At 64.8% G+C, this 55996-nt stretch carries 54 protein-coding genes, 1 tRNA gene, 1 other RNA gene and 1 pseudogene (2 of these 57 only partly in view); 17 read left to right on the forward strand and 40 right to left on the reverse strand.

Going from position 1 to position 55996, the window contains the following annotated elements; genetic code table 11:
- The 5 genes and pseudogenes from ATE71_RS03515 to ATE71_RS03535 form a co-directional block, all read right to left on the reverse strand.
- Positions 1 to 606: the 5' portion of a choice-of-anchor A family protein gene (locus tag ATE71_RS03515; protein WP_082665062.1), read on the reverse strand. The gene continues 477 nt to the left of window position 1, outside the view; the window shows 606 of its 1083 coding nt (coding positions 1-606); it begins with the start codon at positions 604 to 606; the stop codon falls past the left edge of the window.
- A gap of 151 nt (positions 607 to 757) precedes the next feature.
- The gene (locus ATE71_RS03520) at positions 758 to 1426 is read right to left on the reverse strand and encodes a DUF6445 family protein (protein WP_058802059.1); all 669 of its coding nucleotides are present in this window, start codon (positions 1424 to 1426) and stop codon (positions 758 to 760) included.
- Positions 1423 to 2685: an RNA polymerase sigma factor gene (locus ATE71_RS03525; RefSeq protein ID WP_058802060.1), complete on the reverse strand. Its 1263-nt coding sequence runs from the start codon at positions 2683 to 2685 to the stop codon at positions 1423 to 1425. The genes ATE71_RS03520 and ATE71_RS03525 overlap by 4 nt, the downstream gene beginning before the upstream one ends.
- A 112-nt stretch (positions 2686 to 2797) precedes the next feature.
- Positions 2798 to 3157: pseudogene (locus ATE71_RS03530) on the reverse strand (YciI family protein); the annotation flags it as partial.
- A gap of 88 nt (positions 3158 to 3245) precedes the next feature.
- Complete coding sequence (locus tag ATE71_RS03535) at positions 3246 to 4259, reverse strand: GlxA family transcriptional regulator (RefSeq protein WP_152998630.1); 1014 nt, start codon at positions 4257 to 4259, stop codon at positions 3246 to 3248.
- Between the two features lie 139 nt (positions 4260 to 4398).
- Between ATE71_RS03535 and ATE71_RS03540 the strand changes: the two genes are divergently transcribed.
- On the forward strand, positions 4399 to 5226 hold the full coding sequence (locus tag ATE71_RS03540) for an alpha/beta fold hydrolase (RefSeq protein WP_058802062.1): 828 nt from the start codon (positions 4399 to 4401) through the stop codon (positions 5224 to 5226).
- A gap of 57 nt (positions 5227 to 5283) precedes the next feature.
- On the forward strand, positions 5284 to 5778 hold the full coding sequence (locus ATE71_RS03545; RefSeq protein WP_058802063.1) for a hypothetical protein: 495 nt from the start codon (positions 5284 to 5286) through the stop codon (positions 5776 to 5778).
- Positions 5779 to 5829: 51 nt separating this feature from the next.
- Here the strand turns inward: ATE71_RS03545 and ATE71_RS03550 are convergent, their stop codons facing one another.
- Both ATE71_RS03550 and ATE71_RS03555 read right to left on the reverse strand, forming a co-directional pair.
- Positions 5830 to 6606, reverse strand: coding sequence for a CPBP family intramembrane glutamic endopeptidase (locus ATE71_RS03550; protein ID WP_058802064.1), 777 nt, complete (start codon positions 6604 to 6606; stop codon positions 5830 to 5832).
- Positions 6607 to 6812: 206 nt separating this feature from the next.
- Positions 6813 to 7484, reverse strand: coding sequence for a helix-turn-helix domain-containing protein (locus ATE71_RS03555; protein ID WP_058802065.1), 672 nt, complete (start codon positions 7482 to 7484; stop codon positions 6813 to 6815).
- Positions 7485 to 7617: 133 nt separating this feature from the next.
- On the opposite strand from ATE71_RS03555, the gene ATE71_RS03560 reads away from it, so the two are divergent.
- Together ATE71_RS03560 and ATE71_RS03565 are read left to right on the forward strand one after the other, a co-directional pair.
- Complete coding sequence (locus tag ATE71_RS03560; protein ID WP_058802066.1) at positions 7618 to 8037, forward strand: VOC family protein; 420 nt, start codon at positions 7618 to 7620, stop codon at positions 8035 to 8037.
- 65 nt (positions 8038 to 8102) lie between these two features.
- Positions 8103 to 9074 (forward strand): NAD(P)H-dependent flavin oxidoreductase, encoded by a 972-nt coding sequence (locus tag ATE71_RS03565; protein ID WP_058802067.1) that lies wholly within the window; start codon positions 8103 to 8105, stop codon positions 9072 to 9074.
- A gap of 184 nt (positions 9075 to 9258) precedes the next feature.
- On the opposite strand, the gene ATE71_RS03570 is transcribed toward ATE71_RS03565, so the two are convergent.
- Complete coding sequence (locus ATE71_RS03570) at positions 9259 to 9741, reverse strand: DUF6456 domain-containing protein (protein WP_414892406.1); 483 nt, start codon at positions 9739 to 9741, stop codon at positions 9259 to 9261.
- Between the two features lie 86 nt (positions 9742 to 9827).
- Here ATE71_RS03570 and ATE71_RS03575 point away from each other — a divergent pair, with 86 nt between their 5' ends.
- Together ATE71_RS03575 and ATE71_RS03580 are read left to right on the forward strand one after the other, a co-directional pair.
- Positions 9828 to 10388 (forward strand): helix-turn-helix domain-containing protein, encoded by a 561-nt coding sequence (locus tag ATE71_RS03575; protein WP_058802068.1) that lies wholly within the window; start codon positions 9828 to 9830, stop codon positions 10386 to 10388.
- 2 nt (positions 10389 to 10390) lie between these two features.
- Positions 10391 to 11566, forward strand: coding sequence for a glycosyltransferase (locus ATE71_RS03580; protein ID WP_058802069.1), 1176 nt, complete (start codon positions 10391 to 10393; stop codon positions 11564 to 11566).
- A gap of 63 nt (positions 11567 to 11629) precedes the next feature.
- Here the strand turns inward: ATE71_RS03580 and secF are convergent, their stop codons facing one another.
- From secF to yajC, 3 genes are read right to left on the reverse strand one after another with little or no spacing between them, the layout of a single operon-like run.
- Positions 11630 to 12610, reverse strand: coding sequence for a protein translocase subunit SecF (gene secF / locus ATE71_RS03585; RefSeq protein ID WP_058802070.1), 981 nt, complete (start codon positions 12608 to 12610; stop codon positions 11630 to 11632).
- A gap of 12 nt (positions 12611 to 12622) precedes the next feature.
- On the reverse strand, positions 12623 to 14236 hold the full coding sequence (secD, locus tag ATE71_RS03590; protein ID WP_058802071.1) for a protein translocase subunit SecD: 1614 nt from the start codon (positions 14234 to 14236) through the stop codon (positions 12623 to 12625).
- A 54-nt stretch (positions 14237 to 14290) separates the two neighbouring features.
- Entirely contained in the window at positions 14291 to 14620 is a 330-nt protein-coding gene (gene yajC, locus ATE71_RS03595; protein ID WP_058802072.1) for a preprotein translocase subunit YajC, read from the reverse strand.
- Between the two features lie 257 nt (positions 14621 to 14877).
- Here yajC and ATE71_RS03600 point away from each other — a divergent pair.
- Together ATE71_RS03600 and ATE71_RS03605 are read left to right on the forward strand one after the other, a co-directional pair.
- Positions 14878 to 14954: transfer RNA gene (locus ATE71_RS03600), tRNA-Pro, on the forward strand.
- A 45-nt stretch (positions 14955 to 14999) separates the two neighbouring features.
- Positions 15000 to 15743 (forward strand): sulfite exporter TauE/SafE family protein, encoded by a 744-nt coding sequence (locus ATE71_RS03605; RefSeq protein ID WP_058802073.1) that lies wholly within the window; start codon positions 15000 to 15002, stop codon positions 15741 to 15743.
- 49 nt (positions 15744 to 15792) lie between these two features.
- Here the strand turns inward: ATE71_RS03605 and ATE71_RS22410 are convergent, their stop codons facing one another.
- Both ATE71_RS22410 and ATE71_RS03615 read right to left on the reverse strand, forming a co-directional pair.
- Entirely contained in the window at positions 15793 to 16104 is a 312-nt protein-coding gene (locus ATE71_RS22410; RefSeq protein ID WP_160328004.1) for an EF-hand domain-containing protein, read from the reverse strand.
- A gap of 94 nt (positions 16105 to 16198) precedes the next feature.
- On the reverse strand, positions 16199 to 17176 hold the full coding sequence (locus ATE71_RS03615) for an NADPH:quinone oxidoreductase family protein (protein WP_058802075.1): 978 nt from the start codon (positions 17174 to 17176) through the stop codon (positions 16199 to 16201).
- A 72-nt stretch (positions 17177 to 17248) separates the two neighbouring features.
- Between ATE71_RS03615 and ATE71_RS03620 the strand changes: the two genes are divergently transcribed.
- The gene (locus ATE71_RS03620; RefSeq protein WP_058802076.1) at positions 17249 to 17818 is read left to right on the forward strand and encodes a glycoside hydrolase family 108 protein; all 570 of its coding nucleotides are present in this window, start codon (positions 17249 to 17251) and stop codon (positions 17816 to 17818) included.
- Between the two features lie 61 nt (positions 17819 to 17879).
- Complete coding sequence (locus ATE71_RS03625) at positions 17880 to 18293, forward strand: holin family protein (RefSeq protein ID WP_058802077.1); 414 nt, start codon at positions 17880 to 17882, stop codon at positions 18291 to 18293.
- Positions 18294 to 18359: 66 nt separating this feature from the next.
- On the opposite strand, the gene ATE71_RS03630 is transcribed toward ATE71_RS03625, so the two are convergent.
- The 13 genes from ATE71_RS03630 to dapA form a co-directional block, all read right to left on the reverse strand.
- Positions 18360 to 18836, reverse strand: coding sequence for an SRPBCC family protein (locus ATE71_RS03630; RefSeq protein ID WP_058802078.1), 477 nt, complete (start codon positions 18834 to 18836; stop codon positions 18360 to 18362).
- Entirely contained in the window at positions 18833 to 21490 is a 2658-nt protein-coding gene (gene alaS, locus ATE71_RS03635; protein WP_058802079.1) for an alanine--tRNA ligase, read from the reverse strand. Before alaS ends, ATE71_RS03630 begins: the two co-directional genes overlap by 4 nt.
- Before the next feature lie 63 nt (positions 21491 to 21553).
- Complete coding sequence (locus ATE71_RS03640; protein ID WP_058802080.1) at positions 21554 to 22294, reverse strand: hypothetical protein; 741 nt, start codon at positions 22292 to 22294, stop codon at positions 21554 to 21556.
- 129 nt (positions 22295 to 22423) lie between these two features.
- Positions 22424 to 23017: a hypothetical protein gene (locus ATE71_RS03645; RefSeq protein ID WP_058802081.1), complete on the reverse strand. Its 594-nt coding sequence runs from the start codon at positions 23015 to 23017 to the stop codon at positions 22424 to 22426.
- Positions 23007 to 23633 (reverse strand): glutathione S-transferase family protein, encoded by a 627-nt coding sequence (locus ATE71_RS03650; protein WP_058802082.1) that lies wholly within the window; start codon positions 23631 to 23633, stop codon positions 23007 to 23009. Before ATE71_RS03650 ends, ATE71_RS03645 begins: the two co-directional genes overlap by 11 nt.
- Positions 23634 to 23647: 14 nt before the next feature.
- Positions 23648 to 24463 (reverse strand): agmatinase, encoded by an 816-nt coding sequence (speB, locus tag ATE71_RS03655; protein ID WP_058802083.1) that lies wholly within the window; start codon positions 24461 to 24463, stop codon positions 23648 to 23650.
- 149 nt (positions 24464 to 24612) lie between these two features.
- Entirely contained in the window at positions 24613 to 25692 is a 1080-nt protein-coding gene (gene recA, locus ATE71_RS03660; protein WP_058802084.1) for a recombinase RecA, read from the reverse strand.
- A 134-nt stretch (positions 25693 to 25826) separates the two neighbouring features.
- The gene (locus tag ATE71_RS03665) at positions 25827 to 26180 is read right to left on the reverse strand and encodes a response regulator (RefSeq protein ID WP_058802085.1); all 354 of its coding nucleotides are present in this window, start codon (positions 26178 to 26180) and stop codon (positions 25827 to 25829) included.
- Complete coding sequence (locus ATE71_RS03670; RefSeq protein WP_058802175.1) at positions 26170 to 28521, reverse strand: response regulator; 2352 nt, start codon at positions 28519 to 28521, stop codon at positions 26170 to 26172. Before ATE71_RS03670 ends, ATE71_RS03665 begins: the two co-directional genes overlap by 11 nt.
- Positions 28522 to 28643: 122 nt before the next feature.
- A complete protein-coding gene (locus tag ATE71_RS03675) occupies positions 28644 to 30701 on the reverse strand; it encodes a M13 family metallopeptidase (protein ID WP_235587889.1) in 2058 nt (685 codons plus the stop codon).
- Positions 30702 to 30796: 95 nt separating this feature from the next.
- Entirely contained in the window at positions 30797 to 31420 is a 624-nt protein-coding gene (locus ATE71_RS03680) for a DUF2062 domain-containing protein (protein ID WP_082665064.1), read from the reverse strand.
- Entirely contained in the window at positions 31417 to 31902 is a 486-nt protein-coding gene (smpB, locus tag ATE71_RS03685; protein WP_058802086.1) for an SsrA-binding protein SmpB, read from the reverse strand. Before smpB ends, ATE71_RS03680 begins: the two co-directional genes overlap by 4 nt.
- 9 nt (positions 31903 to 31911) lie before the next feature.
- On the reverse strand, positions 31912 to 32787 hold the full coding sequence (gene dapA, locus ATE71_RS03690) for a 4-hydroxy-tetrahydrodipicolinate synthase (protein WP_058802087.1): 876 nt from the start codon (positions 32785 to 32787) through the stop codon (positions 31912 to 31914).
- A gap of 100 nt (positions 32788 to 32887) precedes the next feature.
- On the opposite strand from dapA, the gene ATE71_RS03695 reads away from it, so the two are divergent.
- Positions 32888 to 34918: a lytic transglycosylase domain-containing protein gene (locus ATE71_RS03695; protein ID WP_058802088.1), complete on the forward strand. Its 2031-nt coding sequence runs from the start codon at positions 32888 to 32890 to the stop codon at positions 34916 to 34918.
- Positions 34919 to 34924: 6 nt separating this feature from the next.
- Positions 34925 to 35407, forward strand: coding sequence for a transcription elongation factor GreB (gene greB / locus ATE71_RS03700; protein WP_058802089.1), 483 nt, complete (start codon positions 34925 to 34927; stop codon positions 35405 to 35407).
- On the opposite strand, the gene ATE71_RS03705 is transcribed toward greB, so the two are convergent.
- The 10 genes from ATE71_RS03705 to ATE71_RS03740 form a co-directional block, all read right to left on the reverse strand.
- A complete protein-coding gene (locus tag ATE71_RS03705) occupies positions 35398 to 37119 on the reverse strand; it encodes a caspase family protein (protein ID WP_160328005.1) in 1722 nt (573 codons plus the stop codon). The genes greB and ATE71_RS03705 overlap by 10 nt on opposite strands.
- 287 nt (positions 37120 to 37406) lie before the next feature.
- Complete coding sequence (locus ATE71_RS22415) at positions 37407 to 37562, reverse strand: hypothetical protein (RefSeq protein ID WP_160328006.1); 156 nt, start codon at positions 37560 to 37562, stop codon at positions 37407 to 37409.
- 71 nt (positions 37563 to 37633) lie between these two features.
- Positions 37634 to 38031, reverse strand: an RNA gene (gene rnpB, locus ATE71_RS04110) — RNase P RNA component class A.
- Between the two features lie 88 nt (positions 38032 to 38119).
- Positions 38120 to 38809, reverse strand: coding sequence for an N-acetylmuramoyl-L-alanine amidase (locus tag ATE71_RS03710; RefSeq protein WP_058802091.1), 690 nt, complete (start codon positions 38807 to 38809; stop codon positions 38120 to 38122).
- A gap of 100 nt (positions 38810 to 38909) precedes the next feature.
- Positions 38910 to 39767 (reverse strand): CheR family methyltransferase, encoded by an 858-nt coding sequence (locus tag ATE71_RS03715; RefSeq protein ID WP_058802092.1) that lies wholly within the window; start codon positions 39765 to 39767, stop codon positions 38910 to 38912.
- On the reverse strand, positions 39764 to 40846 hold the full coding sequence (cheB, locus tag ATE71_RS03720; protein WP_235587890.1) for a chemotaxis-specific protein-glutamate methyltransferase CheB: 1083 nt from the start codon (positions 40844 to 40846) through the stop codon (positions 39764 to 39766). Before cheB ends, ATE71_RS03715 begins: the two co-directional genes overlap by 4 nt.
- A gap of 38 nt (positions 40847 to 40884) precedes the next feature.
- Positions 40885 to 41259: a response regulator gene (locus tag ATE71_RS03725; RefSeq protein ID WP_058802094.1), complete on the reverse strand. Its 375-nt coding sequence runs from the start codon at positions 41257 to 41259 to the stop codon at positions 40885 to 40887.
- A gap of 78 nt (positions 41260 to 41337) precedes the next feature.
- A complete protein-coding gene (locus ATE71_RS03730; RefSeq protein WP_058802095.1) occupies positions 41338 to 41775 on the reverse strand; it encodes a chemotaxis protein CheW in 438 nt (145 codons plus the stop codon).
- Positions 41772 to 44168: a chemotaxis protein CheA gene (locus ATE71_RS03735; protein WP_058802096.1), complete on the reverse strand. Its 2397-nt coding sequence runs from the start codon at positions 44166 to 44168 to the stop codon at positions 41772 to 41774. The genes ATE71_RS03730 and ATE71_RS03735 overlap by 4 nt, the downstream gene beginning before the upstream one ends.
- 63 nt (positions 44169 to 44231) lie before the next feature.
- Positions 44232 to 44888, reverse strand: a complete 657-nt coding sequence (locus ATE71_RS03740) for a histidine phosphotransferase family protein (RefSeq protein ID WP_058802097.1) — start codon at positions 44886 to 44888, stop codon at positions 44232 to 44234.
- 208 nt (positions 44889 to 45096) lie between these two features.
- Between ATE71_RS03740 and ATE71_RS03745 the strand changes: the two genes are divergently transcribed.
- From ATE71_RS03745 to ATE71_RS03755, 3 genes are all read left to right on the forward strand, one after another.
- Positions 45097 to 46053, forward strand: coding sequence for an RluA family pseudouridine synthase (locus tag ATE71_RS03745; protein WP_058802098.1), 957 nt, complete (start codon positions 45097 to 45099; stop codon positions 46051 to 46053).
- Positions 46054 to 46133: 80 nt separating this feature from the next.
- Entirely contained in the window at positions 46134 to 47036 is a 903-nt protein-coding gene (gene rpoH, locus ATE71_RS03750) for an RNA polymerase sigma factor RpoH (RefSeq protein WP_058802099.1), read from the forward strand.
- An 81-nt stretch (positions 47037 to 47117) separates the two neighbouring features.
- Positions 47118 to 47732 (forward strand): hypothetical protein, encoded by a 615-nt coding sequence (locus tag ATE71_RS03755; RefSeq protein ID WP_058802100.1) that lies wholly within the window; start codon positions 47118 to 47120, stop codon positions 47730 to 47732.
- A gap of 159 nt (positions 47733 to 47891) precedes the next feature.
- Here the strand turns inward: ATE71_RS03755 and recF are convergent, their stop codons facing one another.
- Complete coding sequence (recF, locus tag ATE71_RS03760) at positions 47892 to 49001, reverse strand: DNA replication/repair protein RecF (RefSeq protein ID WP_058802101.1); 1110 nt, start codon at positions 48999 to 49001, stop codon at positions 47892 to 47894.
- 240 nt (positions 49002 to 49241) lie between these two features.
- Here recF and ATE71_RS23010 point away from each other — a divergent pair, with 240 nt between their 5' ends.
- The gene (locus tag ATE71_RS23010) at positions 49242 to 49370 is read left to right on the forward strand and encodes a hypothetical protein (protein WP_268801406.1); all 129 of its coding nucleotides are present in this window, start codon (positions 49242 to 49244) and stop codon (positions 49368 to 49370) included.
- 61 nt (positions 49371 to 49431) lie between these two features.
- The gene (locus ATE71_RS03765; RefSeq protein ID WP_039580111.1) at positions 49432 to 49611 is read left to right on the forward strand and encodes a PspC domain-containing protein; all 180 of its coding nucleotides are present in this window, start codon (positions 49432 to 49434) and stop codon (positions 49609 to 49611) included.
- A 93-nt stretch (positions 49612 to 49704) separates the two neighbouring features.
- Here the strand turns inward: ATE71_RS03765 and ATE71_RS03770 are convergent, their stop codons facing one another.
- The 3 genes from ATE71_RS03770 to rpoB form a co-directional block, all read right to left on the reverse strand.
- Entirely contained in the window at positions 49705 to 50406 is a 702-nt protein-coding gene (locus tag ATE71_RS03770; RefSeq protein WP_152998631.1) for a TonB-dependent receptor, read from the reverse strand.
- Between the two features lie 114 nt (positions 50407 to 50520).
- Entirely contained in the window at positions 50521 to 54804 is a 4284-nt protein-coding gene (rpoC, locus tag ATE71_RS03775) for a DNA-directed RNA polymerase subunit beta' (protein ID WP_058802103.1), read from the reverse strand.
- A 53-nt stretch (positions 54805 to 54857) separates the two neighbouring features.
- Positions 54858 to 55996: the 3' end of a DNA-directed RNA polymerase subunit beta gene (gene rpoB / locus ATE71_RS03780; RefSeq protein WP_058802104.1), read on the reverse strand. 3040 nt of this gene lie beyond the right edge of the window; 1139 of the gene's 4179 nt are visible here — the last part of the coding sequence; its start codon lies off the right edge, out of view — the gene reads right to left on this strand; its stop codon occupies positions 54858 to 54860.

The raw sequence follows: 55996 nt of genomic DNA on the forward strand, positions 1-55996 counted from the left end.
GATGTCGAACACCGCCAGCCCCTGAGCATTGGGTTGCGCGTTGAAAATGCCGCGGCCGCCCTGCACCGTCAGCTGGCTGTTGGCCGCGAGCGTCCCCATCTCGAACGACAGGCTGCCCATGCTACTCTCGAGGTCGGACTTTTGCTGCTGCAACCCCAGCCCGAACCCCGGATCGCTCCGATCGAGGTTCGACAGCACCTTATTCTGGTTGACGTTGGTGTTGCTGATCGTCCCGCCGACCTTCACAATCTGGTTCGGGCCGTTGAGGTTGAACCCGCTCGTCACATTGCCGCCAACGACGGCCCCCGACCCATTGTTCAGATTTTTGTGGCTGCCGGTGACATTGCCGACGACGGTCAACCCCGGCTGGCCGTTGGGCGAGCTGGTGGCACGGATGCCGTAATTCGACGAATTGCCGGTCAGATTGCCGCCGACGAACGTGCGCCCCTCGACCTCGGACGAGGATTGCAAATTGCCGAGGACGACGAGATTCCATTCGCGCAGCGCGTCGATGCCGGTGATGCTGCCCGCCTGCTGGGCGAGCGCCGGGGTGATCGCGGTCGCGGCAAGCGCGGCGGGGAACAGGATGCGGGTCGAAAAATCCACGGTATCGGTATCCAGACTCAAGGGACAAGGTCGGGCGCCATAGGGCGTCCATCGACGAGCTTACACCGAAGTGCGATAAAGCGTTGTCCTGTAATGAAACAATCGCGGCTTTATGCCGCGCACCCGTGGCAAAAATGCGGTGGGTCCGGCGTCAGCCGATCGACAGGAAGGCAGTCACCGTCAACCTGCCGGTGCCGGGGTCGGCCGACAATGGGCTGTCCGGCGAAATCGCCCCGCTGTGCAGGTTCCAGCTGCGATAGAGCAGCGCGCGATTATAACGCGCCGGTTCGCTGCGGACGCATTCGAACAGCGGGGTGTCGCCCAGCATATAGCCTGGCGGGGGTGTGCCGCCGTATCGCATTTCGGTATCGAGATGGCGAAAGAACAGGTCGCGCCGCGCCTCGTCCACAGTCTCGAACCCCGTGGCCCGGTGACGGTAGAAAGCGGTCCCGTCGCCGTCTTCGGGCGACAGATAATGGACGAGTGCGATGCGGTCGGCGGTAAAGGCGTCGACATGCGGCAGGCGCTGCGGAAGGGAAAGCGCATCGGCGGGCGTCGAGACGATCGAAAAGCTCGCATCGACGACAGCGACCGGGCCATGGCGCCCAAAGGCTTCCGCTGCGACCGCTGCGATCACCGGCAGCTGGTTCGCAAGATAGTCGGCGGGCAGCACGGCGCGGACGCCCGGATAATGGTGGAGTGCCGGGATAAAATCGGCCCGCGCCGCATGGGCTCGTAGCGCATCGGGATCGGGCGCGAAATCGTCGATAACAGCCAGCGGCTGTGCCTCGGCGCCAATCCGTTCGACGCGGACGGTCATGGGGCACAGGCCGCGGCGCGCGCCAGCAGGAAGTCGCGTTCGCGCTCGTTCGCCGACAGCGCCGCGGCGGTCTCGAACGCGACGCGCGCCTCGCCGGTTCGACCGGCGCGGAACAGGAAGTCGCCGCGCGCCGCGGGAAGCGGCGCATAATTTCGCAGCAAGGCCGCGTCGGCGATATCGTCGACCAGTCGAAGTCCCACCTCGGGCCCGAAGGCCATGCTGTGCGCAACTGCGCGATTGAGCTCGACCACGGGCGACGGCACGACCTCGGCGAGCCGGTCGTACAGCCCAGCAATCCGCCCCCAGTCGGTCTCTTGGGCCGAACGCGCCCGGGCATGACAGGCAGCAAGCGCCGCCTGCAACACATAGGCTCCGTCCGCGCCGGCCAGCGCTTCGGCACGGTCCAGCGCATTCAGTCCACGACGGATCAATAGCCGGTCCCAGCGCGCGCGGTCCTGCTCGGTCAGCGGGACGAATCGCCCATCGGGACCAGCTCGGGCCGCCAGCCGCGAGGCCTGGATCTCTACCAGCGCAAGTAATCCCCACACCTCGGGCTGCTCGGGCAGCAGCCCGGCCAGGATTCGCGCCAGCCGCTGCGCCTCGGCGCACAACGGCGGGCGCACGAGCGATGGCCCCGTCGTCGCGGCATAGCCTTCGTTGAAGATGAGGTAGACGACCTCGAGCACCGATCCGAGCCGCGCTGTAAGTTCCGCGCCGCGCGGCACCTCGAACGCCACGCCGGCCTTGGCGATCGCCTTCTTTGCGCGGGTAATCCGCGCCGCGATCGCCGCTTCGTTTGACAGGAAAGCGCGTGCAATTTCCTCGACGGTCAATCCGCCGACCAGTCGCAGCGTCAGTGCGGCGCGCCCTTCGGCGCCGACCACCGGGTGACACGCGGCAAAGATCAGGCCGAGCAGTTCGTCGCCCAGCGGATCGTCCAGGGCGGCTTCGACAGTCTCGACGCTCATGTCGCGCTCCTCGTCCAGTTCGCGAGCGATCTCGACCTGTTTGCGCTCCCGCATCCGGGTGTGCCTGATGCCATCGATGGCGCGCCGCTTCGCCGTCGCCATCAGCCAGGCGCCGGGATTTGCGGGCACCCCGCTCCTTGGCCATTCGGTCAGCGCGACCAGCAGCGCGTCCTGCGCCAACTCCTCGGCGCGGTCGACGTCGCGGGTCAGCCGCGCCAGTCCGGCGATCAGCCGCGCCCGCTCGATGCGGAAAACCGCCTCGATCGCTCGGTGGGTGGGGTCCGCCGCCATGCGCTACGCGGTGCGGCGCATGGCGGGGTGGACCGGCGGATCAACGGTTCGCAAGCTTCTCGCCCACGCCGTCATGGATCTCCGCGGCTTCGGGCGGGATCAAGTCGCCGAAATCTTCCATTTCATAGAAGGGGCGGATCTCGATCTCGCTCGGCCCGAACATCGGGTTGGGACAGCGCTTCACCCATTCGACCGCCTCGTCCATGTCCTTGACCTCCCAGATCCAGTAACCGGCGACCAGCTCGCGCGTTTCGGCGAACGGTCCGTCGATGACGGTGCGGCTGGGGCCGTCGAACGCGACCCGCTTGCCGAACGATGACGGCTTCAGTCCGTCGCCGGCGACCAGCACGCCGGCATTGACCAGTTCCTCGTTGAACTTGCCCATGTCGATAAACATCTGGCTCAGTTCGGGCGACGGCGTCATGCCCTGTTCGCTGTCTTCGGTCGCTTTTACAAATACCATCACACGCATTGCCTGTCTCCTTTTGTCGGGCCAACAGCGGCTCGTACCCAGACGACGAATGAGCCGACGTCAAATCGACACGACACCGAAAAAATTTTCAGGCGACCTCCGCCAGCGACTGCGGCGTGGAGAAACGCTGCCGATATTCGTGCGGCGACAGGCCGATCAGGCGGTGGAACAATTTGCGGAAGGCGGCGGCATCCTCATAGCCGACGCTCCACGCAATCTGGTCGACCGTGCGCTTCGTAAATTCCAGCAGTTCGCGTGCCTTGCCGATGCGCAGATGCTGGACATATTCGACCGGAGTCATGCCAGTTGCCGCCTTGAACCGGCGCTGAAACGTCCGCTCTTCCATTCTCGCCTCGCCCGCCATCTCCGCCACCGGAACCGGCCCGGCGCCGCGCGCCTGCAACCAGTGTTGCACCTTCAATATCGCTTCGTCGCCATGGTTGAGCTTGGGCGCGAAGCTTGCGTAATTTTTCTGTTCGCGCCCCGACGGGTCGATTAGCAGAAAGCGCGCGGTTTCCATCATCACCGTGGGGCCGAGCAACCGCTCGACGATGCGGAGCCCCAGGTCGGTCCATGCCATCAGCCCGCCGGCGGTGACGATGTCTCCGTCATCGACGACCATCCGATCGGCCTCCATTCGCACGTCCGGAAAACGTGTCCTGAACTCCTCGGCAAAAAACCAGTGCGTCGTCGCCGGCCGCCCCGCCAGCAGCCCCGTGGCGGCGAGTGCAAAGGCACCGCCGCAATTCGACGCGAGCACCGCACCATGCGCATGCCGGTCGAGCAGCCAGCGCGCATAGGGTTCGACCTCGCCCGGTTCGAGCAATTTGTGCAGGCTTCCCGGCGCGATCAGAACCGCAGGCGAATTGCCCGCCGGCTCGTTGGGGTGGCTGTCGTACCAGCGAGCGAATCCGCCACCGTCGTGCAAGCGCCAGTGGCTCGCGCGGATCGGGCGGCGTCCATGCTCGACTGCAAAGCGTCCTGCGACGTCGAACAGGTCGGTAATCCCGTGCACCATGCCCATCTGGCAGTCGGGATAGGTCATCATCCCGACCTCGATAAGCGGCATTTCCGCCGCGTCCGGCACCTTCAGCTTGGGCATATTGGCTCCCCAATCGCACACTTGTCGGAATCGGCCCGCATAATGTCGCGTCCGCCAATCCCGCGCAAGGGCGCCCCGGCCTATCTCCTTTTCCACCGGGACGGACATCCCGCTCCCCTCGCTCGAAAGGAACCATATCATGACCACCATCACCACCAAGGACGGCACCAACATCTTCTTCAAGGACTGGGGTCCGAAGGATGGACAGCCGATCGTCTTCTCGCACGGCTGGCCGCTTTCAGCCGACGCCTGGGACGCGCAGATGGTCTTCTTCGCCAACCAGGGCTTCCGCACCATCGCCCACGACCGCCGCAGCCACGGCCGTTCGGATCAGGTCTGGGACAATAACAATATGGACCAATATGCCGACGACCTCGCCGAACTGATCGAACAGCTTGACCTGAAAGAGGTGATCCTCGTCGGCCACTCGACCGGCGGCGGCGAAGTCACCCGCTATATCGGACGCCACGGCACAGCCCGCGTCGCCAAGGTCGCCTTGATCGGCGCGGTCCCGCCGCTGATGCTCAAGACCGAAGCCAATCCGGACGGCTTGCCGCTCGACGTTTTCGACGGCATCCGCAAGGGGACGTTCGACAACCGCCCGCAGTTCTTCAAAGACCTGACGCTGCCCTTCTACGGCTACAACCGCGACGGCGCGGCGGTTTCGGAAGCGGTGCGCGACGAATTCGTGCGGCAGGGCATGAACGGCGGCCTCAAGGGCCTGCTCGACAGCATCCGAGCCTTTTCGGAAAGCGACTTCAACGAGGATCTGAAGAAGTTCGACAAGCCGACGCTCGTCCTTCACGGCGACGACGACCAGATCGTGCCGATCGGCGCCGCGGCGCTCTCGACGGTCAAGATCGTCAAGCAGGCGGTGCTCAAGGTCTACAAGGGCGGAAGCCACGGCCTCACCGTCACCGAACAGGACCGGTTCAACGCCGATCTTCTCGACTTCATCAACGGCTGATAAGAAAGAGGCGCGGGCCCCCGACCGCGCCTCCTCAGCAGCATAAGGAGACGTGTCATGATCCTCGGCCTCACCATATCGCAGTTCACCGCCCTTCATGTCGCGATCAGCTTCGTCGGCATCGGCGCGGGCCTCATCGCCCTCCCCGCCTTCGCCCGCGGTCGCATCCTGCCCCGCACCAACGCGATCTTCCTCTGGTTTACCCTGCTCACCAGCCTCACGGGCTTCCTTTTTCCAATCGTCGCCTTCACCCCGGCGCTTGGCACGGGGATCGTGTCGACGCTGGTGCTCGTGGCCGCCTTCTGGGCCTGGTATGCCCGCAAGCTCGGCGGCCGGGCCGCCACCGTCTATGCGGTCAGCGCCACCGCCGCGCTCTACCTCAACATGTTCGTCCTCGTCGTTCAGTCCTTCCTGAAGGTGCCTGCGCTCAACGCGCTCGCCCCGAACGGTACCGAACCTCCGTTTGCCGCGGCACAGGGTGCGCTCCTCCTCGCCGCGATCCTCTTCGGATATTTCGCGGTCAAGGCGAGCCGGCGTCCCATCGCGGCCTGACCAGCCGCACGCAAACGACCCAAGGGCGGCCATCCGGCCGTCCTTGTCGCGTCAGGACCACAGCGCGTTGAGTGCGATGATGATCGCAACCTCGGTGAAATTGCCGAGCCCATGCGCGACGATCGGTGCGAGCAGGCTCCGCGACCGCTCCATCAACCAGACATAGGCCAGCCCCCACACAAAGGCATAAATCTGCTGCGCCATCGCCTGGTAAAAGGGGTCGACCGCAAACGACTTCCAATGCGCGGCCCCGAACATCAGCGCGACCAGATAGGCCGCGACGGGCAGGTCGAGCGCCCCTATCCTGAGCCGCCCCGGCACGAGTACGACAAGCATCCCCACGAGCAGTCCGCGAAAGATCGTCTCTTCGGCCAGCCCCGTCGTTATCATTCCCAACAGATAGCCCGCCGAATCGATCGGCGCTTTCGAATAACTCAGGTTTGGCGCAGTCTGCGCCGCAAGCGCGGGCCAATAATCGGCGACGAGCATCACCAGCCCCATGCCCACGCCGATCAACGCGGCGACCCCGACATAATTTGCGCCCGGCGGCCATCGCAGATGCGGGTCGGCGGCAGGCAGCAACCGGCGCATGAGAAGGATCGCGACGAAGCCAAGCAACGCCTGGAGTGCAATCGCGAGCAGCAGGAATACCGAGATATAGCCGTCCCAAATCGGTGCGCCGGCAAGATAAAGTTCGCGCGCGGCGACGCGACCAAGTTCCAGTATCGCCTGCATTAGCGCCGCAGCGAGCAGGATCGGCCACAGGCGAAAGCGAAAGTCGGTCAGCGCCACCATCGGGCGCGGCGAAGCGGGAGAGAGGTTTGTCATGCGGCGGGTCTAGGCCCGAAACCACCCGCACTTCTTGAACGAATGTGATGCACGGCCGCAAACGACCGGAAGTGGACATTGTTTCTTCGTCATCCCGGACTTGATCCGGGATCCATCGCGGCGTCGAGGTCATGGACCCCGGATCAAGTCCGGGGTGACGAGGGGGCGGAACCGACGTCCACTTCCCACCCCTAAGGCGACCTCCGCTACGCCGTCCCTATCCGCCAGCGCCGCGGGGACATCCCGGTCAGCCGCGTCACCGCCCGTGTCATATGCGCCTGATCGGCGTAGCCGGCCTCGATCGCGATCCCGGCAAGGCTCGCGTCGCTCGCAACGATCATCCGCCACGCCCGCTTCGCTTGGCAATCGGCGCGATAGGCGGCGGGGGAGACACCATAGAGCTTTTCGAAACTGCGCGAGACATGCTCGCGCGACCGGCCACGCACCACCGCCCATTCGCCGATCCGCGGCGCCACTGACGCCCGCAGCGTCGCCGACAATTGGTCGGGCAGATCATTGGCTTCGGCCGCAGGGACAGGGGCAAATTCGTCGAGCAATGCGGCGACCGCCTCGACCGGATCGCGTTCGGCCAGCCGGACGATCCGGCCCGGATCGGCAAGCTGCGCGCGTGCCGGCCAGTCGCGGCCGTCGAACGGCAAGGGCAGGTCGAGCACTACCGTGCGTTTTGGCGAAATCCGGTCGCGATGAGCCGAAAAGGGGCCGTGGAACAGCACTTCGCCTTCGCACACCGCGATACGTCCGGCATCGCCGGCCTCCTCATAGGAACCCGCCAGCACCACCGTCGCATAGGGTTCGCGATGATGGTGCCGCGCAATGTCCGTCGAGGCGGGTAAAAGGCTGGGTTCGATCAAATTCATCGCCCGACCCTGTCGCGCCCGGTCGGGGATCGCAACCGCCACCGGACCAACCTCCGGCTCAGGTCGATGGACAGGGGGTCTGCGCGTTCGTTAGAACAGGTTATCCGAACCGGAAATTGGAGGAACCATCGCCATGGAAACACCGCCCTTCGCCTTGCGCGCGATCGACCATTTGGTCCTTCGCGTCGTCGATCTCGAGCGCATGGCCGGCTTTTACCGCGATGTACTGGGCTGCACCGACGAGCGCACACAGGACGAAATCGGCCTTTATCAGTTGCGCGCGGGCGGATCGCTGATCGATCTCGTCACCGTCGACGGCAAGCTTGGCTCGACGGGGGGCGCAGCGCCGGGCGCGGAGGGACGCAACGTCGACCATTTCGCCATCGCGATAACACCGTTCGACGAGCCGGCCATTCGTGCCCACCTCGCCCGTCACGACGTTGCGATCGAACAAGCGGGTCCCCGCTACGGCGCAGAGGGCGAAGGGCCGTCGATCTACATCAGCGATCCCGAGGGCAATATCGTCGAACTCAAGGGCCCGACCGTCGACTGAATATCTTGCGCACCCTTCCGTTTACGTTAAGGTCAGTTGCATAAAGCAACCGGAGAGACTGATTCATGGCCCTTCCCCCGATTTTCGACCGCCTGCGCCTGCCCGTTATCGGTTCGCCGCTCTTCATCGTATCGGGTCCCGAACTCGTCATCGCGCAGTGCAAGGCCGGCGTGGTCGGCAGCTTCCCCGCGTTGAACGCGCGCCCGCAATCTTTGCTCGACGAATGGCTGCATCAAATCACCGAAGAACTCGCGGCGTGGGACCGCGACAACCCCGATCGACTGTCGGCGCCCTATGCGGTCAACCAGATCGTCCATAAATCGAACGACCGCCTCGAAGCGGACATCGCGACCTGCGCCAAGTGGAAGGTGCCGATCACCATCACCTCGCTCGGCGCGCGCGAGGAACTCAACCAGGCGGTGCATGGCTGGGGCGGCATCTCGCTCCACGACGTGATCGACGACCGTTTCGCGCGCAAGGCGGTCGAAAAGGGCGCAGACGGGCTGATCCCCGTCGCGGCAGGGGCCGGCGGCCACGCCGGCCGGCAATCTCCCTTCGCTTTGGTACAGGAAATCCGCGAATGGTTCGACGGCCCCGTCGCGCTGTCGGGCGCGATCGGTCATGGCCGCTCGATCCTCGCCGCGCAGGCATGCGGCGCCGATCTCGCCTACATCGGCAGCGCCTTCATCGCCACGTCCGAAGCCAATGCCGAGGACGGTTACAAGAACGGCATCGTCGAGGGCCGCGCCGCCGACATCGTCTATTCGAACCTCTTTACCGGTGTGCACGGCAATTATCTTCGCCAGTCGATCGTGTCGGCGGGCATGGACCCCGACAATCTGCCCGAGGGCGATTTGAAGACTATGAACTTCGGCTCAGGCGGCAACACCAAGGCAAAGGCGTGGAAGGACATCTGGGGCTCGGGTCAGGGCATCGGCCCGGTCACCGCCGTTCGCCCCGTTGCCGAATTCGTCGCCGAACTGGAGGATCAATATCTGGCCGCACGCCGCGAACTGGAGGCCAAGGTACGGCTTTAGGCTGGAGACTGCGTGTCCGGCGATTGCCGCTCGGGGGTGGGGAGCTTCCCCGCATGAACCCCGGCGAAAGCCGGGGCCCAGTGCGGAAAACGCAAGGCTGGTGTCGGCATTCCGGGCCCAGGCTTTCGCCGGGGCGCACAATCTCTAGCCGCCGCCGTCGGCCGGAACCCGTCATGCGCACCGCTCACCCCGTCCCGTAAAACCGCGCCAACCGGTCGAGCGCCAGTCCGAGGACCAGTTTCCCCGACCGCGCGGGCCAGCCCATTGCCCTCTCCGCGCCGCCGATCCCTTCCCCGGCGCAAATCACCCGCCAACAGATGTCGGCCAACCCAGGTCCCGCCGCATCGAGCGCGGCATGAAAGCGCCGGTGCGCGTCGATCCGCGCGAGCGATGCGTCGGACGCGCGCGCACCGCCGCGGCTCTTGCCCGGCGGCGCGGCGTCCCAGCGCATCGTCACCCGCGCCGACAACCCCGCGCGCTCATAGTCGCCGCGAAGCCGCTCGCCCGCGCCGATCTGCGCCGGACTCAGATGCCCGCGCGACGCAAGCCAGGCGATCGGGCTTTCGCCGACATTCACCGTCACATACCGCATCACCTGCGGCCCCGTTTTCCCTGGGTCGATCCGGTCGTCGGGATGGATGCGCGTTTCAAGTCGGCGAGCGGTCATGCGATTCTCCCTTGCTGCGTACCGGGCTTGACATTGGATTATTTTGTAGGAAAGAAGAAACCGATTTGGTTATTCGAGGATCCGCCATGATCAACAGCATCCGTTCCGTCCGCCGCGCCAAGGGCCTGACGCTCGAGGAAGTGGGCCAGCGCTGCGACCCGCCCACCACCGCGCAGACGATCGGAAGGCTCGAAACCGGCACGCGAACCTTGTCGCTCGGCTGGATGAACCGCATCGCCAAGGCGCTCGGTGTCGAAGCCGCGGAGCTCGTCCAGCTGCCACAGGACACGCAGCTCAGCATCACCGCACTCCTCGGCGCGGAGGGCGCGCAGGCGCCGACGCGCCCCGAGCAAGCGCTCACGGCGCGTCCGGGCGAGGATATGGTCGCGGTGCGCGTCACTTCGTCAATCGGCGATTACCGCGCGGGGGATGAAATCTGGTGCCGCCGGATCGAGGGCGATTGGGGACATGCGCTCAACCGCGACCTGCTCGTCCCCCGCCCTGCCGGGCGCTTCTTCTTTGCGCGCCTGCTCAACGTCGACGGCGAGAAGCTCCACCTGCTCCCCCTCGGCACGGGCCAGCGTCAACAGGTGGTCAGCAACCCGCCCTGGGCCGCCGTCGCTGTCCGCCTGCTCCGCACGCTCTGAGAGTGCCTCCGGCCGTCCCCTTGCGCGTCCTGTCGATCGCGACGCTCTTTCCCGACGCCGCGCGGCCGAACTTCGGGCTGTTCGTCGAAAAGAGCCTGCGCGCGCTCCAGGTGCAGCCCGGCATCGAGTTGACCGTCGTCGCGCCGGTCGGACTGCCCCCCTTTCCGCTGTCGCTGCACAGGCGCTATCGCGCACTGCGCGCATTGCCACCAGCCGATGATTGGAACGGGCTCTCAGTCCGGCGGCCGCGCTTCACGCCGATCCCGCGCATCGGTGCGCGATCGAACCCGGCCAAGGTCGCGCGCGCCGTCCTCGCTGCCGTCGAAGGCTGCGAATTCGACGTCGTCGATGCGCAATTCTTCTATCCCGACGGTCCTGCCGCGATGCGCGTGGCGGATGCGCTCGGCCTCCCCTTCTCGGCAAAGGCGCGCGGCGCCGATATCAGCCATTTCGGCCATGATCCGGCAACGCGGTCGCAGGTGATCGAAGCGGGCGCGAAGGCCGCGGGACTGCTCGCCGTTTCGGCGGCGATGCGCGGCGACATGGCGGCCGTCGGTATCGATCCGGCGAAAATAACCGTCCATTACACCGGCATCGATACCGCGCGTTTCCATCCCGGTGACCGCACGACCGCGCGCGCGGCACTCGGCCTGGATGGCGCCGACGCGATCCTGTCCGTGGGCGCGCTGATCCCGCGCAAGGGGCAGGCATTGGTGATCGAGGCGCTACCGGCGCTGCCAGACGTCCACTACTGGCTCGCCGGTGCCGGCGAAGCCGAGGGCGCATATCGCGCGCTTGCGGCGAGGCTGGGCGTCGAAAACCGCGTTCATTTCCTGGGACCGGTCGCAAACGCCGATCTGCCGCAACTCTATCGGGCCGCCGATGCGGTGGTCATGCCCTCGGTCAGCGAGGGCCTTGCCAACGCATGGGTCGAGGCGCTGGCGTGCGGCACCCCGATCGTCATCAGCGACGCGGGCGGCGCCGCCGAACTGGTCACCTCGCCCGTCGCCGGCCGTATCGTCGATCGCACGCCGGCAGCCATCGCCAAAGCCGTGCAGGCGATCCTTGCCGCGCCTCCGCCGCCGGCCGAGGTCGCCGCCAGCCTCGGCGGGCGCTTCGACTGGGATCGCAACGGCCTTGAACTCGCCGCCCACCTGCGCCGCTGCGCCGGTCGCTAGATACGGCAACGCCGGCCCGCTTCAGAAAGCGGACCGGCGCCGACGTTCACAAACTGGGCGGCCTCAGACGACCGCGCCGTCGTCCTTGCGCTCGACGCGCTCGCCGCCGCCCATCCCGGCGGTGGTACGCGGAATGAAGCTGTCGGGCCCGACCTTCAACCATACGAGGACCGGCGTCGACATCAGCACCGACGAATAGCCGCCGATGAACACGCCGAACAGCATCGCGGCGGTGAAACCGAAGATCACGTCGGGGCCGAAGATCAACAACATGCCCAGCGCCAGCACCATCGCCACCGTCGTCATCACGGTGCGCGACAGCGTCTCGTTGATGCTCAGGTTGAGCAGCGGGACGATGTCCATCTTGCGATATTTTTTCAAATTCTCGCGTATTCGGTCATAGACGACAATCGTGTCGTTGAGCGAATAGCCAACGATCGTCAGCAGCGCCGCGACGCTGTTCAGGTCGAACTGCATCTGCGTCACCGCAAACAGGCCGAAGGTCAGCGAGACCTCGTGGAACAGGCGGCCGAGCGCCCCGACCCCGAACTGCCATTCGAAGCGAATCCAGATATAGATCGAAATCCCGATGATCGCGAGACCAAGGCTGATCGCGCCGGTCCGGATCAATTCGCCCGACACCTTGCCCGACACGGTTTCGACCGATCCGGTCTTCGCGGTCGGAAAGGCCTTCTGGATACCCGCGACCAATTGCTGCCCCGCGCGTTCGGCGGCGGACTTGTCGCCTTCGGGCAGCGCGGTGCGGATCGATATCGCCTTGTCCGATCCGAACTGCTGGATCGTCGCCTCGCCAAGGCCGATGTCGCCAACCTTTTCGCGAATTTCGTCGATCGGCGGCATGTCCTGGGTGAATTCCACGCGGACCGACTGGCCGCCGACAAAGTCGACGCCTAGGTTCAGGCCCTTCGTCGCGACCAGCGCGATCGACACCGCCACGAGGAAAAAGCTCATGAACGAGGCCCATTTCCGCCAGCGCAGGAAATCGATGTTGGTGTTGTCGGGGACGAGTTTCAGCAAGCGCATCGTTCCGCTCCCTTAAATGTTGATCGTCGTCGGGCGCTTGGTCCGCAGCCAATGGGCGACGAACATGCGCGTGACGGTAACGGCGGTGAAGACGCTGGTGACGATGCCGATGGTCAGGACCACAGCAAAGCCCTTGATCGGGCCCGACCCGAACCAGAACATCAGCGCCGCCGCGATGACGTTGGTGACGTTGGCGTCGAAAATCGCGCGGCTCGCTTCGGTATAGCCCAGTTCGATCGCCTGAAACACCTTGCGCCCGCGCGCGAGTTCCTCGCGTATGCGTTCGTTGATCAGCACGTTCGCATCGACGGCGGCACCGATCGTCAGCACGAAACCGGCGATACCCGGCAGCGTCAGCGTCGCGTTGAATGCCGCCATGATCGCAATGATCAGGAAGACGTTGAAGACCAGCGCGACACAGGCATAGACCCCGAACCGCCCGTAAACGACGAGCATGAGCACAAGCACCGACACCGTCGCAATGATGCCCGCGATCGCGCCCTTGCGGATCGAGTCGGCGCCGAGTTCGGGCGTCACCGTACGTTCCTCGACGACGGTCATCTTCACCGGCAGCGCGCCCGAGCGGAGCGAAATAGCCAGAGCGTTGGCGCTCGCGACGCTGAAGCTGCCCGAAATCTGCGCGCTGCCGCCCAGGATCGGCTCATTGATCGACGGGGCCGACAGCACCTTGCCGTCGAGCACCATCGCAAAGCGCTTGCCGACATTCTGCGCCGTCACCTTCGCAAAGGTGCTCGACCCACCCGAATCGAAGCGGATCGAAACGACCGGCTGGTTGTTCTGCGGGTCATAGCTTTGCTGGGCGTTGATCAGCTGTTCGCCGCTGATCATCACCTGGCGGCGCAGCACTTCGAACGCCGCACCATTGCCTTCGCCCTCAGCATAGGGGACGATTTCGCTGCCAACCGGCACGCGGCCAGCGGCGGCTTCGTTCGGGTCGGCGTTGGTATCGACCATGCGGAACTCGAGCCGCGCGGTCTTGCCGATCAGTTCCTTGAGCGCGGCCGGGTCCTGAAGCCCCGGAACCTGCACGACGATACGATCGGTGCCTTCGCGAATGATCGTCGGCTCGCGGGTGCCGAGATCGTCGACGCGCTTCGCGATGATATCGCGCGCGGTGTCCATCGCATTTGCCACGGCCTGCGTCTGTCCCGCGCTCGTCGGCGTCATCACGATCCGGGTCACGTCGATGACGTCGATGCTCCAGTCGCGCTGGCCGGTTAGGCCGGCGCCCTGCGTTTCGCTAAACAGCCGCTCGCGCGCTTCGTCGAGCTTCGCCTGATCGCGCACGAGGAAGCTGATCTTGCCGCCTGCGTTCGACAGTTCGCCGATCGCGATATCGTCGTCAGGCCCGCGCTCGCCGCGCATCGCGGTACGCACGGTCTTTTCCATGTTGGTCAGCTGGGTCTTGCGAAGGTCGGCGACGTCGGCCTCGAGCAGCAGGTGGCTGCCGCCCGCAAGGTCGAGGCCCAGGTTGACCTTCGCCTGCGTGAACGAAGGCAGGCTGTCGCGCGTTTTTTCGGGAAGGAAGCTGGGAATGGAAAAGAGGATACCGAGCAGCAGGATGATGCTGATGCCGATGGTCTTCCAGCGCGGGAAATCGAGCATGGTCTAGAGTCCGATTGCAAGAGCGGGACCGCGCGGGACGCGGACCCCGCCGCGTCAGTCGTTGGCGGGCTTGCCGCCGGGTTGCATAACGTCGGCCAGGGTCGACTTCACGACCTTGATCTTCACGCCCTGCGCAATTTCGACATCGACGAAATCGTCATCGACCCGGGTCACCTTGCCGACGATACCGCCGCCGGTGACGACCTGGTCGCGCGGCTTCACCGCCGCAACCTTGGTGCGATGTTCCTTCGCGCGCACCTGCTGCGGGCGAATCAGGAAGAACCAGAAAACCGCGAAAATCAAAAGATAGGGCACCAGCATCAAAAGGCCGGCGGTTCCGCCGCCCGATCCGGCAGCCTGGGCCAGAAGCAATTGCATCGACATGGGTGAAAAGACTTTCTGTTTGCAGCATTGCCCGTTCCCCACGGAACCGGCACGCAAATATGGCGCGGCGCCTATCACGCAGGGGACTTGCGCGCAACCGGTCGTGCGCGCCCCTCCTCCTTCGCAAGCGCGGCCGAAATGGGAAGGATCGCAGCCGGATCAAGGTCGCAACGTCCAACTTCGTCGCAACCCCGCCATCGCTGCTTGCATCGGGTGCCAAGGCGCGCTAGGGGCCTCGCCTGCCCAATCGGGCCGGTCGGGACGTAGCGCAGCCTGGTAGCGCATCACACTGGGGGTGTGGGGGTCGGAGGTTCGAATCCTCTCGTCCCGACCAATTTCTACCGCTCGCGAAGCGGTCCACACGGAAAGCGCTGGATCAATGCAGGCAAGCGTGCTGATCGTCGTTGCCGCTTTCCTCACTTCCATTCTTTCGGGCCTGTTCGGCATGGCGGGCGGTATCGTCCTGATGGGCGTTCTCACCTGGCTGCTGCCGGCTGCGGTCGCGCTTGCGCTCCACGGGGTCATTCAGTTCGCTTCGAACAGCTGGCGTTTCCTGCTCCACCGCCGCCATGTCGTCTGGCCGGTACTGCTGTGGTTCGGCCTCGGCTCGGCGGGGTCGCTCGTCTTCTTTTCCGCCGTCCTGTTCCAGCCGACGAAATTCCTCGTCTTCCTCGGCCTCGGGCTGACGCCCATCCTTGTCTGGTTGCCCGAACGCTGGCTCAGGCTCGATGCCGCGAACCGCTGGCACGCGCTCGTCGGCGGCTTTATCTCCAACGGCATCTCGCTGATGTCAGGCGTCTCGGGGCCGGTGACCGACCTGCTGTTCATCCGAACGGACATGACCCGGCATCAGGTCGTCGCGACCAAGGCGGTGATGCAGGCGATGGGCCATGCATCGAAAATCCTCGTCTACGGCGCGCTGCTTCTGGGCACGGCAGCGCGCGAGGCGATCACATTGCCGGCGACGCTCGCCGCCATCGCGGCATCGATGGCGGGCATCATGGTGGGCGGCCGCCTGCTCGACCGCATCAGCGAGGCGCATTTCCGCCGCAGCCGCCGCTGGCTCGTCACGATCGTCGGCGCAGCCTTCCTCGTCCAGGCGATTCGAATCGCCTTCGGTTAATGCGGCGAAAATTCGCGGCCGGGCCCGTCCAGCCCGGCCGCGTCCCCGGTTACTCCGCCGCTTCCGCTGTGGCCCGCGCCTTGCGCATCGCCGCCAGTTCGGACTTGTCGAGCGCGCCGTCGCCATTGGCATCGGCGCGCTTGATGAAAGCGTCGATCTTCTCGGGGCTTTTCAGGGTCGCGTCGCCGCGTCGCTCGGCCCGCATCTCCATCATCTTGGTAACTTCGGCCTTGTCCAGCTTGCCGTCGCCATTGGCATCGACCATCGCGAACATGCGTCCGCCGTCCTTTGGCTGCTGTGCCGCAGCGAGCGTCGGAATCGAAAGCGCGACCGCGGCGGCAATCAAAATTTCAGTCTTCACATCCTGTCCTCTCAAATGATTCGGCGAGGTCGCCGGGCACCCCGACGCGGACATGGCGGCGCGATGTCGCAAAATTATCCCAATATAAGGAGCGTCACGGCCGCAGCACGACCTTCCCCACCACCTCGCGGCGCTCGAGCATTGCAAAGCCCTCGCACCAGTCGGCAAGGTCGAGCGCGGCATGGACGTGCGGCCGGATCCTGCCAGCCGCCGCCAGCGCGTCGATCGCCGCGACATTCTCCACGCCGCGCGCGGGAAAGCGCCGGCCATATTCGCCCGCGCGGACCCCGACGACCGAAAAGCCCTTGATCAGCGGCATGTTCACCGAGACTTCGGGAATCCGACCCGAGGCAAAGCCGACGACAAGCAAGCGTCCCCCGAACGCGATGCAGCGCGTCGATTCGTCGAAGATATCGCCGCCGACCGGGTCGAAGATGACGTCGACGCCCTTGCCGCCGGTCAGCGCCTTCACCTCTTCGCGGAACCCCGGTCCGGCCGCGATCACCGCGTCGGGTCCATAAAGCCGCGCGAGCGCCGCGCGCTTTTCCGCGCTGCTCGCCGCCGCGATCACGCGCGCGCCCAGCGCTTTCGCCAGGTCGACCGTTGCCAGCCCGACGCCGCCCGCCGCGCCATGGACCAGCAGCCACTCGCCGGGCTCGATCCGCGCGCAGCGGACGAGCGCGACATAGGCGGTGAGGTAGGCCACGGGATAAGCCGCCGCCTCGTCCCAGCCCAGCGCGTCGGGTTTTGCGCGCAACGCGCTCACGGGAACCACCGTATATTCGGCCATCGCGCCGAAGCGATTGCCGCCGACCACGGCGTCGCCCCCGGTCCAGCCCGCCACCCCTTCGCCCAACGCATCGACCTCGCCGGCAAACTCCAGCCCCGACACGAACGGAAGATCGGGCTTCAGCTGATAGCTGCCCGACGTCATCAACAGGTCGGGGAAGTTCACCGCCGCCGCCCGCACGCGCACGCGGACCTCGCCGGGACCGGGCACCGGCACCGCCAGATCGGCGAGTCCCGCGCCGGCATGGTCGGCGAGCAATTCACGCACCTGCAAAGCCCGCATGGTGAAAAGCCTTTCCTACAATATTCCAATATGGTTCGTTTTGCTCGACCAACCAACCAGAAGGAGCGAATCATGCCAAGACCCGACCCCCTCGCCAGCGACGCCGACGCGTTGATCGACACCGTCATCGACCGCGAAGGCCGATATGTAAACCACCCCGCCGACCGCGGCGGCCCGACCTGCTGGGGCATCACCGAAGCCGTCGCGCGCGCGCAGGGTTATGCGGGCGATATGCGCGACCTGCCCCGCGCCGAGGCGTCATCGATCTATCGCCGCCTCTATTGGCTGCGTCCGGGGTTCGACCGTGTCGCGCTGCGCGCACCGAAAATCGCAGCGGAACTCTTCGACACCGGCGTCAACATGGGGGCAGAAACCGCCACCGGCTTCCTCCAGCGCGCGCTTAATGCGCTCAACCGCGCAGCGCGCGACTATCCCGACATCGCCGTCGATCGCGACATCGGCCCGCGCACCCTGTCGGCCCTCGACGCTTTTCTGAAAGCGCGCGGCAAGGGCGGAGAAACTGTCCTCCTTCGCGCGATGGAAGCGCTGCAGGGCGAGCGCTACATCGCGCTCGCCGAACGCCGCCCGAGCCAGGAGGCCTTCCTCTACGGCTGGCTCGCCAATCGCATCGGCCCGGACTGACGCGGCAGGCGCCGCCGCGAGGCTGACCTTTACTGAACTTTGACCACGCAGGAGCACCCGAATGAGCATTATCGAAGGCCTGATCGGCCCCGTCGCCAAGCTGATCGACAAGATCATCCCCGACCCCGAAGCGCGCGACCGCGCCAAGCTCGAACTGCTCAAGATGGAAGGCAGTCAGGAAATGGAGGCGATCCGCACCCGCATGACCGCGATCGTCGCCGAGGCGAACAGCACCGACCCCTGGACCAGCCGCGCGCGCCCGAGCTTCCTCTATGTCATGTACGCGCTCTTGCTCTGGGCGATCCCGATGGGCCTGATCGCCGCCGCTCGGCCAGAAATGGCAAAGGGGATTGCAGAAGGCATGAATGCCTATCTCGCGGGCATCCCCGAACCGCTCTACGCGCTCTTCGGAACGGGCTATCTGGGCTATACCGCCGCGCGGGCGTGGGGAAAGGCAAAGGGGGTCGAGGGCTGAGCGCATATGGGAACCCCGGCGAAAGCCGGGGTCCTACAGATGGGCCCCGGCTTTCGCCGGGGTTCACTACGCTTCCACCACCGCCGCCAAATTCGCCAGCGACGAATTCAATCCCGCCACATGATCCTTCGCCGATATCCCCGGTGGCACGTGATGCGCGTCGATCGTGACCAGCGTGCCGCCGCCCTGCCGCGACAGATACCAGTGCATCGCCATTGTCCCGGAAAAGCGCGGGTCGTCGGACTCGAATTCGACCTCCCACACGATCAGCCGCCCGTCATCGAGCGTCGGGATATAGACCTCCACGACATCGCTTTCGTCATCGCTCTTGGTCTCGACATCGGCGTCGTCGAACGTCAGCCGCATCAGGAAGCCACCCCCGGCGCTCAAATCGACATGCTCGAAGCTGCCCGTCGCACCCTCGGGCGGCAACCAGCGCGCCAGCTTGTCGGCGCTCGTGAAGGCCGCGAACACGTCGACCAGCGGCGCCGCGATCAGCCGCTCGGCATGATCGGTGCGCCGCGTTTTCTTCGTGGGTTTCAACCCAGCGCGGCCTTGACCGCGGCAACGGCGTCGTTCGCCGCGCCGCCGTTCGGGCCGCCGCCCTGCGCCATGTCGGGCCGCCCGCCGCCGCCCTGCCCGCCGAGCGCCACGACTGCGGCCTTGACCAGATCGACTGCGCTATGGCTGCCCGTCTTGTCGTCGGTCACCCCGACCGCGACCGATGCGCGCCCGTCGTTGACCGCGACGAGCATCGCAACGCCGCTGCCGACCTGTTTCTTCAGCCCGTCGACCGTCCCGCGCAATTCCTTGGGATCGAGCCCGTCCACGACCTGTGCCAGGAACGCGACATCGCCGACCTGCTCGATCGCCGGCCCGGCCGCTGCACCGCCGGCGCCGCCCCCAGAACCGCCAAGGGCCAAGGCCTTTTTCGCGTCGGCAAGCTCGCGCTCGGCCTTCTTGAGCTGCTCGGCGAGCGCCGCAACGCGCGCTGGAACATCGTCGGGCGAGGTCTTGAGCGCCGCGGCGGCCGCCTTCAGCGCCTCGTCGCGGCCATTGAGCCACTGGCGCGCCGCCTCGCCGGTCAGCGCCTCGATGCGCCGCACGCCCGAGGAAACCGCGCTCTCGCCAACGATCTTGAACAGGGCGATATCGCCCAATGCGCGGACGTGCGTCCCACCACAAAGCTCGACCGAATATGATTTGTCGTCGGCGGCACCCATGCTGAGCACGCGCACTTCGTCGCCATATTTCTCGCCGAACAGCGCCAACGCCCCCGCCGCGACCGCGTCGTCGGGCGTCATCAGCCGCGTCGACACCGCCTCGTTGCCGCGGATCTGCGCATTCACATCGCTCTCGATCTCGGCAATCTCTTCGGCGGTCAGTGCCTTGGGATGCGAAAAGTCGAAGCGGAAGCGGTCTGCCGCGACCAGGCTGCCCTTTTGCGTCACATGCCCGCCGAGGCGATTGCGCAGCGCCGCGTGCAGCAGATGCGTCGCGCTGTGATTGGCGCGGATCCGGTCGCGGCGTTCGGCATCGACGGTGAGTTGCACCGTGTCGCCGACCTTCAGCGTCCCGGCTTCGAGCTTCGCCTGATGCGTGTGCAGACGGCCGAGCGGCTTGCCCGTATCGCTGACCGACGCCTTCGCGCCTTCCAGCGTCGCGATCGTCCCGGCGTCGCCCATCTGGCCGCCGCTCTCGCCATAGAAGGGCGTCTGGTTGGTCAACACGACGATGTCGTCGCCCGCCTTCGCCTCGTCGACGGGCTTGCCGTCCTTCACCAGTCCGATCACGGTCGCCTCGCCCGCAGTCGAAGTGTAGCCCGTGAATTCGGTGCTGCCGTTGGTTTCGGCGAGGTCGAACCAGATTTCATCCGACGCCTTTTCGCCGCTGCCCTTCCACGCCGCGCGCGCCGCCGCCTTTTGCTGCGCCATTGCCGCGTCGAATCCCGCACGGTCGACCGCGATATCCTGCGTGCGCAGCGCGTCTTCGGTCAGGTCATAGGGGAAGCCGTAAGTGTCGTAGAGCTTGAATGCGACCTCACCCGCCAGCGTGTCGCCCTTACCCATGCCGACGGTGGCCTCGTCGAGCAGCCTCAGGCCCTTGTCGAGCGTCTGGCGGAACTTGGTCTCCTCGCGCTCGAGCGTCTCGGCGATCAGCGGTTGCGCGCGGATCAGCTCGGGATAGGCGGCGCCCATTTCGGCGGTCAGCGACGGCAGCAGCCGGTGCATCAGCGGATCCTTCGCGCCGAGCAGGTGCGCATGGCGCATCGCGCGGCGCATGATCCGGCGCAGCACATAACCACGGCCCTCGTTCGACGGCAGCACGCCATCGGCGACGAGGAAGCTCGAAGCGCGAAGGTGATCGGCGATCACGCGGTGGCTCGCCTGGGTTGCGCCTTCGGCGGGCACGCCCGTCAGGTCGACCGACGCCGCGATCAGCGCCTTGAATGTGTCGGTGTCGTAATTGTCGTGGACGCCCTGCATCACCGCGGCGACGCGCTCGAGCCCCATGCCGGTGTCGATGCTCGGCCGCGGCAGGTCGACGCGCTCGCCGCCCGGCATTTGCTCATATTGCATGAACACCAGGTTCCAGATCTCGACGAAACGGTCGCCATCCTCTTCAGGCGAGCCCGGCGGGCCGCCCCAGATATGGTCGCCATGATCATAAAAGATTTCGCTGCACGGCCCGCACGGCCCGGTGTCGCCCATCGACCAGAAATTGTCGCTCGTCGCGATGCGGATGATGCGCTCGTCGGGCAGGCCGGCGATCTTCTTCCACAGGTCGAACGCCTCGTCGTCGGTGTGATAGACGGTCGCCGTCAGCTTCTCGGGCGCAAGGCCCCAGGTCTTGGTGATCAACGTCCACGCATGATCGATCGCCTGTTCCTTGAAATAATCGCCGAAGGAAAAATTCCCCAGCATTTCAAAGAATGTATGATGCCGCGCCGTATAGCCGACATTGTCGAGATCGTTATGCTTGCCCCCGGCGCGCACGCATTTCTGCGCCGACACGGCGGTGCTGTAGGGGCGCTTCTCAAGCCCGGTGAAGACATTCTTGAACGGCACCATCCCGGCGTTGACGAACATCAGCGTCGGGTCGTTGTACGGCACCAGCGGCGCCGACGGTTCGATATGATGGCCCGCTCCCCCGAAATAGTCGAGGAACGAACGGCGAATGTCGTTGGTCGATGTCATGCGCGCGATCTAGTGCGGAACGACGCGTTTCTCAAGCGCGATACGCGTTGGCCGTACTGCGTCCTAGCGACGGCAAAGCCGGTCGAGTTCCTCGTCGCTCATACCCTCCTCGTCGACCAGCCGCTGCGAAATATAACGGACGTCATATTGCGCGATCCGATATTGGCCCTCGCCGGCGCGATAGACCAGCAGCCCGCCACAGGTCCCCGCAATTCCCGGGTGCGAACTGAGGACCGCGAAATAGGCATAGGCACCGGGATAGCTCGCATCCGGGGGATTGTTGAGCCAGCCGTCCAGCCGTGCCGTAAAGCTGCCTTCACCCGTCTGATGCATTGTCGCCTCGCGGCTGAACCTGTTCATATCTTCGGTCGTCGCTTCGAGTTGCGGATCCATCATCGCAGCCAGCGCGCGCCCGTTGCCAGCGTCCAGATTGGTCAGGAACCGCGCTACATATTGGGTCACGGCTGCCGTTTCGGCGGCGCTCGCTTTCCAATCTGCCGGTACCGGCTTGTATGGATCGGTGGCAGGGTCGAAACAGGTAAAATTCTGCCGGAAATCCTTGATGACCGTGACCCCGCGTTCGACGTCGATCTCGTTGTCGAAATAGAAGCGACCGAACCGCACGCTCAGCCGCCCGCATCGCTCTGCCGCGAGCAGCTTGATCCGTTCTATGACCGGGTCATACTGGTTTTCGTCGATGACGGGCACCGTCGCCACATAGCCGCGCCCCGGCACGGCCTCGACCTTGATCGCGGGCGCGGCCTGAGCCGCTGCCAGCAAGGCAGTCACCAGAAGTGCTGGCATAATACGTTTCCCACCTCTCCGCGCGGCGCCTTCCGGCGCCACGCTTCGCGCCGCGATTCGGTCCCGGCGCCCCTGCCCGCGATCCTGCGTAGGCGCGTATCGACAGACAAGCCCAAATTTCGATTGGGATCACAAGGCCGTCGCGATCCCCTTGCCCAGATAACATGGAAGCTGCCGCAGCACATCGACCTTCGGCACGCCGTCCTCGATCAGGTCGGGCGGCACTTCGGACGTGTCGGTGCGCACGACGGTCCACCCGTCGGCGGGCGTCGAGCGGTGGACGACGACATAGCCGCAATCCATCGTCCCGTCTGCCCGATCGCCTCGAAAATCGAATGCGGCATAGAGCCCTGTCGGCTGTCCCGCCGGATCGACATACCAGCTCAGCCGCAACACCCGGATCCTGCCGTCGGGCCACAGTGTCGACCGCTTGCGCAGGTTCATTTCCCATTCGAGCCGCGGGCTCGATGCCTGAAGCGACAGCCGCAACATGGCATAGGCCGCATCATAGTCGCGCTTTTCGAGCGCGAGCGTATATTGGGCAAACCGGTCGATCGCGCCTTCCTCATCCGACCGCGATGGTTGAAAGGACGCTCCAACGGCCGTGATAATCTCGCGCTCGACTTCGGGGGCGAGGGTTGGCGGCGCCGCGAGGGCTGCCGGCATCGCGGCGACAAGGGCGGCACCGGCGAGCAGCAAGGGACCTCGAAGATCAATAGCCATAATAGGCGCCGCCCTTTTCGCGCGCGCGCCGCCACGCCGGCCGGTCGTGACAGGCATTCACAAACCCGGCAAGTTTGGGATAGCGCGGCGCCATTCCCTGCATGATTGCGATTTCCGCAGGAAAGCTCAGCATGATATCCGCCGCCGACAGGCTATCGCCGATGAAATGGCCGTTCTCGCCGAGCCGGCTTTCCATATAGGCGAAATGCGCGTCGAGTTGCTGCGCGATTCGCGGCTCGAGCGGGGCAGCGGCTTCGCCGAGACGGGCGGTATAGATGCGCAGCAAGATCGGCGTCATCGCCGACCCTTCGGCGAAATGCAGCCATTCCAGATGGCTGACATGGTCGTCGGTGCCGCGTTCGGGCACGAGATGGCCGCCACCGTGCCGCTCGCAAAGATATTCGGTGATCGCACCCGATTCGGTGATGACCCTACCATTGTCCTCGATCACCGGCGACTTGCCGAGCGGGTGGATCGCGAGCAGTTCGGGCGGCGCGAGATTGGTCACGGGGTCGCGATCATAATATTTGACCTCATATGCCGCGCCGATTTCCTCGAGCAGCCAAAGAATACGCTGCGACCGGCTGTTGTTCAGATGGTGGACGATCAGGCTCATGGGTTTCCTCCAGATCAGGGTCGATAAGGTCCGTTACGGTCGATCAGCGCCGCGAGTTCGCGGACCAGCTTGGCTCCGACGATTGCGGTAACGTCGCCAATGTCGCGGGCCGGGTTGAGTTCGACGATGTCCGCGCCGACGATCGGCGCAGTCTGCTTATGCAACATCGCAAGCAATTCGCGCACCGTCAGTCCGCCCGGTTCGGGATGTGCAACGCCGGGCGCTGCCGAAGGGTCGAGGCCATCAAGGTCGATCGAGATATAAAGCGGGCCGCCCAGAACCGGGACGCGGTCAGGCGAGAAATCAGCCATCGACAAAATCTCGACCCCGAAGCGCGCCGCTTGCTCGCGGCAATGATGATTGAGGGTGCGAATGCCGACCTGAACCAGCCGCTTCGCATGGCCGGCCTCGCAAATGCGGGCGAAGGGCGAAGCGTGGCTGCGCGGGTTGCCGACGAAATCATCGTAGAGATCAGGGTGCGCGTCGATGTGAAGGATGGTCACCGGCCCGTGGCACGCCGCCGCCGCCTCGACGAGCGGAAAGGTCACGGCGTGGTCGCCGCCGAGGGCGAGCGGAATGTCTCCATCTTCGCGCACATAAGCGATGTGGCGACGGATCATGGCATCGTCCTGCGCCGTGTCTTCGGTCAGCGGGAGGTCGCCGTCGTCGGTGAGAGCAATGTCGGCGCCGATTTCGCGACCGAGTTCGCTCGCCATATTGCCGCGGTCGCTCCACAGCATCGCGCGGATCGCGGCCGGTCCTGCGGCGGCGCCGCGTTCGAAGCTGCTGTTGATATCGGTGGGCAAGCCGAAGAGGCGGATCGCGGGCATAGGCCGCTTGTAGTCACTGCCAAGGTCCGCGCAAGGATCAACGGCGGGCGGGCCGACCTGCTAGGGAGAGGGGAGCGCAGGTCAAAGGGGCTGGTGGCCCGCCGCCGTCGGCCGGCCGGTTCGAGCAAGGCGAGCCGGCCGGATGGCTATCAAATGTCGTTGTCGCCTTCGTCGTCGGGGCCTGCCATCATTTCCTCGGCGACCGCGTCGGTGCGGCCGCGGATTGCGGCTTCGAGCCGTTCCCTGAGTTCGGGATTCTCGGTGAGAAAATTCTTCGCATTTTCGCGGCCCTGCCCGATGCGGATCGAATCATAACTGAACCAGGCGCCCGATTTCTCGACCAACCCGGCCTTGACGCCGATGTCGAGTATCTCACCGATCTTGGAAATGCCCTGCCCGTACATGATGTCGAATTCGACCTGTTTGAACGGCGGCGCGACCTTGTTCTTGACCACTTTCACGCGCGTCGTGTTGCCGACGATCTCGTCGCCATTCTTGATCTGGCCGGTGCGGCGGATGTCGAGGCGGACCGAGGCATAGAATTTGAGCGCGTTGCCGCCGGTCGTGGTTTCGGGGTTGCCATACATCACGCCGATCTTCATGCGCAGCTGATTGATGAAGATCACCATGCAGCGCGACCGGCTGATCGATCCGGTGAGCTTGCGCAGCGACTGCGACATCAAGCGGGCTTGAAGACCGACGTGACTGTCGCCCATCTCGCCTTCGATTTCGGCGCGCGGAACGAGCGCGGCGACCGAGTCGACGACGAGCACGTCGATCGCGTTCGAGCGGACGAGCGTATCGACGATTTCGAGCGCCTGTTCGCCGGTATCGGGCTGCGACACGATCAGTTCGTCGATGTTGACGCCCAGCTTGCGTGCATAAACGGGGTCGAGCGCATGTTCGGCGTCGACGAAGGCGACGGTGCCGCCAGTTTTCTGCGCTTCGGCGAGCGTGTGTAGCGCGAGCGTCGTCTTGCCCGAGCTTTCGGGGCCATAGATTTCGATGACGCGGCCGCGCGGCAGCCCGCCGACGCCGAGCGCAATGTCGAGGCCGAGCGAACCGGTCGAGATCGCCTCGACCTGCATCGCTTCCTTCGAGCCCAATTTCATCACCGAGCCCTTGCCGAACGCGCGATCGATCTGCGCGAGCGCGGCGTCGAGCGCCTTCTGCCTGTCCGTGTTGTTCACTGATTTCCCCGATTCGACGAGTGACAATTGTCCGGCCATTGCCGTCCCTTTCCAGCTCTAGAGCGACAGTGGAAGCATCGCAACGCCGGAACTATGTGCCACATTTGTTCTACCGGAACAAGTAGGGAACAAAATAATCTTTGTCCGCCCTCCGCCCTTGCGTGTGCAGCGCGCTATCGGGCCGCGAATTCATCCAGCGCTGCTTCGATATCGCTGATCCGGAAGGGCTTGGTGATCAGCTTGCGATGCAAATGTTCAGGCGGGATGACGTCGCCGCCGCCCGAGGTGAAGGCGAAGGGAATGTTTTTAGCGGCAAGGGCGTCCGCGATCGGCCAGCCTTTTTCGTCGCCGAGGTTGATATCGACGAGCGCGCCGGCAAAAGGCTCGGCTGCGATGAACGCGAGCGCTTCTTCGTTGCTGGTCGCCTGGGCGGGTTCGGGAAGGTCGAGCACATCGAACATGTCGACCAGCATCATGCCGATCAACACATCGTCCTCGACGAGCAGGATGCGCCGATCACCTGGCATCGGACACCCGATGCGCCGCGTCGTCGAGCGCCGCCGACGTCGCCTCGGCCAGCTGTGCCACCGAAAAGGGTTTGGGCAGGAAGGCCACGTGGTCGATGTCGATCGACTGGCGGAGCTGCTCCTCGGCATAGCCCGACATGAACAGGACGGGCAGGTCAGGCCGCTTCGCGCGCATCGCCCGCACCATCGCCGGCCCGTCCATCGTCGGCATCACGACGTCGCTGATAATCAAGTCGACCTTCTCCATCTGGGCAAACCGTTCGATCCCCTCCTCGCCCTGCGAGGCGGTCACGACGTTGTAACCCGCACGGGTGAGCGCGCGTTCCGCAACCGCGCGCACCATATCCTCGTCCTCGACGAGCAAGATCGTCCCGCTGCCCCACTGGCTCTTTTTCGGCTTGACCGGCGGCGGCACAGTAGCGGGCGCGTCGCCCTGGACCCGATGGACCGGCAGGTAGATCGAAAAGCTCGTCCCCTGCCCCGGCTTGCTGTCCGCAAAGATGAAGCCCGCCGACTGCTTGATGATGCCATAGACGGTCGACAGCCCGAGCCCGGTGCCCTTGCCAACATCTTTTGTCGTGAAGAACGGTTCGAAAATCTTGGGCAGCACATCGGCGGGAATGCCCGTCCCCGTGTCGCTGACCTTCAATGCGCAATAATCGGCCGGCGGCATGAATTCATTGCCCATCTGCCGGACTTCCGCGGACGATACCGGATAGGTTTCGATCGTAAGCGTGCCTCCGCCTGGCATCGCATCACGCGCGTTGACGGCAAGATTGATGATGACCTGTTCGAGCTGTCCGGGGTCGGCGCGCACCGCGCCGAGCCCGCGGCCGTGATGCACCGACAGCTGCACCGTCTCGCCGATGAGGCGCTTCAAGAGGTGCGACACTTCCGAAATCACGTCGGGCAGCTGCAAAATCTGCGGGCGCAGCGTTTGTTGCCGCGAAAAGGCGAGTAATTGCCGCGTCAGGCTGGCGGCGCGATTGGCATTGCTACGTATCTGTTGGATATCGTCATAGTCGCTGTCACCGGGGGTATGGCGCATCAACATCAGGTCGCAGGCACCGAGCACCGCGGTCAGGATATTGTTGAAATCATGCGCTACACCGCCTGCAAGCTGACCGACCGCCTGCATTTTCGACGCCTGCGCGACCTGCCGCTTGAGGCGCGACTCCTCGCTCGAATCCTTGAGGCTCAGCAGCACTGCCGCTTCGCCGAGCCCGCGCACGCCGACGACGCGCATCGATACCGGCTCGCCGCTTTGCGCTGCGAGCCGGATCGACATATCACCGCCCACCTGTTGACCACTGCTGTGGCGCCGGATCATGTCGGCGAGCGCACCCTTGTCCTCGCCGACGACGATATCGCCGGGGTAGCGCGGCATTTTACCCTCGCCTAGGTTCGCCGCGCGCACGAACGCGCGGTTCATATAGAGGAACCGCCCGTCGCGATCGACCATCGCGAGTCCGAAGGGGAGAAGCGACAACAGCGTTTCGACATAGGTTTGCGCGGTGCCGCGATCCGCCGGCCCCATTTCCTCGTCGAGCATCGCGAGCAGCATCGGCGCATTGGCGTCGGCGGGTGCAAGCGGAATCTGGATCATCCTCACCGGCGTCGCCCGATCGCCTTCGCGCGCGAAATAGAGCGCACCGCCATCGTCTAGACGGATCATCGGCGCGACGTCGCGGCCCGCATAATGACGCGCATCGTCTTCGCCCAGCGCACGAAGCAGAAAGGCTTGGTTGGCAACGCGCAGCCGCCCTTCGGCGCTGACGAGGGCCACCATCACCCCGGCATGGCCCAGTGTCCGTCCGGCGGGTCCATCGAGATGGCGGGCGATTTCGGACACGAGATCGAGGCGTTCGACTGCCGAGAAGCGCCAGACAAGATAATCTTCGGCCTGTCCGGCGCGGGTCACCTGCGCGCGAAGCTGTAACGGGCCGACTGCGATATCATCCGCGCGACCCTCCCCATCGCGCCAGGCGTCACGCCCTGCATTTTTGAGGACATCGGCGCCGCGCCCTTCGAGCGGCAACCCCGGCGGCGTGACGAAGCCCCCCATCCATGTGCCGAACAGGTCATTGGCGCACACCATACGCCCGGCGCGATCGGTGATCGCGATCGCGACATCGTCGTGGCTAACCGCCTGGCGCAGCATCGTCCAATCGGTCGCCGCCGCCTCGCCGGCGACCGTCGCGGGAAAGAGCCGCCGTGCGAGCAGCACGCCGCCGGCTGCAACTGCCAGACCGGCCAAAAAACCTGCGGCAAGGATGAGATTTCCTGTCGCCCAGAACAGGAGCGCAACCGACAGCAGCGCGAGCCCGCCGAGCAGAGCCATGTCGGCCCACGACAAGCTCGTCGGCGCCGACAAGGGACCGGCGGCGCCCGCCCCCCTGATGAAATTACCATCAGCGGAGGGCAGGCTGTGCGCGGTCAATTGACATTCTTTCTATCGGTGCATCACCAGATGCGGACACGGTCCTTGGGCGCCAGATAGAGTTTCTGGCCTTCCTTGATCTGATAGGCCTTATACCAAGGGTCAAGGTTGCGCGAGACCCAAGTCCGCTGGATCGAGGGCGAATGCGGATCGGTCGTGATGCGCTGCGACAGATTCTGTTCGCGATAGTTGCGCCGCCACACCTGCGCCCAGCCCAGGAAGAAGCGCTGATCGCCCGTCAACCCGTCGATCACCGGCGCCTCCTTGCCGTTCAGCGACGCCTTATAGGCGTCATAGGCAATGGTCAGACCCGCAAGGTCGCCGATATTCTCGCCCAGCGTGAATTTGCCGTCGAGATGTTCGCCGGGCAGGACCTCGTATGCATTATACTGCGCGATCAATGCTTCGCCCGCGGCCTCGAACGCCTTGACGTCCTCCGCCGTCCACCAATCGGCAAGCTTGCCCGTCTCGTCATATTTCGCGCCCTGGTCGTCGAAGTGATGGCTGACCTCGTGACCGATGACGGCGCCGATGCCGCCATAGTTGACCGCCGGGTCGGCATGCGGGTCGAAGAAAGGCGGCTGCAGGATCGCGGCGGGGAAGACGATCTCGTTCATGCCGAAATTGGCATAAGCGTTTATCGTCATCGGGGTCATAAACCATTCCCAGCGACGGATTGGTCCCCCGAGATGACCGATATTGTCGTCATGCGCGAACTGATTCGACCGCAGCGCATTGCCGAACAGGTCGTCGGCGCGGATCTCGAGCTTGCTATAGTCTTTCCACTGGTCGGGGTAGCCGATCTTGGTGGTGAAATTCGCCAGCTTCTCGCGCGCTTTAACCTTGGTCTGCGGCTGCATCCACGTCAGGCCGTCGATGCGGCGCCCCATCGCGTGGAGGACATTCTTTACGAGCGTATCCATCGCGGCCTTGGTTTCGGGCGGGAAATATTTCGCGACATAATCCTTGCCGACCGCATCGCCGAGATTGCCGGTGGTAAAGTCGACCGCGCGCTTCCAGCGCTCTTCCATCTGCGGCGTGCCCGACAAGGCGGTGCTGTAGAAGGAGAAGGTTTCCTGCGCGACGGCATCGGGCAGGACGCCCGAGAAGCCGTCGAGGCTGCGCACGATCAGCAGGTCGCGGATCACCGCGATCGGTGCATCGGCGAGCAGCTTGGCCTCGCCGGTAAAGGCGCTCGGCTGCGACACGATCAGCGTGTCTTCCTTGACTCCGATGCCGCGGATGAAGGTCGACCAGTCGAATCCGGGCGCGGCTTTGGCGAGTTCGGCCACCGTCATCTTGTTATAGGCCTTGGTCGCGTCGCTGCTGTCGTTCTTGTCCCAATGGACCGTCGCGACCTGCTTTTCGAAATCATAGATTGCCTTGGCGCGCGCCGCGGCATCGGTTTCGCCGGCGAGCGTCAGGACATTTTCGAGATGCTTGAGATAGGCCGCCTGCAGCGCGGTGTTCCGTTCATTCTCCTTCAGGTAGAAATCGCGGTCGGGCATGCCGATCCCGCCCTGGAAAATGATGTAGGTGTAGACGTCGGGATTCTTGTCGTCCTGTCCGACATAGCCGCCGAAGAAATGCGACACGCCGCTGCGGTCGGCTTCTGCAAGCAGCGCCGCAAGACCCTGTTTTTCGACGGCGCGGATCTTGTTCAGCCACGGCTGGATAGGCGTAAGCCCCTTCGCTTCGACCGTCGCGCCGTCCAGATAGGAGGCATAGGCGCGGCCGATCATGCTATCCGGATCGCCTTTGGCCGCGTCGAGGATTTCGCGCGTGCGCGTCTGCGACAGGTCGTTGAGCGCTGTGAACATGCCATAGTTCGACTTGTCGGCCGGAATCTCGGTGTTTTTTGCCCACGTCCCGTTGGCATAGGCATAGAAATCGTCGCCCGGTTGGACGCTCTTGTCCATGCCCGCCTGGTCGAAACCGAAATCGCCGATGGCCGGCTTTGACGCGTTTTCGGCGGCGGGTGCCGCAGCGGCTTCCTCTTTCGCCGCCACGGGGGCGGCAAGCAGCAGGGCGCCAAGCGCGGCGGTCGCGAGCAGACGCGAAGACATATGCGAAGCTTTCATGATATTCCCCGATTTCAGTATGAAGCGGCAGCCCGCGCCGCGCAGGCGCAACGCAAACCGACGATGCGACAGCTATACGCCTGCCCGTCGGCGGTTCAACCGGCAGCTGTGTCGCTCGTCGATGCCTCAAGTCGTTGGTCGCGCGCGCGGCGAATCTTGCGGCGCCAACGCAGGCGTATCCAATTGTCCCAGATCACCGAGGCGAGGAGGTAGCCGACCACCGCCGAGGCCACCGAAATCACGAACAATCCAGCGAGTCCGCCGAGCAGCGCCGTGCCAGCGTTGGCGGTGAACCAGTGCCACCATTCGACTAGCGACGCGCCCTCGTCATAGAGGATATAGAGGTTGGACACATTGGTGTGCATCCCGAACAGCGCACTGCCCAGCCACACCGACGCCGCGAGGATCAGCGGCGTTGTAACCGGGTTGGACAGGAAGGTCATCGCCGCGCCGATCGGGATGTTGGCGCGAAAGGGCAACGCGAGCAGCGCAACGCCGAGGATCTGGACACCCGGGATCAGGAAAAAAATGCCGACGAATAGGCCCAGCGCGGTGCCGCGCCGTACCGAAGTGCGGGTGAAGCGCCACAAATGGCTATGCGCAACCCTGTGAGCAAAGGGCTTGATGAAGCGGCTTTCGAGCAACTCCTCGCGCGTCGGCGAGTTGCGGCGGATCCAGTTCATCACCGTCGCCTTGTCACGAGAGCCGCCGCCGCTCATCCGCGATCCTTCAGCAGGCGCTGCTTGTCGCGCTTCCAGTCGCGTTCCTTGATCGACTCGCGCTTGTCGTGCGCCTTCTTACCCTTCGCGAGCGCAAGTTCGACCTTGGCGCGGCCGCGGCTGTTGAAATAGACCGAGAGCGGGACGAGAGTCATCCCCTGGCGCATCACGCCCGCGTGCAACTTGTTGATCTCGCGCCAGTTGAGCAAGAGCTTGCGCGGGCGCTTCGGCTCGTGATTGAAACGGTTGCCATGACTGAATTCGGGGATGTTGGCGTTGATCAGCCACACTTCGCCGCCCGTCACTTCGGCATAGCTTTCAGCGATCGTCCCTTCGCCGAAGCGCAACGACTTCACCTCGGTTCCTTGCAGCGCAATGCCCGCCTCGAACACCTGTTCGATGGCATAGTCGAAGCGCGCGCGCCTGTTTTCGGCGACGACCTTCTTCTTGTCGAATTCGGCGGCGGACTGCGGGCGGGCCATGACGAAAGCTCAGATAACTCCAGCCGCGGACAATGCGGCGTCGACGGCGGCGCGCGAGGTTGCGTTCGCCGGGATGATAGGTAGGCGCACTTCGGGCGAAAACCAGTCATGGAGGCGCGACAGCGCATATTTTACCGGCCCGGGCGAGGTGTCGGAGAACATCGCCCTGTGCAGGTCGAACAAGCGGTCGTGCAGCAGTAGCGCACGCGCCCAGTCGCCTGCAGCGGCCGCGGCGGCGAAATCGGCGCAAAGGCGCGGCGCGACGTTCGCGGTGACCGAGATGCAGCCGACCCCGCCCAGCACGGCGTGCGGCAACCAGAGGTCGTCGTTCCCGCTAAGCTGGCAAAAGTCGTTGCCGGCACCGGCGCGGTGCATTGTCACACGCGTGAGGTCGCCACTCGCATCCTTCGTCGCGACGACGGTCGGGATTTCGGCGAGCCTGCACATCGTTTCGGCGCTGATGTCGGCGATGGTGCGACCGGGGACGTTATAGACGACGATCGGCAGGTCGCTGGCGTCGGCCAGCGCCTTGTAGTGCGCGATCAGTCCTTCCTGACTTGGCTTGTTGTAATAGGGCGCGACGATCAATGCAGCCGCTGCGCCTGCGGCCTGCGCATGCCGCATGTGGCGGATCGCGGTCGCGGTGTCGTTCGACCCGCAACCGGCGATCACGGGCACGCGACCCGCCGCCGCCTCGATGCAGGTGTCGATGACGCGATAATGTTCGTCGAAGCCGAGCGTCGGGCTTTCACCGGTCGTGCCGCAGGGCACCAGCGCGCTGGTGCCTTCCTTGATCTGCCAATCGACAAGGCGCGCGAAGGCCGAAGCATCGAACGCCCCATCGCGAAATGGCGTCACCAAGGCGGGAATCGACCCCGAAAACATGCTCCGCTCCTTTACAAAAACGCGCTCCGACCGGTAGAGTCCCGCCGGCGGGCCGCTAATGGACGCCTATTCAGCGCCCCGCAAGGAGTTTGGCACTAGCATGGCCGCTATGATCTCGCTGCCCCATATTTCCCGTCTCGCGCTCGCCGCGGTCCTTCTCATTCCGACCGCTGCCCATGCCAGCGAACTCACCCCCGAACAAATGGCCTGGTACCGCGCCCAGATGGGCCTCGCATCGGCTTCGGGCGCACCGCCGGCCACGAATTCGGTCGGCGACGCGGTGATGGAGTGGCGCCGACTCACTGCCAACAGCGGCGCGTCGTTCGACCAACTCTCGCGCTTCCTGATGGCGAACAGGGGCTGGCCCGACGCCGACAAGATGCGCAGCCGTGCCGAAAAGGCGATCTCGCTCGACAGCTACGACCCCGCACGCACGCTCGCCTATTTCCAAGCTTATCCGCCGCAAACGGCGAGCGGCCATTTGCGCTATGCGCTCGCGCTCAATGCGACAGGGCGGCGCGACGAGGCCAATGCGGCCGTTCGCCGCGCCTGGACGGGCGGAACGCTCGACGATTATGAGACCAGCCGCGCGCTGAGCCTGTTTCCCGGCGCGATTACGCCCGCCGATCATGATGCACGTATGGACCGCCTGCTCTGGTCGGGCGCGACGGCAGCCGCGAGCCGTCAACTCGCCTTTACTTCGCCCGAAAAGCGGGCGGTGTTCGCAGCGCGGCTCGCGATGCGGAGCGGCGCGGTCGATGCCGCCTTTCAGGCCTCGGCGGTTGAAAGCGCCGACCCGTCGCTGACCCGCAGCGACGCCGGCTATATCACCGACAAGGCAACGTGGCTGCGCAAGGCCGGCCGCGTCGGCGAAGCGCGCGCGCTGCTCGCCGCGCCGCGATCGCTCGCCAAGGCGCCGACCGATGCCGAAGAATGGCTGGAAACGCTGCTTACTAACGCCCGCCTCGCCGACGCCGGCGGCGACAAGACGACCGCCTATCATATCGCGCGCCAGCTCGACGATGCGCTTCCCGCCGGTACCGTCGTCCGCGAAACGCCGCTCGGTGTACGCGACGATTATACCTCGCTCGCCTGGCTCGCCGGGCAACTCGCATTCAAGGACTTGGGTCGCCCGGCCGAGGCGGCAAAGCTCTATCGGGCGTATGGCGAGGCCGCGCGTTCGGCGCAGACGCGGACCAAGGGATTTTACTGGGCGGGCCGTGCTGCGCTCGCCGCCGGCGACCGCGCGGCGGCGAACGCCCATTTCGCCGATGCCGCGCAGCATTATGATCAATTCTACGGCCAGTTGTCGCTTGAACGGCTGAACCGCCCGCAGCCCAGGCCGACCCCCAATCCGACCATCGAGGTGAGCAACGACGCGCGCCGCGATTTCGAGGACGACCGCCTCGTCCGCGCCGCGCGCGCGCTCGGTGAAATCGGCGCGTGGCGCGAACAGTCGCTGTTCCTGCGCGCGTTGGCGCAAAAGGCGACATCGCCTGCCGATCATGTGCTGACCGGGCAGCTTGCCAAGCAGATCGGCCGCCCCGACCTCGGCGTGATGATCGGCCGCAGCGCGCAGGCGAACAGCCTCGACGCGGTAGAAGTTTCAGGCTTTCCAACGGTGCGCGTCCCCGCGGGGCACGAAAGCAACTGGTCCTTCATCCATGCTATCACTCGGCAGGAAAGCCAGTTCGACCGCGCGGCGATCAGCCACGCCGGCGCGCGCGGCATGATGCAGTTGATGCCCGGCACAGCGCGCGAAGTCGCGGGCAAGCTGGGGATGAGCTATGATGCTGGATCGCTGACGACCGACACCAATTACAACATGATGCTGGGATCGACCTATTTCCAGCAGATGCTCCGCTATTATGGCGGCAGCTACCCGCTGGCTGTCGCGGCCTATAATGCCGGGCCTGGCAATGTGAACAAATGGCTGCGCGCCAACGGGGACCCACGCACCGGCTCGATCGAGATGCTCGACTGGATCGAGGCGATCCCGATTTTCGAAACGAAAAATTATGTGCAGCGCGTGCTCGAAAACGCCGTCGTTTACGACACATTGCGCGAAGGTGGCGCGGCGCGGGCGCAGGCGCCACTGAGCTTCTATCTCGGAAAACGCACACCCGGCTGAGGTTATATGGCGGGGGAAAAGACGAATATTATCAGTCCGGCGGGTTATGCCGCGCTGCGTGCCGAATATGACGCGCTGCTCGGCGACGAACGCCCCAAGCTCGTCGACGTGATCAGCTGGGCGGCGGGCAATGGCGACCGCAGCGAGAATGGCGACTATATCTATGGTCGCAAGCGGCTGCGCGAGATCGACCGGCGATTGGGCTTCCTCGCCCGCCGCATGAAGGCGGCGCGCGTCGTCGATCCGGCCGACCAGCCCGACAAGAGCCGCATCTGGTTCGGCGCGACGGTCGAACTGGCCGACGATGACGACGCGCGCCGCATCGTCACGCTGGTAGGCGACGACGAGGCCGACGCGGGCGCCGGCCGGATCGGCTGGAACAGCCCCCTCGCCCGCGCGCTGCGCGGCGCCGCGATCGGCGACCTGCGCACGGTGCAGCTTCCCGCCGGACCCAAGGAATGGGAAGTGATCGCGGTCAGCTATCCCTGACCGTCTTCGCCGATTCCCGCGATCAGATCGCGCTGGTCCTGCCTGAGTTCGGGCAGGTCGCGCGCCAGCCGCGCCCAATGCGCCGCTTCCTTTGCATCGGCTGCAACGCCCTCGCCCTTTGCATAGGCATGCGCCAGGAGCGCGCGCGACCCCGCAAAGCCCGCCCGCGCTGCGATCGCGCAATCCTCAGCGCCGCCGGTCAGCCGCTTGCCGTCGAACTGTGCCTCACAGAGCCAGTGATTGCCTTCAGGATTACCCGCATCGGCAAGTTTGCGCAGCCGCGCCATATTCGCCGCACGCAGGTCAGGAAAATAGGTCAGCGCGAACATTGCGGCCGGGTGCCCCTGCTCCGCCGCCTCGGCATACAGGGCTCGCGACGCGGCGAAATCGGGTGGGCCGAAGCTGCCCCGGGCGAGATGATAGGCAAGATGGGTCTTGGCCTTCGAGAAACCCGCATCGGAGGCGGCGCGATAGAGGGCCTGCGCCCGCGACCTGTTCGCCGCCGACGGGTCCGAACCAAGAAGCAGATAGGCCAATTCGGTCTGCCCCGCCGGGAAGCCCTGTTCGGCCGACCGTTCAAGATAGGTGCGCGCGCGCGCCATATCCCGTTTTACCCCGACGCCCAGCGAGAACATATATCCGGCGAGCTGCTGCGCGAGGGGATGACCGCCATCGGCCAGCGCAACCAGCTCGCCGGCGCGATGGCGCGACAGGACGTCGGCGATCAGCAAGGGTTCGTCCTCGATCGCCAGGCGGTCGAGCGCGATATCGGCAAGCGGATCGATCACCGGCGTTGCGGCACCGCGGGCCGCACCGTCCGGGGATGCGGCAGCCACCGCCGGGGGCGGCAAGGATGCGACAGCGACCGTAGGCAGTTCGGGCGGCGCAACCAGATAATAATCGTCGAACCAGCTGCCATAGTGGAAGGGTTGCTGCGGCCCCAGATCCATATCGTGCGTTCGCTTGTATACCTCGCGCGCGACGACCTTGAAATAGTCGCCGATCTCGAGGCCGGGGATCGCGAGTTCCTTGACCACCGCCGCCGCGAAGGGGCTGACCGGCGAACCGGCGGGCGCGAAGTCGAGCGCCGGGCGCCCCTTTGCCGTCGAATAGAAGACGGCGCCTTGCCCGATGTCGAGAAGGCCGAGCGGCGCCGACCCCGCCTCCCCCTTCGCGACATCGGCGTCCTCGATGCGCACGACCGGATCGGCGGTACGACACGCATCGACAAACACTAGCGTGAAGGCGCCGGCCGGAACCACGCGCCGGACCGCCGCCTCGATCGACAAATAGCGCTTCTCCACATCGGCGCGGCGTGTAGCCGGCGGCGCGTCCATCGGCACGAGCCAGTTGCGCCCGCCATATTCGAAGCCATGCCCGGCATAATAGAGGATGACAGATTTCGCGCCCACCGCCTCGGCGGCGAAGCGCGTCAGCGCCGCGTCGAGCGATGTCATGTCGGCATTGCGAACGATCCGCGGTTCGATCCCGGCCTTGGCAAAGGCGTCGCAGACATGGTCGATGTCGTTCACCGCGTTTTTCAGCGAGGGCCATTCCCAATCGTTATAAGCGCTGTTGCCGATCAGCAGCGCGACGCGGTCGCCGCGCAGCGGCGCGGTGCCGCAAGTGCTCGCCGGCGACTCTGCCATCGCCGGCGGCGCAAGACCCAGAAGCGCCGCACCCAGCACACCGATCCGCCACGATTTCCTCACCGCCACGCCCCCCTGGCTTATCGTCAGATTCGCGCGAACAATGGCGGAAATCTGCGCAACTTCACTCCGGATTCGCATCATCGCGACGCCCGTCGACCCCGAGAGTCAAGCTAGGTCCGCGGAATGATGTAGGAAAGCGGAAATTGGATTGCGCGCGCGACCATCCGGCGGTGGCGGCACGAGATGATAGCCGACTAGTTGGGCGCCAGCGCCTATCATCCTGATGGAAGAAACGCCAAGCACCAGAACGACGCGTACGCCTTTACCCGATCAAACGGGGGCGGCGTTCAGGGCTGTAACAGCGCCGGAACGATCCAGATCGCGGAGAGGGCAACAACCACCGCCGCCAGCGAAAAAGCCAGCACATAGCGGACGTTATGTCCTTTGACCCCGCTGCTTGCCTCGGTTTCGGTCACCTCGACATGGTCTTCGACGACTTTCATGGTCCGTCTCCTTTTCTGGTCCGCTTAATACGCGGCCCCGTGCAGCGCGGTTCCCGCGCCCTTGGGGAGAGGAGGCCAGAGGGTCTGTAAGCCGGGTTCTGTCCACCCCTTTCGGGGATGGGCGATCATTCCTCTAGGCGACCGGTTACCCGAACGCTCAAGCAGTCAACCCGGACGACTGGGCCGGAATCCGCCCTGAGCTGCCCCCGAAGGAGCGAACTCGCGCCGTCCCTATTCGACCTTGCTCCCGGTGGGGTTTGCCGTGCCGCGTCCGTTACCGTCCGCGCGGTGCGCTCTTACCGCACCCTTTCACCTTTCGCCGGGCCAAAGCCTGTGGCGGTCTGCTCTCTGTGGCACTTTCCCTGACCCCGGTTGCCCGGGGCCGCCGGACGTTATCCGGCACCGTGGTTTCCGTGGAGCCCGGACTTTCCTCCCCCGCTTGCGCGGCGGCGATCGCCCGACCCTCTGGCACGCTCCATTATAGCGCGAATGGATGGCGATTACGAGCGATTGTGGGGATGGAGGCTTTGGAGGTGGATTTCGGCCGCTGGCCGCCCTCAATTCCCCTCGGGCTGGGGCAACAGCAGTGCGAGGAGGATGGCGCGGCATTCGCCGTCGATCGTGCCGTCGATCAGTTCGGGGCGGAAGCGGCGCTGGAAGGCGACGGTCGCCGCGAAACCGTCGGTCACGTCATAGCCGAAGCGCTCGAGCGCGAGCAGGAAGCCGGCGTCGGTCCACAACGGGTCGGTCAGCTTCTTGGTCGGCCGCGGCAGCGCGAGGCGGCGGCGGGCAAGCTCATCCCACGGGAAAAGTTCGCCCGGGTCCTGCTTGCGCGTCGGCGCAATGTCCGAATGGCCGACGACGTTGCCACGCGTGATCGAATGGCGATCCTTGATCGCATGGACCAGCCGCACGACCGACGCGACCTGCGGGTCGGGAAAGGGCACATAGCCCCATTCATGACCCGGATTGACGATCTCGATCCCGACGCTCGCCGAATTGATGTCGCTGACTCCGCGCCAATGCGATTTGCCGGCGTGCCACGCGCGCTTGTCCTCGCGCACCATCTGGGTGATCTGGCCATCCTCGCTGACGACATAATGCGCCGAAACCTTGGCTTCGGGATCGGCGAGGCGGTCGATCGCCTCGGCCCCCGTCTTCATACCGGTATAGTGGAGGACGATCATCGAGATAGGCAAGGCGCGCTCGTCGAAATTGAGAGACCAGCGTTCGATAAAATCGCTCATTCGCTTTGCGGGCCCGTCCTGTCCTTGCCAAGCCGTCGATTGCGCCAGCGACGCGCAAAAAGCAAGGCGAAGCCTGTCCGGAAGCGATTGCGCTATCGCACTAGGCCGCCGCGGCGCGGCGCACCTGCTGGTCGGCGGGCTCGTAAAGGCCCCGCAGTCGCGGGCTGGCGACGAACTGGTCGGTCTGGCCGAGTACGGTTTCCCCAGCGCCGAGCACGAGGAAACTTTGCGGCGCCGCCATCGCGCGGAGCCGCGCAAAGGCCTTCTGGCGCATCGGCGCCGAGAAATAGAGCAGCAGGTTGCGGCAGAAAATTAGGTCGGCAGGACTGGCGAGCGGCGGCCGGTCGATCAGCATGTTCTGGACAGAAAAGTCGATACGGCGGCGCAGGTCGGCCTTCGCCAGCCAGCCGCCCTCGGTCTGGTCGAACCAGCGCACCATGCGCTGTACCGGCAGGCCGCGCTGGATCTCGAACTGGCTATATAGCCCGACGCGGGCGCGCCCGATCGCGTGATAGCTAACGTCGGTTCCGACGATATCGACCTGCCAACCCGCCCATTTTTCGCCCTGTTCGGCGATCAGCATCGCGAGCGAATAGGCTTCCTGCCCCGTCGATACGCCGCAATGCCAGATCGTCACCCGCCGCCGCGAAGCGTTGATTTCGCGAATCCGTTCAAGCGCGGTCGCAGCTATATCATCGAAAACACTGTGTTCGCGATAGAAATACGTTTCGTTGTTGAGCATCGCATCGACGGTATCGTCGAGCAGCTGCCGGCTGTTCGACGTCACCAGCGACGCGACCAAGGCGTCTAGGTCGGCGATTCCGTGACGCTGCATGACGGGCTTCAGCGACATTTCGATCCGCCAGATCCGGTTCGGCGACAGCGTCTGCCCCGTCCGCGATTCGAGCACGCCCATCAGGACACGATAGGCCGACTCGCTGGCGGTCCCGCCCATCATGGCCGGGCGCGTCCGGGAAGGAAGCTGCCGAGCATCAGCGCGATCGCATCGGGATTGAGCGTCGCGGCGGCGATGCCGGCCTTGGCGACGGCACCCGGCATGCCCCAGATCACGCAGCTTTCGGGCGCCTGCGCAAAGACGGTTCCACCGGCTTGCTTCAGCCGCGCCGCGCCGACCGCGCCGTCGCGGCCCATCCCGCTCAGGATAACGGCGACGCCGCCCTTGCCATAGACGTCGGCGACCGCATCGAGCATAGGGTCGGCGGACGGGCAGCAGCCATTGTCTACGGGGCGGTGGTCGAGTGCGATTTCGCGGCGCCGGCCGTTCGCCACGACCAGCAGATGCGCGTCGCCGGGAGCGAGGTAGATGTGACCGGGTTCGACGATCATGCCCGCCGCGGCGACATGCACCCGGCGCGCCGTCATCGTCGCGATCTGGCGCGCGTAAAATTCCATGAAGGCGTCTGGCAGGTGCTGCGTCAGCAGGATCGCCGCGGTGATACGTGGGTCGAGGTTGGCGAGGAAACTGGTGAAGGCCGGAATGCCGCCGGTCGATGCGGCGACCGCGATGCACTCGATCGGCTGGTCGGTGTCGATCGCGAGCGCGACCGGCGCGGACGCACGGCGTTCGGCGACCGGGATGGGCGCCGGATAGTCCCGGCGATGGCCGAGCGTCAGGATCCGATCGGTCAGCACTTCGGCGAAGCGGCCCGAAAAGCTGCCGCGGCCGGGCTTCGCCAGCGTGTCGCTGGCGCCGAGTGCGAGCGCGTCGATCGCTGCGGGCCCACCCTCGACACAGTTGGACGAGAGGATCAGCACACGGGCCTTTTCGGCACGCGCCAATATGTGCGGCAGCGCGTCGATGCCGTTCATGCCCGGCATTTCGATGTCGAGCACGACGACATCGACGGGCTCGCGCGCCAGATAGTCAAGCGCGTCCTGCGCCGATGCGACCGACGCGCAAATCTCAAGCCCCGGGCGCTGGTCGACGATGCGTTCGAGAATGCTCCGCACGACCAGGCTGTCGTCGACAAGCATCACCCGCACCGTCCGCGCCGACGGCTCCGGGTCGGATATCAAGGGTTGCGGTCGTGCCACCTAAAAACCTCGAAAAAAAATCAGGCGATGCCGACGAGCTGCAATTTTCCTTCCAGCGTTTCGCGATCGAACGGCTTCATCACATATTCGTCGGCGCCCGCCTCGATCGCGGCGCGGATATGGTCGATGCTGTTTTCGGTGGTGCAGAAGACGACGCGCGGCCGCTCTTCATGCCCGTAATCGAGATCGTTGAACGCGCCGAGAAACTCCATCCCGCTCATCACCGGCATGTTCCAGTCGAGCAGGATGACGTCGGGGCGGTTGGCGCGGCAAAAGGTCAACGCTTCCTGACCGTCGGCAGCCTCTTCAACGGCAAAGGACATGCTTTCAAGGATATGGCGCGCGACCTTGCGAATGACTTTGCTGTCATCGACGACCAGACAAGATTTCGACATCAAATTTAACTCCGACCCCCCGTTGTTGGGGCATGTTTACGGCGAAGGGGTATTCAGCACGTTAATAAACGGCAGCAATCACGCGGCTTTTAAGGCTGGCAGGGAAATGAAATGCGACGGGTCGACGACAAGCAGCGATGCGCCCTCATGTTCGATCATCGCATCGGCGACGCGCGCCCAGCCGGGAAGCAGCTTGCCCGCGATGCGTGTTTCGGGCGCCTCGATGAAGCAGACATCCTCGATCTCGTCGGCGAGCAGCGCATAGCCATGTTCGGCGACGTCGACGACGATCACGCGTTGCCCAGGCGCGACCGGCACCGCGGGCAGGCCGATCACGACATGCGGGTCGATCAGCGTGAAGACGCGGCTGCGTAGCGCGAACAGGCCCGCAACATGCGGCGGCGCAGCCGGTACCTCGACCGGCGTTCCCACGGTAACCACCGAATTGATCGCACGGCTGCGCAGCGCAACGCGCGTGTCGGCGATGCGCGCGACGAGGTAGAGGTTTTCCATCATCGGCCCTGTCCCCCGACCTGGCGGCGCAAGGCGTCAAGCAACGCCTGCCGGTCGTAACGATAAACGGTGTCGTCGCCCGGTCCCGTCGCCGCGATCGAGTTGCGGAGGCGAATGACCGGTATGTCGTTCGTCGCTTCATCGGGCGCCTCGCCATCTTCGGCGAGGCACAGGAGCACGTCGTGCGCTTCGTCGGCATCGTCGCCGTCCGGCGCTACACGATAGCCGGCGCTACGCAGGATCGGCGCGAGAAAATTCTGTCCCCAACCGTCATGGTCGTCGGCGATGCGGCAAAGCGGTAGCCGATCGGCGAGCGCGGCGGCGCCACCAGCATATTGTTCCATCAGCCAATAAGGATCGATCAGTTCGACGGGTTCGCCGCCAACCAGCACGACACCCGCGATCAGCCCCGGCGCGACCGAGGGCTGGACCGCATCGGGCAGGCGCACGATGTCGATCACTTCGGCGATCGGATAGCAAAGGACCGAGCATCCATCGTGCAGGCGCAGCAGCTTTTGTGTCCCGTCCGACGCGGGCGTTTTCGCCGCGTGGACGGCGAAGATATCCTCACCGATCTGCGCCTGGACGCGGCCGGCGCTTTCGAACAGTGCCGACGCAGGCACTTCCTCGACCCGCTCGATAACCGACAGGCGAACCCCGCGCACACGCCCGCCTGCCTCGCGGAACAGAAGCAACTGCGCCGCGTTTCGTGCCGCCAAGAGCTCGGCATCGCTTTCGGCCATGCGATCGTGGCTGCGCCCTGCCTCGCTGGCGTCGATCGCTGCGGCCGCGAGCATACCCTGCACGTCGAGCAGCAGCACGGGACGGCCGTTGTCGGGGAGCGTCGTGCCTGCATAGAGCCCGGTCGCCATGATCATCGGCGCGGCGGGCTTGATCACCAATTCTTCGTGATCGTGAATCGCCGCGACGCTCAGGGCATAGCTTTGCCCCTGCCCCGGACGCACGATGACGAGCGCGCGGTCGTCGACATCGTCGCCATGATGCCGCCCGCGGCCGAGCACAGCCTCCAGCCGGAGCAACGGATATTGCTCGCCGCGCACGGTGGCGAATTCACCGCCGCCGACGCGGTCGATGCGTACCGTGTCGCCGCTTTCGAGCAATATCTCGCGCACCGCGCCGCGCGGTATGGCGAAATATTGCCCCGCCGCGCGCACCATCAACCCCGAAATTATCGTCAACGTCATCGGGACGCGGAGCAGGATCGTCAGCCCCCGCCCCTCTTCGTTGCGCAGTTCGACGACGCCGCCGATTTTTTCGACATTGGCTTTCACAATGTCCATGCCGACGCCGCGACCCGATACCGACGTCACCTTGGCGGCGGTCGAAAAGCCGGGGCGGAAGATCAAATTCAGCTTTTCCTTCGGTGCCAGCGCCCGGGCTTCGTTCGCGGTCAAGACGCGCGCGGCAATCGCCTTGGCGACCAGCGTGTCGGGCGACAGCCCACGCCCGTCGTCGCCGATCTCGATCTCGATCTGGTTCCCCGACTGGCGCGCCGAGACCGAAATGGTCGCGGTGATATCTTTGCCCGCCGCGACGCGCTCCTCGAGCGGCTCGATGCCATGATCGATCGCGTTGCGGACGATATGGATCAGCGGGTCGCGGATATTCTCCATCATCTCGCGATCGAGCTCGACCTCGCCGCCGCTCGTCTGGAACGCGATTTTCTTGCCCAGATCCTGCGCAAGGTCCCGGACGATCCGCGGCAAGGGCGCGAACAATTTGTCGATCCGCTGCATCCGCATCTGGCTGACCGATTGGCGCATGCCGGCGATCGAATCGGACAGGCGATCGAACGAAGCGATCAGCGACGGGTCGGCACCCGATTCGCGCAGCATCCGGGCAAATTCGTTGCGCGCGAGAACAATGTCGGTCACCCCGGTCATCACGCTGTCGAGCAGGGGCAGCGGCACGCGGATCGAGCGCCAGCTTTGCAGGTCGGCGCCAAAATCATCGTCGCGGCGCAGCGGCACCCCGGCGACTGCGAACGGAGCGTTGGCCGACGCGGCCTGTTCTTCCGACAAGACGCCAATGACGTCGCGGTCATCCCCGGCCGGTTCGACCCCGTCCTGTCCCAACGCCGCGCAAAGCGCGTTGAGCCGGTCGATGATGCCAAGAACCCCACTGACCAGCGCGGCATTCGGCGTACGATGGCCGCGGCGCACCTGGTCGAGCGCATCCTCGGCGGCGTGCGACAGCGCGGTGACGCGCGGCAGGGCAAGGAAGCCCGAACTGCCTTTGATCGTGTGGACGAACCGGAAAATCGCGTCGAGTTGGGCGCGGTCGGCGGGGTCGGCTTCCCACGCGACGATCGCCCCGCCCGCTTCGGCAAGGATTTCGGCCGTTTCGGCCAGAAAGTCGTTCAGCAGATCGTCCATCGCCGTACCGGTGCGCCCCAAAAACTGAGGCTGCACCATGGCGGACAATGGTTAAGGGAGCCTTTACCCGCGGCCGCGCAAGACGGCACCGACGAGCAGCGAAGTTGGCGTTTCGCGTGCGAGCATGACCGTCCCGTCATTCTGGCGCGCGACAGCCTGCACCAGCACCGCCGGCGCGGTGCGCGAGGTCATCGCGCTCGCGCCTTCACCCTCGGCGAGGATGCGTTCGACGTCGGCGTCGAGGAAGATGCGCTCGGCCTCGACATGCAGTGCGATCTCGACAGCCCCGTCGGTGCCGGCGCCCTGCTCCTCGCAGCCGATATCGAGCCGTCCACCGCGCACCAGCGCATCGACAAGGAGCAGCGAGAGGTTAAGGATGATCTTCACTGCGGGCTTGGGTAGCGGGTCGGTACCGATCATCCAGTTCAGTTCGATCGCGCGGTCGCCGATGATGCCATGGATTGCCGATTTGGCCTCGTCGGCGGGAACGAGTTCGCCGAACCCGCCCGCAGAACCGAACGCAAGGCGGAAGAATTTAAGTTTGTTCGCCGACGTCCGCGCGCTTTGTTCGAGCAGTTCGAAACAGCGCTGGCGCATCGCCGGGTCCTGCTCGTCGGCCAGAAGCTCGAGCCCGTTGGCGAAAGCGCCCACCGGGCTTAACAGGTCGTGACACAGGCGCGAGGCCAACATCGAGGCGAAATCGACGCGATCGTCGGACAATGAACAGGCTCCCCAGCGCAGCCGCCGGATATGTCCGGCGTAGGGCTGCTACTAGGGCAGGCATGGGTCGAAGGGCAAGCTGGTTCCTTTTTCATTCACCAAAGGCAGCCCGCCGGCTTGTCGCCGCCTTCGCCGGGACGGCGGTACATGGAGCCGGCACCGGCTCCGGCCCCTTGAAAATCGGCGTCCCGGGGCCATATCCCCCCCAATGTTGGGGGACGAAGAGATACTGACCGTGACGCTTGCAGACGGCGGCGTCGGCGTGCGGCTCGACCGCGCGCTGGCGGAAGCGCTGCCCAGCCTGTCGCGCGAACGGATCAAGACCCTGATCAAGGGCGGCCGCGTCGCCGATGTCGGCGGCGCGATCCTGTGGGACCCCTCGGCCAAGACAAGCGCCCCCACGACGATCGAGGTTCGCGTGCCCGTCGCGGCCCCCGCGCATAATGTCGCGCAGGATATGGACGTTGTCGTCGCATATGAGGACGAGCATCTGATCGTCGTCGACAAGCCCGCGGGGATGGTCGTCCACCCCGCCGCAGGCAATCTCGACGGCACGATGGTCAACGCGCTGCTCCATCATTGCGCGGGGCAATTGTCGGGCATCGGCGGCGTTGCGCGCCCCGGGATCGTTCATCGGATCGACAAGGACACCAGCGGGCTGATTGTCGCCGCGAAGCATGACAAGGCGCACGAAGGCCTGGCGAAGCAATTTGCCGCGCACAGCATCGACCGCCGTTACCTCGCGATCGCGACGGGCCGCCCGATGCCCGCCGCCGGCACGGTCGACGCCGCACTGGGCCGGTCGAGCACGAACCGCAAGAAGATGGCGGTCGTCGCCGAAGGGCGCGGCAAGCGCGCAATCACCCATTACCGGACGGTCGAACCGCTCAAGGGCGCGACCTTGGTCGAATGCCGGCTCGAAACGGGACGCACGCACCAGGTTCGCGTCCATATGGCGCATATCGGCCATCCGCTCGTCGGCGACCCCGTCTATGGCCGCCAACGTAGACCTTTGTCTGATATACTTAAGACCCGGAATTTCGTAAGGCAGGCGTTGCACGCAGCCCATTTGGGTTTTATTCATCCGGTGACCGGTAACGAAATCGCGCTCGACAGCGAACTCCCAGCCGACATGCGGGAACTGATCGATGAATTGCGCGTTTAGGTTTCGAATGAAAATCTATTTTGACCGCTGGAGCCAACCGCGGCATATTTCTCCTCTGAAAATAAGGGAAAACCTCAACAATGGCTAATAAAAGCAATGTTCCGGCAACGGTGCCCGCGCTCGGCGGTGAGGCGAGCCTGAACCGCTACCTGGCCGAAATCCGTAAATTCCCCCTTCTGACCCCCGAGCAGGAATATATGCTCGCCAAGCGGTTTCAGGAGCATGGCGACAATGAAGCTGCGGCGCAGCTCGTCACGTCGCATCTCCGCCTCGTCGCCAAGATCGCGATGGGCTACCGCGGCTATGGCCTACCCGTCAGCGAGCTGATCAGCGAAGGCAATATCGGCCTGATGCAGGGTGTGAAGAAGTTCGACCCCGAACGCGGCTTCCGCCTCGCGACCTATGCGATGTGGTGGATCCGCGCATCGATCCAGGAATTCATCCTGCGCTCGTGGAGCCTCGTGAAAATGGGGACGACTGCGGCCCAGAAAAAGCTGTTCTTCAACCTTCGCCGGATGAAGAACAGCCTCGACGCGTTCGAGGACGGCGATCTCAGCCCCGAACATCTCTCCAAGATCGCGACCGACCTTGGCGTGACCGAGGAAGAGGTAACAAGCATGAACCGCCGCATGGCGATGGGCGGCGACACGTCGCTGAACGTACCGATGGGCGAGGATGGCGACAGCCAGTGGCAGGACCTGCTGGGCGACGAAGGCCCGCTGCAGGACGAACGCGTGGCCGAGGCCGAGGAACGCGACGTCCGCCACGCGCTGCTGAGCGAGGCGCTCGAAACGCTCAACGAACGCGAGCGCCACATTCTGACCGAGCGCCGCCTGACCGACGATCCCAAGACGCTCGAGGATTTGAGCCAGGTTTACGACGTCAGCCGCGAACGCGTCCGCCAGATCGAGGTGCGCGCGTTCGAAAAGCTACAAAAGGCGATGCTCAAGCTTGCCGGCGACCGGCGGCTCGTCGGCGCCTGACCTGCCGGCGAAAGCCCGCGATTTGACTTGCGGACGCAAAAGGACCAGCCTCCCCCTTCGGTTCGACCGAAGGGGGTTTGCATGTGGAAGTGGATTCGGATTCCCAAGGGAATCGCGCTGCTGGCATTCCTGCTGCCATGGATGACCGTCAGCTGTTCCAATCAGAAACTTGTCGAGGCGAGCGGCTTCGGACTCGCCTTTGGGCGCGTTGCCGCGATGGGACAGGCAGCCGAAGCCGGTGACGGCGCCTCGCTCAATCTCTGGCTGATCCTTGCGATCATCGCGATCATAGGCGGACTTGCGCTCCTCTTCCTGCGGGGGCGCGAGGCCGCGAAGCTGGTCTTGGGGACGTCAGCCGTCGCTCTGGCGCTGATACTGATAGGCACCTGGCGCTACAGTAAGGATGCGATCCTTGCCGAGGCCGCGAACAACAGATCGAACGGGGATATCGATCGCGCGGCGCTCGCGATGATCGAGGTGAATTGGGAAATCGGATATTGGCTCGCGCTGTTGTCGCTGATCGCTGCCGCCGCGCTGGCCTGGCTGGTGATGAGCGGCAGGGAGGCCGACGCCGAGGCAAAGATGCGTTCGCTGGCCACCGATGCAAGCGACGCGGCGAAAGCCGCCGCCGCCAAGACGAATGAAGCGATCGACGCGGCAAAGAACCGGAAGGACGACGAGCAGCCGAAAGGCTGAGACGGGCTTCGACCTAAGGCAGCCGCTGGAGATGTGCACCCGGCGAAAGCCGGGGCCTAGAATTCCTAGAGCAACCTTGCGTTTCGCCGCACTGATCCCCGGCCTTTGCCGGGGATCACGCGATGGCTGCCCACCACCCCATAACCGACATCCACGGCTCTATCCCGCCCCGATCCGTCCGCCCGCGATATGAAAGCGCGTCACCGGTCCTGGCATGTCGTCGAACAACGCCGCCTCGGTGCCCGTCAGCCAGGCCTGCCCCCCCTGCCCCGCCAGCCGTTCGTAGAGTGCGCCGCGGCGCAGCGGGTCGAGATGCGCCGCAACCTCGTCGAGCAGCAGCACCGGCCGCTGCCCGCGCAGCCGCGCAACGCAGTCGCTGTGCGCGAGAACGAGCGATAGCAGCATCGCCTTCTGTTCACCGGTCGAGCAGCGCGCCGCAGCGCGGCCGGTCGCAGCATGAACCGCCGACAGGTCGTCGCGGTGCGGTCCCGCGGTCGCGCGCCCGGCGGCGGCGTCGATGCGGCGGCGGCTTGCGAACAGCGATTTCAATACCTCGATCTCGTGCGGCGCGCTCCGCACCTCGCCCTCGCTGTCGACGAGCGTCAGCAGCGGGCGAGCAAAGGGTGCGTCGGGCAGCGCAGCAAGTTCGGCCGACAGCGCGGCGAGCATATGCTGGCGCGCCGCATCCATTGCCGCGCCATGTTCGGCGAGCTGCGCTTCGAGACTCGCGAGCCACCCCGCATCGGCGGCCGGCAGGTCGGCGAGCAATTTGCCGCGCGCGCGCAGCGCCGCTTCATAGCGGTTGCTATGCTGCGCATGGCGCGGGTCGAGCGCGAGCACAAGCCGGTCGAGGAAGCGGCGGCGATTGCCCGCCGTCTCGACGAACAGCCGGTCCATCGCAGGGGTCAGCCACAATATCGCAAGCCATTCACCCAGCGCAGTCGCCGCCGCCGCGGCGCCATTGATGCGGACGATGCGCCGCCCCGGATACGCAGGCTCGGTCCCGGTCCCGAGCGCGACCGGCGGCAGGTCCACCCCAGCCTGCACTTCGGCGAACACGGCGAAGCCCCCGCTCGCCCCGTCACGCACCATGTCGGGGAGCGCCGCGCGGCGCAGTCCGCGCCCCGGCGCGAGCAACGAAATCGCTTCCAATATATTGGTCTTGCCCGCGCCATTGTCGCCGTGGAGCGCCACGAGCCCCGCTGCGGCGACCATGTCCGCCCCGGCGTGATTGCGAAAATCGGTCAGCGAAAGGCGGGTCAGCGTCATCCTTTTTCGCGCCTACCTCAGCGCCCGCGGCGACGCCAGCCCGACGCACGCAACGACGAAAGTAATATTTCTCGCCTTTTGGTTTTTTTTGCCATTTTAGCGGATATTTTGCGTTGAAACATTATGTCGAAAGCGAAAAAACGGCACTTAACAGCCAATGAACGAAATTGGCACGGCCCATGCATAACTGCTGGCATCCACCGGATGGCCCGGATGGAAGGTTCAAGGAAGGATATTATCATGGCCCATTTCAACGTTCACGCCGTCAAGAGCTACGCACTCGCCGCTTTCGCATCGCTCTATGCCTCGGTGATGCTGCTCGCGATCGTCGGTCAGAATGGCGCGCAGGTCGGTTCGCTGGTCGTCTGACCGGCGAACCCCAATCGCCCACGATAACGCCGGTCCCCGGGCCGGGATGGAAAGGAAAGAAATGAAACAGGGTTTTCGCAAGAATCGTCGCGACGGGATGATCTTCGGCGTGTGCGCCGGAATGTCAGACCAGTTCGGTATCGACGTCTTGTGGACGCGCGTCGGCTTTGTCGCCCTGACGCTTCTGGGCTTCGGCCTGCCTCTGCTGCTGTACCTCGCCGTGGCGATCCTCGCGCCCTAGGACAGCCCGGGCCGGCCGCCTTACAGGCGCAGTCGCACCGGCCCGCATATTCCCAAGGACCAAGGGCTCACCGGTCGGACCGGTGGGCCCCTTTCATTTGGGGCGCACGGTGAAACGGTACGGAATATACAGGAATACCTCGGTCGCGCTCGCCTGCGCCCAGATCAGCTGCTCGTTCAGCCCCGCGACCTCGACGCCGTAGTCGGGCCCAAAGGCGCCCGCGGTCTTGAGCGCTTCGGTCGCGACCAGCTTGACGATCTCGGGCCGATACTGGTCGGGGTTGATGATCGTCAGCGTAATGGCGCCGCGCCGTTCGATCAGCGCGCGCCCTTCGGCCGGGACGCCCTTGACGAAATTGTCGATCCGCGACTGCGCGCTGCCGACCGATCCGCCCAGCTTGGCCTTTATATAGACCGCAATCTCGCTGGTGTCGGGCCGTCCGCCGTTCCGAAAGGCGAGGTCGCGGTAATTGGCGAGCGTCACCTTGGTCAGCTCGAATTCGCCAGTGACCAGTTCGACCCCAGCGGCATCGGCGCGGCGGATCGCGCTTTCGATCATCGCATGGATCTCGCGCTTTCGGACATCGGAGTCGCGCGAATCCGAGGTGAATTTGACCGGCTGGATGGCGCTGTCGGCGGGACGCCGCAAGCCAACGACGGTCTGTTCGTCGGAGAGATAATCGGCCGAGGCTCGCTGCCCCGTCACGACCACTTCCCCCGTGATATTGCTATTGTCCTGCGCCGCCGCAGGCACCCCCGCTGCGACCATCGCTGCCGCGATCATACCGATACGCACCGCCCTCTCCTTCCCCATGGAACGTGCCATGCTATCAGCTTGGCCCCAAAGAAAAAGCCCCGCCGGATCGCTCCGGCGGGGCTCATCTCTGTTAGGCTTTGAAAGCCGAGGAGCTTATTCCTCGCCTTCGCCTTCGGGGCGATCCAACACCGCGACATCGTCGGTGGTGAAATCTTCGCCCTGCACCTTGCCCAGCGGATCGTCGCCGATCGCCGCTTCGGGGCCCTGCGCCAGCTCGGCTTCATGTTCCTCAGCGGCGGTCGCCGGGGCAATCAGATGCTCCTGGTTCGCGGCGCGCATGGCGGCGCGAAGCGCGGCATCCTTCGACGAGGCGGTGACACGGACGCGGTTCATGGCAGCGCCGGTACCCGCCGGGATCAGGCGGCCGACGATGACATTTTCCTTGAGGCCCTGCAGCGAGTCGATCTTGCCCTGCACCGAAGCCTCGGTGAGAACGCGGGTCGTCTCCTGGAAGGATGCGGCCGAAACGAAGCTGCGGGTCTGCAGCGACGCCTTGGTGATCCCGAGCAGGACCGGGCGGCCCTCCGCAGGAACGCCGTTCTTCGGCAGCTTGGCGTTATATTCCATCATCTCCAGATAATCGAGCTGTTCGCCCGGCAGCAGCGTGGTGTCGCCGCCCGACGTGATCTCGACCTTCTGCAGCATCTGGCGAACGATCACCTCGATGTGCTTGTCGTTGATCTTCACGCCCTGGAGTCGATAGACTTCCTGGATTTCCGCGACCAGATATTCGGCCAGCGCCTCGACGCCCATGACGTCGAGGATGTCGTGCGGGTTCGGCGAACCGCTGATCAGCGCGTCGCCGCGCTTGACCATGTCGCCTTCCTGCACTTCCAGCACCTTCGACTTGGGGATCAGGTACTCGATCGGATCGCCTTCTTCCGGAACGATCGCAATCTTGCGCTTCGCTTTGTAATCCTTGACGAATTCAATGCGGCCGCTGATCTTCGCGATAACGCTGTTGTCCTTCGGAATGCGTGCTTCGAACAGCTCGGCAACACGCGGCAGACCGCCGGTGATGTCGCGCGTCTTCGACGCTTCGCGGCTGACACGCGCCAGCACGTCGCCCGCCTGCACTTCCTGCCCGTCCTCGACCGACAGCATCGTGCCGACCGCGAGCAGGTAGCGCGCGGCTTCGCCCGACTGGTCGTCAAGCAGGGTCAGGCGCGGCTGCAGGTCTTCCTTCTTGGCGCGGCCCGCCGAACGATATTCGATCACGACGCGCTGGGCGATACCCGTTGCTTCGTCGACCTGTTCGACCAGCGTTTTGCCGTCGAGCAAGTCCTGATACTTCACGACGCCCTGCTTTTCGGTGATCAGCGGCATGGTGAACGGATCCCATTCCGCAATCCGGTCGCCCTTCTTCACCTTCTCGCCGTCCTTGTGCATGATCTGAGCACCATAGGGAAGCTTGTGCGTCGCGCGTTCGCGGCCTTCGGCGTCGATGATCGCGAGTTCGCCCGAACGCGACAGCGCCAGGCGGCGGCCACGCTGGTCGACGATCGTCGCCATGTCGCGATATTCGATCGTACCGTCCGAAATCGCTTCGGCCTTTGACTGTTCGTTGACCTGTGCCGCACCACCGATGTGGAACGTACGCATGGTCAGCTGCGTGCCGGGTTCACCGATCGACTGGGCGGCGATGACGCCGACCGCTTCGCCGATGTTGACCGGCGTACCGCGCGCAAGGTCGCGGCCGTAGCATTTGCCGCAAACGCCCAGCGTCGCTTCGCAGACCAGCGGCGAACGAATCTTCACCGATTGGACTTCGGCATCTTCGATCCGCTGCGTCGTTGCTTCGTCGAGCAAGGTGCCGACGGGCGCGATGACATTGCCATCCTTGTCGACGACATCTTCGAGCGTCGTGCGGCCAAGGATTCGCTCGCCGAGCGAAGCGATCGTCGAACCGCCCTGCACGATCGCGCGCATTTCCATGCCGCGTTCGGTGCCGCAATCTTCCTCGATCACGACGCAGTCCTGCGACACGTCGACCAGACGGCGGGTCAGATAACCCGAGTTTGCCGTCTTGAGTGCCGTATCGGCCAGCCCCTTACGCGCACCGTGCGTCGAGTTGAAATACTCGAGAACGGTCAGGCCTTCCTTGAAGTTCGAGATGATCGGCGTTTCGATGATCTCGCCTGACGGCTTGGCCATCAGGCCGCGCATGCCGGCAAGCTGCTTCATCTGCGCTTGGCTACCACGCGCACCCGAATGCGCCATCATATAGATGGAGTTGATCGGGGCCAGGCGGCCGTCGTCGAGCTTCGGCGTCGCACGGATTTCGTCCATCATCGCGGTCGCGACCTTGTCACCGCACTGCGACCAGGCATCGATCGCCTTGTTGTACTTTTCCTGCTGCGTGATCAGGCCGTCCTGATACTGCTGCTCGAAATCCTTCACCAACGCGCGCGTCTCGTCGACCATCGCTTCCTTCGACGCCGGGATGATCATGTCGTCCTTGCCGAAGGAGATGCCGGCCTTGAACGCGTTGCGGAAGCCCAGCGCCATGATGGCGTCGGCGAACAGCACCGTCTCCTTCTGGCCGGTGTGGCGATAGACCTGGTCGATCACATCGCCGATTTCCTTCTTGGTCAGAAGGCGGTTGACGACGTCGAAGGGCACGGTGTGCGACTTCGGCAGGCATTCGCCGATCAGCATGCGGCCCGGGGTGGTCTCGAACCGCTTAAGATACTCGTTACCCTGCTCGTCGGTCTGCGGCACGCGGCTGATGACCTTCGAGTGAAGCGTGACGGCGCCGGTGTAGAGTGCCTGATGCACTTCGGCCATGTCGGCGAGCAACATGCCTTCGCCCGGTTCGCCTTCGCGCTCCAGCGACAGATAATAGAGACCGAGCACCATGTCCTGCGACGGCACGATGATCGGCTTGCCGTTCGCGGGCGACAGGATGTTGTTGGTCGACATCATCAGCACGCGCGCTTCGAGCTGGGCTTCCAGCGAAAGCGGGACGTGGACGGCCATCTGGTCACCGTCGAAGTCGGCGTTGAACGCGGCGCAGACCAGCGGGTGCAGCTGGATAGCCTTGCCCTCGATCAGCACGGGCTCGAACGCCTGGATGCCGAGGCGGTGGAGCGTCGGGGCGCGGTTCAGCAGGACCGGGTGCTCGCGAATAACCTCGTCGAGAATGTCCCAGACTTCCTTGCGTTCCTTTTCGACCCACTTCTTCGCCTGCTTCAGGGTCATCGACAGACCCTTGGCGTCAAGGCGCGCGTAGATGAACGGCTTGAACAGTTCGAGCGCCATCTTCTTGGGCAGGCCGCACTGGTGCAGCTTGAGTTCGGGACCGGTCACGATGACCGAACGACCCGAATAGTCGACGCGCTTGCCGAGCAGGTTCTGACGGAAGCGGCCCTGCTTGCCCTTGAGCATGTCGGACAGCGATTTCAGCGGACGCTTGTTGGCACCGGTGATCGTGCGGCCGCGGCGGCCGTTGTCGAACAGCGCGTCGACGGCTTCCTGCAACATGCGCTTTTCGTTGCGGACGATGATGTCCGGCGCGCGCAGTTCCATCAGGCGCTTCAGGCGGTTGTTGCGGTTGATCACGCGGCGATAGAGGTCGTTGAGATCGGACGTCGCGAAGCGGCCACCGTCGAGCGGCACCAGCGGGCGCAGTTCGGGCGGGATGACCGGCACGACTTCGAGGATCATCCATTCGGGACGGTTGCCCGATTCGATGAAGCTCTCGACGACCTTCAGGCGCTTGATGATCTTCTTGGGCTTGAGCTCCGACTTGGTGGTCGCGAGCTCTTCCATCAGGTCGACGCGTTCCTGCTCGAGGTCGAGATTCTCGAGGAGCACGCGGATCGCTTCGGCGCCGATACCGGCCGAGAAGGCGTCCTCGCCATATTCGTCCTGCGCGTCGAGCAGTTCGTCTTCGGTCAGAAGCTGGAACTTTTCGAGCGGGGTCAGGCCGGGCTCAAGAACGATATAGGCTTCGAAATAGAGGACGCGCTCGAGCTGCTTGAGCTGCATGTCGAGCAGCAGGCCGATGCGCGACGGCAGCGACTTCAGGAACCAGATGTGCGCGACGGGCGCGGCGAGCTCGATATGGCCCATGCGCTCGCGGCGGACCTTGGTCACCGTGACTTCAACACCGCACTTCTCGCAGACGATGCCTTTATATTTCATGCGCTTATACTTGCCGCACAGGCACTCATAATCCTTGATCGGGCCAAAGATGCGCGCGCAGAACAGGCCGTCACGCTCGGGCTTGAACGTGCGGTAGTTGATCGTTTCGGGCTTCTTGATCTCGCCGAACGACCACGAGCGGATACGTTCCGGGCTCGCGATGCCGATCTTGATCATGTCGAAGGTTTCGGGCTTCGCGACCGGGTTCATGAAGTTGGTAAGCTGGTTCATATTCTAGCTCCATCTTCCCCTCTCGCTTGGCGCGAGAGGGGTGAGGAAAAATCTTATTCGGCGGCTTCGGGAAGGGCTTCCGGACCTTCGTCATCATCTTCGTCTGCATAGGACGAAAGCTCGACGTTGAGGCCCAGCGAGCGCATTTCCTTGACGAGCACGTTGAAGCTTTCGGGAATGCCGGCCTCGAAGGTATCGTCGCCCTTGACGATCGCTTCGTAAACCTTGGTGCGGCCGATCACGTCGTCCGACTTCACCGTCAGCATTTCCTGCAGCGTGTACGCCGCGCCATAGGCCTGGAGCGCCCAGACCTCCATTTCACCGAAGCGCTGGCCACCGAACTGCGCCTTACCGCCCAGCGGCTGCTGGGTGACGAGGCTGTACGGACCGATCGACCGCGCGTGGATCTTGTCGTCGACCAGGTGATGGAGTTTGAGGATATACATATATCCCACCGTCACCTTGCGATCGAAACGGTCGCCGGTGCGGCCGTCGTACAGATCGACCTGACCCGACCGGTCGAGCCCGGCGCGTTCCAGCATCGTCGAGACATCGCCTTCGCGCGCGCCGTCGAACACCGGCGTCGCGAAGGGCACGCCAACCGACAGATTTCCGGCGAGTTCGACGACCTCGTCGGTCGTCCGCGCCTTGATCTCGTCGGCATATTCGTCGCCATAGGCCTGCAGCAGCGCCTCGCGCACCGCTTCGGGCGGAGCGCCCGCTTCGGGGTCGGGGTTCGCCATGCGCCAATCCTCGAGCGCTGCGGTGATCTGGCGGCCGAAACCGCGCGATGCCCAACCGAGGTGCGTTTCGAGGATCTGCCCGACGTTCATGCGCGACGGCACGCCGAGCGGGTTGAGCACGAAGTCGACATGCGTCCCGTCTTCGAGGAACGGCATGTCCTCGATCGGCAGGATGCGGCTGATGATGCCCTTGTTGCCGTGGCGGCCGGCCATCTTGTCGCCCGACTGAAGCTTGCGCTTTACCGCGACAAAGACCTTGACCATCTTGAGCACGCCCGGCGCGAGTTCGTCGCCGCGCTGCAGCTTTTCGACGCGATCTTCGTATTTCGCGCTGATCCGCTTGATCGCATCGTCATACTGCGCCTTGATCGCTTCGAGGGCGGCTTGGGCATTGTCTTCGACAACCGCCAGCTTCCACCAATCAGCACGGTCGAGGTCGACGAGCATCT

The sequence above is a fragment of the Sphingopyxis sp. H115 genome (genome assembly GCF_001468465.1).
Taxonomy (GTDB): domain Bacteria; phylum Pseudomonadota; class Alphaproteobacteria; order Sphingomonadales; family Sphingomonadaceae; genus Sphingopyxis.

Excerpts from the sequence above, each read along its gene's own strand:
- ATE71_RS03525 (WP_058802060.1), bottom strand. The coding sequence starts at position 2,685 with ATGGCGGCGGACCCCACCCACCGAGCGATCGAGGCGGTTTTCCGCATC.
- ATE71_RS03550 (WP_058802064.1), bottom strand. The coding sequence starts at position 6,606 with ATGACAAACCTCTCTCCCGCTTCGCCGCGCCCGATGGTGGCGCTGACC.
- ATE71_RS03725 (WP_058802094.1), bottom strand. The coding sequence starts at position 41,259 with ATGTCGAAATCTTGTCTGGTCGTCGATGACAGCAAAGTCATTCGCAAG.
- ATE71_RS03665 (WP_058802085.1), bottom strand. The coding sequence starts at position 26,180 with ATGCCAGGTGATCGGCGCATCCTGCTCGTCGAGGACGATGTGTTGATC.
- ATE71_RS03540 (WP_058802062.1), top strand. The coding sequence starts at position 4,399 with ATGACCACCATCACCACCAAGGACGGCACCAACATCTTCTTCAAGGAC.
- ATE71_RS03730 (WP_058802095.1), bottom strand. The coding sequence starts at position 41,775 with ATGATGGAAAACCTCTACCTCGTCGCGCGCATCGCCGACACGCGCGTT.
- ATE71_RS03675 (WP_235587889.1), bottom strand. The coding sequence starts at position 30,701 with ATGAAAGCTTCGCATATGTCTTCGCGTCTGCTCGCGACCGCCGCGCTT.
- ATE71_RS03545 (WP_058802063.1), top strand. The coding sequence starts at position 5,284 with ATGATCCTCGGCCTCACCATATCGCAGTTCACCGCCCTTCATGTCGCG.
- ATE71_RS22415 (WP_160328006.1), bottom strand. The coding sequence starts at position 37,562 with ATGAAAGTCGTCGAAGACCATGTCGAGGTGACCGAAACCGAGGCAAGC.
- ATE71_RS03620 (WP_058802076.1), top strand. The coding sequence starts at position 17,249 with ATGCCAAGACCCGACCCCCTCGCCAGCGACGCCGACGCGTTGATCGAC.
- speB (WP_058802083.1), bottom strand. The coding sequence starts at position 24,463 with ATGCCCGCGATCCGCCTCTTCGGCTTGCCCACCGATATCAACAGCAGC.
- secF (WP_058802070.1), bottom strand. The coding sequence starts at position 12,610 with ATGCGCTTGCTGAAACTCGTCCCCGACAACACCAACATCGATTTCCTG.
- ATE71_RS23010 (WP_268801406.1), top strand. The coding sequence starts at position 49,242 with ATGGCCCATTTCAACGTTCACGCCGTCAAGAGCTACGCACTCGCCGCT.
- ATE71_RS03565 (WP_058802067.1), top strand. The coding sequence starts at position 8,103 with ATGGCCCTTCCCCCGATTTTCGACCGCCTGCGCCTGCCCGTTATCGGT.
- ATE71_RS03575 (WP_058802068.1), top strand. The coding sequence starts at position 9,828 with ATGATCAACAGCATCCGTTCCGTCCGCCGCGCCAAGGGCCTGACGCTC.
- smpB (WP_058802086.1), bottom strand. The coding sequence starts at position 31,902 with ATGGCCCGCCCGCAGTCCGCCGCCGAATTCGACAAGAAGAAGGTCGTC.
- yajC (WP_058802072.1), bottom strand. The coding sequence starts at position 14,620 with ATGTCGATGCAATTGCTTCTGGCCCAGGCTGCCGGATCGGGCGGCGGA.
- ATE71_RS03670 (WP_058802175.1), bottom strand. The coding sequence starts at position 28,521 with ATGGCTCTGCTCGGCGGGCTCGCGCTGCTGTCGGTTGCGCTCCTGTTC.
- ATE71_RS03710 (WP_058802091.1), bottom strand. The coding sequence starts at position 38,809 with ATGAGCGATTTTATCGAACGCTGGTCTCTCAATTTCGACGAGCGCGCC.
- ATE71_RS03560 (WP_058802066.1), top strand. The coding sequence starts at position 7,618 with ATGGAAACACCGCCCTTCGCCTTGCGCGCGATCGACCATTTGGTCCTT.
- ATE71_RS03735 (WP_058802096.1), bottom strand. The coding sequence starts at position 44,168 with ATGGACGATCTGCTGAACGACTTTCTGGCCGAAACGGCCGAAATCCTT.
- recA (WP_058802084.1), bottom strand. The coding sequence starts at position 25,692 with ATGGCCGGACAATTGTCACTCGTCGAATCGGGGAAATCAGTGAACAAC.
- ATE71_RS03605 (WP_058802073.1), top strand. The coding sequence starts at position 15,000 with ATGCAGGCAAGCGTGCTGATCGTCGTTGCCGCTTTCCTCACTTCCATT.
- ATE71_RS03520 (WP_058802059.1), bottom strand. The coding sequence starts at position 1,426 with ATGACCGTCCGCGTCGAACGGATTGGCGCCGAGGCACAGCCGCTGGCT.
- ATE71_RS03765 (WP_039580111.1), top strand. The coding sequence starts at position 49,432 with ATGAAACAGGGTTTTCGCAAGAATCGTCGCGACGGGATGATCTTCGGC.
- ATE71_RS03640 (WP_058802080.1), bottom strand. The coding sequence starts at position 22,294 with ATGCCAGCACTTCTGGTGACTGCCTTGCTGGCAGCGGCTCAGGCCGCG.
- ATE71_RS03570 (WP_414892406.1), bottom strand. The coding sequence starts at position 9,741 with ATGACCGCTCGCCGACTTGAAACGCGCATCCATCCCGACGACCGGATC.
- ATE71_RS03625 (WP_058802077.1), top strand. The coding sequence starts at position 17,880 with ATGAGCATTATCGAAGGCCTGATCGGCCCCGTCGCCAAGCTGATCGAC.
- ATE71_RS03695 (WP_058802088.1), top strand. The coding sequence starts at position 32,888 with ATGGCCGCTATGATCTCGCTGCCCCATATTTCCCGTCTCGCGCTCGCC.
- ATE71_RS03745 (WP_058802098.1), top strand. The coding sequence starts at position 45,097 with ATGTTGGGGGACGAAGAGATACTGACCGTGACGCTTGCAGACGGCGGC.
- ATE71_RS03555 (WP_058802065.1), bottom strand. The coding sequence starts at position 7,484 with ATGAATTTGATCGAACCCAGCCTTTTACCCGCCTCGACGGACATTGCG.
- rpoC (WP_058802103.1), bottom strand. The coding sequence starts at position 54,804 with ATGAACCAGCTTACCAACTTCATGAACCCGGTCGCGAAGCCCGAAACC.
- ATE71_RS03715 (WP_058802092.1), bottom strand. The coding sequence starts at position 39,767 with ATGATGGGCGGGACCGCCAGCGAGTCGGCCTATCGTGTCCTGATGGGC.
- greB (WP_058802089.1), top strand. The coding sequence starts at position 34,925 with ATGGCGGGGGAAAAGACGAATATTATCAGTCCGGCGGGTTATGCCGCG.
- dapA (WP_058802087.1), bottom strand. The coding sequence starts at position 32,787 with ATGTTTTCGGGGTCGATTCCCGCCTTGGTGACGCCATTTCGCGATGGG.
- recF (WP_058802101.1), bottom strand. The coding sequence starts at position 49,001 with ATGACGCTGACCCGCCTTTCGCTGACCGATTTTCGCAATCACGCCGGG.
- rpoH (WP_058802099.1), top strand. The coding sequence starts at position 46,134 with ATGGCTAATAAAAGCAATGTTCCGGCAACGGTGCCCGCGCTCGGCGGT.
- ATE71_RS03535 (WP_152998630.1), bottom strand. The coding sequence starts at position 4,259 with ATGCCCAAGCTGAAGGTGCCGGACGCGGCGGAAATGCCGCTTATCGAG.
- secD (WP_058802071.1), bottom strand. The coding sequence starts at position 14,236 with ATGCTCGATTTCCCGCGCTGGAAGACCATCGGCATCAGCATCATCCTG.
- ATE71_RS03755 (WP_058802100.1), top strand. The coding sequence starts at position 47,118 with ATGTGGAAGTGGATTCGGATTCCCAAGGGAATCGCGCTGCTGGCATTC.
- ATE71_RS03650 (WP_058802082.1), bottom strand. The coding sequence starts at position 23,633 with ATGAGCCTGATCGTCCACCATCTGAACAACAGCCGGTCGCAGCGTATT.
- ATE71_RS03615 (WP_058802075.1), bottom strand. The coding sequence starts at position 17,176 with ATGCGGGCTTTGCAGGTGCGTGAATTGCTCGCCGACCATGCCGGCGCG.
- ATE71_RS03645 (WP_058802081.1), bottom strand. The coding sequence starts at position 23,017 with ATGGCTATTGATCTTCGAGGTCCCTTGCTGCTCGCCGGTGCCGCCCTT.
- ATE71_RS03680 (WP_082665064.1), bottom strand. The coding sequence starts at position 31,420 with ATGAGCGGCGGCGGCTCTCGTGACAAGGCGACGGTGATGAACTGGATC.
- alaS (WP_058802079.1), bottom strand. The coding sequence starts at position 21,490 with ATGACATCGACCAACGACATTCGCCGTTCGTTCCTCGACTATTTCGGG.